The sequence below is a fragment of the Georgenia sp. Z1344 genome (genome assembly GCF_049856295.1).
Taxonomy (GTDB): Bacteria; Actinomycetota; Actinomycetes; order Actinomycetales; family Actinomycetaceae; genus JB111.
This window is the reverse complement of sequence record NZ_JBNDMZ010000004.1, coordinates 56,989-114,659: the sequence shown is the minus strand read 5'-3', so window position 1 is coordinate 114,659 and position 57,671 is coordinate 56,989. Positions and strand designations below refer to the sequence as shown.

The 57,671-nt window shown below is 74.4% G+C and carries 47 protein-coding genes (1 of these 47 running past the window's edge); 17 read left to right on the top strand and 30 right to left on the bottom strand.

What is annotated here, in order from left to right:
* On the top strand, positions 1–529 hold the 3' portion of the coding sequence (locus ACPYO6_RS05465) for a hypothetical protein (RefSeq protein WP_425713885.1). The gene continues 110 nt to the left of window position 1, outside the view; 529 of the gene's 639 nt are visible here — the last part of the coding sequence; the start codon falls outside the window, past its left edge; it ends in the stop codon at positions 527–529.
* A 44-nt stretch (positions 530–573) separates the two neighbouring features.
* Here the strand turns inward: ACPYO6_RS05465 and ACPYO6_RS05460 are convergent, their stop codons facing one another.
* The 3 genes from ACPYO6_RS05460 to ACPYO6_RS05450 all read right to left on the bottom strand — a co-directional run bounded on the left by ACPYO6_RS05460 (position 574) and on the right by ACPYO6_RS05450 (position 4,114).
* Complete coding sequence (locus tag ACPYO6_RS05460) at positions 574–1,635, bottom strand: zinc-dependent alcohol dehydrogenase family protein (protein WP_425713884.1); 1,062 nt, start codon at positions 1,633–1,635, stop codon at positions 574–576.
* Positions 1,636–1,763: 128 nt separating this feature from the next.
* Positions 1,764–3,479 carry a patatin-like phospholipase family protein gene (locus tag ACPYO6_RS05455; protein WP_425713883.1) on the bottom strand — a complete coding sequence of 572 codons (1,716 nt, stop codon included), beginning with the start codon at positions 3,477–3,479 and terminating at the stop codon, positions 1,764–1,766.
* A gap of 53 nt (positions 3,480–3,532) precedes the next feature.
* Positions 3,533–4,114, bottom strand: a complete 582-nt coding sequence (locus ACPYO6_RS05450) for a TetR/AcrR family transcriptional regulator (protein WP_425713882.1) — start codon at positions 4,112–4,114, stop codon at positions 3,533–3,535.
* 137 nt (positions 4,115–4,251) lie between these two features.
* On the opposite strand from ACPYO6_RS05450, the gene ACPYO6_RS05445 reads away from it, so the two are divergent.
* The gene (locus ACPYO6_RS05445) at positions 4,252–7,059 is read left to right on the top strand and encodes an MMPL family transporter (protein WP_425713881.1); all 2,808 of its coding nucleotides are present in this window, start codon (positions 4,252–4,254) and stop codon (positions 7,057–7,059) included.
* A gap of 122 nt (positions 7,060–7,181) precedes the next feature.
* Here the strand turns inward: ACPYO6_RS05445 and ACPYO6_RS05440 are convergent, their stop codons facing one another.
* The 9 genes from ACPYO6_RS05440 to ACPYO6_RS05400 form a co-directional block, all read right to left on the bottom strand.
* Positions 7,182–8,906: a DUF222 domain-containing protein gene (locus tag ACPYO6_RS05440; protein ID WP_425713880.1), complete on the bottom strand. Its 1,725-nt coding sequence runs from the start codon at positions 8,904–8,906 to the stop codon at positions 7,182–7,184.
* 719 nt (positions 8,907–9,625) lie between these two features.
* Positions 9,626–10,696 carry a hypothetical protein gene (locus ACPYO6_RS05435; protein ID WP_425713879.1) on the bottom strand — a complete coding sequence of 357 codons (1,071 nt, stop codon included), beginning with the start codon at positions 10,694–10,696 and terminating at the stop codon, positions 9,626–9,628.
* Positions 10,693–11,952, bottom strand: coding sequence for a threonine ammonia-lyase IlvA (gene ilvA / locus ACPYO6_RS05430; protein WP_425713878.1), 1,260 nt, complete (start codon positions 11,950–11,952; stop codon positions 10,693–10,695). Before ilvA ends, ACPYO6_RS05435 begins: the two co-directional genes overlap by 4 nt.
* Positions 11,953–12,079: 127 nt before the next feature.
* Positions 12,080–13,030, bottom strand: coding sequence for a copper resistance CopC family protein (locus ACPYO6_RS05425; protein WP_425713877.1), 951 nt, complete (start codon positions 13,028–13,030; stop codon positions 12,080–12,082).
* Positions 13,031–13,133: 103 nt separating this feature from the next.
* Positions 13,134–14,732 (bottom strand): DUF2079 domain-containing protein, encoded by a 1,599-nt coding sequence (locus tag ACPYO6_RS05420; RefSeq protein WP_425713876.1) that lies wholly within the window; start codon positions 14,730–14,732, stop codon positions 13,134–13,136.
* Complete coding sequence (locus tag ACPYO6_RS05415) at positions 14,729–17,794, bottom strand: lysylphosphatidylglycerol synthase domain-containing protein (protein ID WP_425713875.1); 3,066 nt, start codon at positions 17,792–17,794, stop codon at positions 14,729–14,731. Before ACPYO6_RS05415 ends, ACPYO6_RS05420 begins: the two co-directional genes overlap by 4 nt.
* A 46-nt stretch (positions 17,795–17,840) precedes the next feature.
* Positions 17,841–19,268 carry an SPFH domain-containing protein gene (locus ACPYO6_RS05410; protein WP_425713874.1) on the bottom strand — a complete coding sequence of 476 codons (1,428 nt, stop codon included), beginning with the start codon at positions 19,266–19,268 and terminating at the stop codon, positions 17,841–17,843.
* Complete coding sequence (locus tag ACPYO6_RS05405) at positions 19,261–21,309, bottom strand: SPFH domain-containing protein (protein WP_425713873.1); 2,049 nt, start codon at positions 21,307–21,309, stop codon at positions 19,261–19,263. Before ACPYO6_RS05405 ends, ACPYO6_RS05410 begins: the two co-directional genes overlap by 8 nt.
* A 230-nt stretch (positions 21,310–21,539) precedes the next feature.
* Positions 21,540–23,039 (bottom strand): hypothetical protein, encoded by a 1,500-nt coding sequence (locus ACPYO6_RS05400; RefSeq protein WP_425713872.1) that lies wholly within the window; start codon positions 23,037–23,039, stop codon positions 21,540–21,542.
* Positions 23,040–23,199: 160 nt separating this feature from the next.
* On the opposite strand from ACPYO6_RS05400, the gene ACPYO6_RS05395 reads away from it, so the two are divergent.
* From ACPYO6_RS05395 to ACPYO6_RS05385, 3 genes are read left to right on the top strand one after another with little or no spacing between them, the layout of a single operon-like run.
* A complete protein-coding gene (locus ACPYO6_RS05395) occupies positions 23,200–23,655 on the top strand; it encodes an ArsR/SmtB family transcription factor (RefSeq protein WP_425713871.1) in 456 nt (151 codons plus the stop codon).
* Positions 23,615–24,697 (top strand): SRPBCC family protein, encoded by a 1,083-nt coding sequence (locus ACPYO6_RS05390; RefSeq protein WP_425713870.1) that lies wholly within the window; start codon positions 23,615–23,617, stop codon positions 24,695–24,697. Before ACPYO6_RS05395 ends, ACPYO6_RS05390 begins: the two co-directional genes overlap by 41 nt.
* A 31-nt stretch (positions 24,698–24,728) precedes the next feature.
* Positions 24,729–25,745, top strand: coding sequence for a Ppx/GppA family phosphatase (locus tag ACPYO6_RS05385; protein WP_425713869.1), 1,017 nt, complete (start codon positions 24,729–24,731; stop codon positions 25,743–25,745).
* A 95-nt stretch (positions 25,746–25,840) separates the two neighbouring features.
* Here the strand turns inward: ACPYO6_RS05385 and ACPYO6_RS05380 are convergent, their stop codons facing one another.
* Together ACPYO6_RS05380 and ACPYO6_RS05375 are read right to left on the bottom strand one after the other, a co-directional pair.
* Complete coding sequence (locus ACPYO6_RS05380) at positions 25,841–26,473, bottom strand: GNAT family N-acetyltransferase (RefSeq protein ID WP_425713868.1); 633 nt, start codon at positions 26,471–26,473, stop codon at positions 25,841–25,843.
* Positions 26,470–27,231: a DedA family protein gene (locus ACPYO6_RS05375; protein WP_425713867.1), complete on the bottom strand. Its 762-nt coding sequence runs from the start codon at positions 27,229–27,231 to the stop codon at positions 26,470–26,472. The genes ACPYO6_RS05380 and ACPYO6_RS05375 overlap by 4 nt, the downstream gene beginning before the upstream one ends.
* Before the next feature lie 137 nt (positions 27,232–27,368).
* Between ACPYO6_RS05375 and ACPYO6_RS05370 the strand changes: the two genes are divergently transcribed.
* Positions 27,369–27,863 carry a VOC family protein gene (locus tag ACPYO6_RS05370; protein WP_425713866.1) on the top strand — a complete coding sequence of 165 codons (495 nt, stop codon included), beginning with the start codon at positions 27,369–27,371 and terminating at the stop codon, positions 27,861–27,863.
* Positions 27,864–27,947: 84 nt separating this feature from the next.
* Here the strand turns inward: ACPYO6_RS05370 and ACPYO6_RS05365 are convergent, their stop codons facing one another.
* From ACPYO6_RS05365 to ACPYO6_RS05340, 6 genes are all read right to left on the bottom strand, one after another.
* Positions 27,948–28,397, bottom strand: a complete 450-nt coding sequence (locus ACPYO6_RS05365; protein ID WP_425713865.1) for a TA system VapC family ribonuclease toxin — start codon at positions 28,395–28,397, stop codon at positions 27,948–27,950.
* Entirely contained in the window at positions 28,394–28,648 is a 255-nt protein-coding gene (locus ACPYO6_RS05360) for a CopG family transcriptional regulator (RefSeq protein ID WP_425713864.1), read from the bottom strand. The genes ACPYO6_RS05365 and ACPYO6_RS05360 overlap by 4 nt, the downstream gene beginning before the upstream one ends.
* A gap of 90 nt (positions 28,649–28,738) precedes the next feature.
* A complete protein-coding gene (purB, locus tag ACPYO6_RS05355; RefSeq protein ID WP_425713863.1) occupies positions 28,739–30,181 on the bottom strand; it encodes an adenylosuccinate lyase in 1,443 nt (480 codons plus the stop codon).
* 14 nt (positions 30,182–30,195) lie between these two features.
* Positions 30,196–30,882, bottom strand: coding sequence for a GntR family transcriptional regulator (locus tag ACPYO6_RS05350; protein WP_425713862.1), 687 nt, complete (start codon positions 30,880–30,882; stop codon positions 30,196–30,198).
* Positions 30,869–31,621: a maleate cis-trans isomerase family protein gene (locus ACPYO6_RS05345; RefSeq protein ID WP_425713861.1), complete on the bottom strand. Its 753-nt coding sequence runs from the start codon at positions 31,619–31,621 to the stop codon at positions 30,869–30,871. The genes ACPYO6_RS05350 and ACPYO6_RS05345 overlap by 14 nt, the downstream gene beginning before the upstream one ends.
* Entirely contained in the window at positions 31,618–32,436 is an 819-nt protein-coding gene (locus ACPYO6_RS05340) for a maleate cis-trans isomerase family protein (protein WP_425713860.1), read from the bottom strand. Before ACPYO6_RS05340 ends, ACPYO6_RS05345 begins: the two co-directional genes overlap by 4 nt.
* Positions 32,437–32,509: 73 nt before the next feature.
* On the opposite strand from ACPYO6_RS05340, the gene ACPYO6_RS05335 reads away from it, so the two are divergent.
* Both ACPYO6_RS05335 and ACPYO6_RS05330 read left to right on the top strand, forming a co-directional pair.
* A complete protein-coding gene (locus ACPYO6_RS05335) occupies positions 32,510–33,490 on the top strand; it encodes a D-2-hydroxyacid dehydrogenase (protein WP_425713859.1) in 981 nt (326 codons plus the stop codon).
* Between the two features lies 1 nt (position 33,491).
* Positions 33,492–34,862, top strand: coding sequence for an amidase (locus ACPYO6_RS05330; RefSeq protein ID WP_425713858.1), 1,371 nt, complete (start codon positions 33,492–33,494; stop codon positions 34,860–34,862).
* A gap of 22 nt (positions 34,863–34,884) precedes the next feature.
* Here the strand turns inward: ACPYO6_RS05330 and ACPYO6_RS05325 are convergent, their stop codons facing one another.
* Entirely contained in the window at positions 34,885–35,379 is a 495-nt protein-coding gene (locus tag ACPYO6_RS05325) for a DUF3830 family protein (RefSeq protein WP_425713857.1), read from the bottom strand.
* Positions 35,380–35,383: 4 nt separating this feature from the next.
* Positions 35,384–36,625, bottom strand: coding sequence for an aspartate aminotransferase family protein (locus ACPYO6_RS05320; protein WP_425713856.1), 1,242 nt, complete (start codon positions 36,623–36,625; stop codon positions 35,384–35,386).
* A gap of 219 nt (positions 36,626–36,844) precedes the next feature.
* Here ACPYO6_RS05320 and ACPYO6_RS05315 point away from each other — a divergent pair, with 219 nt between their 5' ends.
* Positions 36,845–38,308 carry an NAD-dependent succinate-semialdehyde dehydrogenase gene (locus ACPYO6_RS05315; protein ID WP_425713855.1) on the top strand — a complete coding sequence of 488 codons (1,464 nt, stop codon included), beginning with the start codon at positions 36,845–36,847 and terminating at the stop codon, positions 38,306–38,308.
* Positions 38,309–38,458: 150 nt separating this feature from the next.
* Here ACPYO6_RS05315 and ACPYO6_RS05310 read toward each other — a convergent pair whose 3' ends face one another.
* Positions 38,459–39,766 (bottom strand): Glu/Leu/Phe/Val dehydrogenase dimerization domain-containing protein, encoded by a 1,308-nt coding sequence (locus ACPYO6_RS05310; RefSeq protein ID WP_425713854.1) that lies wholly within the window; start codon positions 39,764–39,766, stop codon positions 38,459–38,461.
* 271 nt (positions 39,767–40,037) lie between these two features.
* Here ACPYO6_RS05310 and ACPYO6_RS05305 point away from each other — a divergent pair, with 271 nt between their 5' ends.
* Complete coding sequence (locus ACPYO6_RS05305) at positions 40,038–40,961, top strand: LysR family transcriptional regulator (RefSeq protein ID WP_425713853.1); 924 nt, start codon at positions 40,038–40,040, stop codon at positions 40,959–40,961.
* Between the two features lie 22 nt (positions 40,962–40,983).
* Here ACPYO6_RS05305 and hemL read toward each other — a convergent pair whose 3' ends face one another.
* The 6 genes from hemL to hemE all read right to left on the bottom strand — a co-directional run bounded on the left by hemL (position 40,984) and on the right by hemE (position 48,227).
* Complete coding sequence (gene hemL / locus ACPYO6_RS05300; RefSeq protein WP_425713852.1) at positions 40,984–42,414, bottom strand: glutamate-1-semialdehyde 2,1-aminomutase; 1,431 nt, start codon at positions 42,412–42,414, stop codon at positions 40,984–40,986.
* A gap of 8 nt (positions 42,415–42,422) precedes the next feature.
* Complete coding sequence (hemB, locus tag ACPYO6_RS05295; protein WP_425713851.1) at positions 42,423–43,406, bottom strand: porphobilinogen synthase; 984 nt, start codon at positions 43,404–43,406, stop codon at positions 42,423–42,425.
* Entirely contained in the window at positions 43,403–44,434 is a 1,032-nt protein-coding gene (locus tag ACPYO6_RS05290) for a uroporphyrinogen-III synthase (protein ID WP_425713850.1), read from the bottom strand. Before ACPYO6_RS05290 ends, hemB begins: the two co-directional genes overlap by 4 nt.
* Positions 44,431–45,381: a hydroxymethylbilane synthase gene (gene hemC / locus ACPYO6_RS05285; RefSeq protein ID WP_425713849.1), complete on the bottom strand. Its 951-nt coding sequence runs from the start codon at positions 45,379–45,381 to the stop codon at positions 44,431–44,433. The genes ACPYO6_RS05290 and hemC overlap by 4 nt, the downstream gene beginning before the upstream one ends.
* A 306-nt stretch (positions 45,382–45,687) precedes the next feature.
* Positions 45,688–47,163 carry a protoporphyrinogen/coproporphyrinogen oxidase gene (locus ACPYO6_RS05280; RefSeq protein WP_425713848.1) on the bottom strand — a complete coding sequence of 492 codons (1,476 nt, stop codon included), beginning with the start codon at positions 47,161–47,163 and terminating at the stop codon, positions 45,688–45,690.
* Entirely contained in the window at positions 47,160–48,227 is a 1,068-nt protein-coding gene (gene hemE / locus ACPYO6_RS05275; RefSeq protein WP_425713847.1) for a uroporphyrinogen decarboxylase, read from the bottom strand. The genes ACPYO6_RS05280 and hemE overlap by 4 nt, the downstream gene beginning before the upstream one ends.
* Before the next feature lie 58 nt (positions 48,228–48,285).
* On the opposite strand from hemE, the gene ACPYO6_RS05270 reads away from it, so the two are divergent.
* The 7 genes from ACPYO6_RS05270 (at position 48,286) to hisC (ending at position 56,845) form a co-directional block, all read left to right on the top strand.
* Positions 48,286–49,644 (top strand): glutamyl-tRNA reductase, encoded by a 1,359-nt coding sequence (locus tag ACPYO6_RS05270; protein WP_425713846.1) that lies wholly within the window; start codon positions 48,286–48,288, stop codon positions 49,642–49,644.
* Positions 49,641–50,858 carry a ferrochelatase gene (locus ACPYO6_RS05265; protein ID WP_425713845.1) on the top strand — a complete coding sequence of 406 codons (1,218 nt, stop codon included), beginning with the start codon at positions 49,641–49,643 and terminating at the stop codon, positions 50,856–50,858. The genes ACPYO6_RS05270 and ACPYO6_RS05265 overlap by 4 nt, the downstream gene beginning before the upstream one ends.
* The gene (gene hemQ / locus ACPYO6_RS05260; RefSeq protein ID WP_425713844.1) at positions 50,855–51,577 is read left to right on the top strand and encodes a hydrogen peroxide-dependent heme synthase; all 723 of its coding nucleotides are present in this window, start codon (positions 50,855–50,857) and stop codon (positions 51,575–51,577) included. Before ACPYO6_RS05265 ends, hemQ begins: the two co-directional genes overlap by 4 nt.
* A gap of 238 nt (positions 51,578–51,815) precedes the next feature.
* A complete protein-coding gene (locus ACPYO6_RS05255) occupies positions 51,816–52,085 on the top strand; it encodes a hypothetical protein (RefSeq protein ID WP_425713843.1) in 270 nt (89 codons plus the stop codon).
* Entirely contained in the window at positions 52,073–53,782 is a 1,710-nt protein-coding gene (locus tag ACPYO6_RS05250; protein ID WP_425713842.1) for a hypothetical protein, read from the top strand. Before ACPYO6_RS05255 ends, ACPYO6_RS05250 begins: the two co-directional genes overlap by 13 nt.
* Positions 53,783–54,013: 231 nt before the next feature.
* A complete protein-coding gene (gene mftF / locus ACPYO6_RS05245; protein WP_425713841.1) occupies positions 54,014–55,507 on the top strand; it encodes a mycofactocin biosynthesis glycosyltransferase MftF in 1,494 nt (497 codons plus the stop codon).
* Between the two features lie 243 nt (positions 55,508–55,750).
* Positions 55,751–56,845, top strand: a complete 1,095-nt coding sequence (hisC, locus tag ACPYO6_RS05240; protein WP_425713840.1) for a histidinol-phosphate transaminase — start codon at positions 55,751–55,753, stop codon at positions 56,843–56,845.
* Positions 56,846–56,938: 93 nt separating this feature from the next.
* On the opposite strand, the gene ACPYO6_RS05235 is transcribed toward hisC, so the two are convergent.
* Positions 56,939–57,334, bottom strand: coding sequence for a VOC family protein (locus tag ACPYO6_RS05235; protein WP_425713839.1), 396 nt, complete (start codon positions 57,332–57,334; stop codon positions 56,939–56,941).
* Positions 57,335–57,671: the final 337 nt, after the last annotated feature.

Genomic DNA, 57,671 nt, shown 5'->3' with positions numbered 1-57,671 from the left:
CCTGCTGGCCGACGAGGGCTACGCGGTGCGCGTGCGCGTCCAGGGTCCGGGGGCGGGACTGACCGCGGCGGACCTCGGGCGGACCGACGAGGTGCTCGACGAGCTGGCGCCGCGCGTCGAGTTCGCCGCGCTGACGGCCAAGGGTCCGCACGTCGGGGGGACGCGCTACGAGGCGGAGCGGGAGCTGGACCCGGGCGTCGCCGTCGAGCTCGTGAGACGCGGTCGGCACCACGTGGTCAAGCTCCGGCACGCGGTCTGGCTCGGCGACGACGGGTGGGTGATCGACGAGTTCGCCGGCGCCAACGCGCCGCTCGTCGTGGCGGAGTGCGAGCGCGGGGGCCCGGTCGTCGACCTCGTCGTGCCCGACTTCTGCGTGAGCGAGGTGACGGCGGACGCGCGGTTCGGGAACGAGCACCTCGCCGTCGAGCCGTACTCGACCTGGCGCTCGACGTTCGAGCGGGAGCTCGCCGTCACCGGCCCCGTGTTCTCGCAGGAGTTCGGACAGAACCGGCTGCCGAGCCAGGGGTAGCGTCCGTCACCGCCCGGCCGCCCGGCCGCCCGGCCGCCCACCCGCTACGGCCGGACCATCACCTTGATCTCGCGTCGCTCGTCCATCGCGGCGTACGCCTCGGCCACGTCCTCGAGCGGCACGCTCGCGGTGAACACGGCGCCGGGCTCGATCCGACCGGCCGTGACCTCCGCAAGCAGCTCGGGCAGGTAGGCGCGGGCGGGAGCGACCCCGCCGGCGAGCGCGACGTTGCGGCCGAACAACGAGCGCGGCCGGATGCCTCGGGTGACGCCGTTGGGCACGCCGACGTACCCGACTGTCCCGCCGGGCCGGGCGCACGCGATCGCCTGGTCCATCGACTCGTCGGTGCCGACGGCCTCGAGGACGACGTCGGCGCCCGGGACGCCGAGCAGCTCGCCCAGCTCCTCTGCGGCCTCGTCGCCGCGGGTGGTGAGGATGTCGGTCGCGCCGAAGCGGCGCGCGAGAGCCTGCCGGTCGGCGTAGCGGGAGAAGGCGACGACCCGGGACGCGCCGAGCCGGGACGCGGCGAGCACGGCGGACAGCCCGACGGCGCCGTCCCCCACCACGGCGACCGTCGCTCCCTCGCGCAGCCCGGCCGCGCGGGCGGCGTGCCAACCGGTTCCCATGACGTCGGACAACGTGAGGAGGTGGGCGAGCAGGGTGTCGTCGACGTCGGCGGCGTCGAGGCCTGCGCCCACGAGCGTGCCGTCCGCGAAGGGGACGCGCACGGCCTCGGCCTGGAGGCGTCCGGTGGGCAGTCCGTCGCCGTCGGGGGCGCCCCAGAACCCGCCGCGCTCGCACGAGGTCTGGATGCCGTTCCGGCACGAGAAGCACTCGCCGCACGAGAACGCGAAGGGCACGACGACGACGTCCCCCGTGCGAACCGTCGTCACCTCCCCGCCCGCCTCCTCGACGACGCCGACCGCCTCGTGCCCGATCGTGCGGGGCTCCTCGACGGGGACGATCCCCCGGTAGTGCCACAGGTCGGAGCCGCAGACGCACGCGGCCGTGATGCGGACGACGGCGTCGGTGGGGGCGAGGAGGGCGGGGTCGGGGCGGTCCTCGACCCGTATGTCGCGGGCGGCGTGGAGGACGGTGGCGCGCATGGCACCAGCGTGCCACCCGGTGGGTTGGGGTGCTGCGCGCGACGCCTCTGGCGCCACCCTGCGGGTACGTGCGGCCCGGGGTGCCGCGGGCGTCACCCGCCCGGTGGGTTCGGGCGCCGCGCGACGCCTCAGGCGCCGCCGGACGGCGGCGCGCCGGACGTGCCGGCGTCGTCGTCGTCGAGCCGCCAGAGCGGCGGGGCCTCGATCTGCTCGCCGTGGGTCTCCCACGTGCGCCACCACGAGTCGGCGTGGGCGGGGACGTGCCCGGCGGGCAGGATCTCGAGGAGGGCGCGGATCTCGGTCTTCACCGCGGTCAGCTCCTCGACGAGACCCGTGCGGGAGTCGCCCGCCGGCTCGCGGTGGAGGAGGCGGCGGAGCTCGGTGCGCAGGTCCGTGCGATGCGCGGGCGGGCGGCCGGCCTCGGGGGTGCGGGCGGCGGAGGTGCGGCCCGCCTCGGGAGTGCGTGTGGCCGGTGTGGCCGTGGGCGCCCGTGCGCCGGCCGACGAGGGACGCGCGAGGCTCGCGAGCCCCGAGGCGCCGTCGGGGGGCTGGACGCTCCCGGACCCGTCGGGCGCGAGCATGAGCTCCTCGATCTCCCACGCGCGGCGTCGGGCGCGGATGAGCGCCGAGCCGGCGTCCTCGTCCGCCTCGCTCGCCCCGAGATGGGTCTGCGCGGCCCGGATCCAGCCGTGGTCGGCCATGAGCGCCGTCAGGCCCCGGTCCACCGTCATCGTGTCGTGGACGTCGACGGTCGCGTGGACGACTCGCGCACCCGCCCTGCGGGCGAAGACGACCTCGTCGCGGAGCTGCTCGTCGGACATGATCGAGGTTCCCGTGCGCATCATGACGGAGACGATGTCGGTGCCGACCGGGGAGTCGCCGGCGTCGGCGCCGGGCGGGTGGCAGACGATCGCCCAGACGTCGGGCACGCCGAGCTTGTCGATGACGACGTCGGCGGGCAGGTTCTCGCGCACGCCGCCGTCGATGTAGTGCTCGCCGGCGATGGGGATCGGCTCGAAGACCGCGGGGATCGCGCACGAGGCCCACACGGCGAGGGCGAGGTCGGCGGCGGTCACCGGCTCGCCGTCGTCCCCAAGGAGCGGGACGTCGCCCCGGTCGCGGATGACCCCGTCCTGGTCGGCGAAGCGCAGCTCGCCGGACTGCAGTCCCACCATCGCGATGCGGAGCACGACGCCGGAGGCTCGCACGCGCGCAGGATCGAACGTCTCGGTGTCGATGAGTGAGTCGACGACGAGTCCCGGCGTGTACATCGACCTCGCCTCGGAGGCGCTGCGCAGGATCGCGGCGAGATCGCCGCCCGCTCTCCCGAGCGCCGGGAGGTTGCCGATCATCTGGACGATCTGGGCGGCGCTCCAGCCCCGCTCGGGCTCCTCGCCCTGCGTGGCCCGTGCGGCGCGCGCCTCGGCCGCGGTCTCCGGGACCGTGCCCGGGGGCGTGGATGTGCGCTGGGTGCTGCCGCGGTTGACCGGGTCGAGGAGCTGGAGGTAGCCGGGACCGCGCTCGCTGAGGGCCTTCCACCAGGGGAGCGGCCGGAACATGGCGTCGGGGGAGTCCATCGAGCGCCACAGCGTGTCGAGGTGGTCGAGCCAGGCGCGCTGCTCGTCCCGGGTGCGGCCCTGGGAGAGGATCGCCGCGACGATCGCGCCCGCGGAGGCGCCCGCCATCACCTTGGGCTCGATGCCGACCTCGTCGTAGAGGTAGCGCAGCGCGCCGAGGTGGAAGTCGGCACGCGAGCCTCCGCCGGACAGTACGAGGCCGGTCGTGCGGGCGCGGCGCCGGCCGACGCTCGGCACCCATCGGCCGGGCGGGAGGCGGCGACTCATGCCCTCCAGGGTAGGGCGAGAGGACGGGAGGCCGCGATGGGACTCGGGGCGGCCTATCTCGTCGGCGGTCCGAGGACGGCGTCGACCATCCGCTGCGCCTCCGCGGGCTCCGGCGGCGTGCGGCTGATGACCCTGAGGACCACCGTGCCGACGAGCGACTCGGCGATCTCGTCCAGAGGCGCGCCGGGGTAGAGGTTGGCCGACGTTCCGGTCGCGGCCTGCAGGCGGGACGCGAGGGACTCCTCGCCGGTCAGGCTGTCGCGCACGCGCAGGCCGATGTCGGCGCTCTCGATGCTGGCGGAGATGAGCGAGCGCACAGTGCCCTCGCCCTCGGGCCGGCCGACGGTGCGGAAGATCGCGAGGATCCAGCTGACGAGGTCGGCCCGCAGGTCGCCGGTGTCCGGGACGACGACGTCGACGGGAAGCAGCATCCCCTCGACGAGGCACTCGGCGACCAGGTCGGCCTTCGAGCTCCACCACCGGTAGATCGTCTGCTTGCCGACGCCGGCCTCGGTCGCGATCCTGGCCATCGTCATGGCGTCGTACCCGTGCTCGTCGAAGAGTCGGGCGGTCGCCTCGAGGATCGCGAGCCGGGCCGTCTCGGACCGGACGGGTCCGCTGCGGGTCGAGGTCATGGCGTCGGCGTCCTTCCTGCTGTGGCCGTCACCATAGGCGGCCGGATCTCGTTGACGAGACGAAACGTCTCGTCTTATCCTAACGCAGGCCGATCCGTGCCTGCGGCGGCCTGTCGACGTCGGGGAGTGGCACGTTCATGGCCGGATGGTTGTTCGGGGTAGGAAGGTTCGCCGCGCGGCACGCGAAGGCGGTGCTGGGGGCGTGGCTCGCAGTGCTGATCCTGGCCGGTGGTGCGTTCGCCGCGTTCGCCGGCACGCTGACCGGATCGTTCGACATGCCGGACACGGCGTCGTCGGAGGTCATCGCCGAGCTCGAGGAGGAGCTGCCCGACCAGAGCGGCGCCACCGGCACGGTGGTCCTGCGCTCGGAGGACGGGGCGTTCACCGAGGAGCAGATCTCCGCCGTCGCCGACCTCGGTGCGGAGATCGAGCAGCAGGACGACGTGGCCGCCGTCGTCGATCCCTTCGCCACCCAGGAGCAGCTCGCCGGCAGCGCCGCCGAGCTCGAGTCCGGGGCCGCCGAGGTCGAGTCGGGTCAGGCGGAGCTCGACGCCGGCCGCACCGAGCTCGAGGACGGCCAGGCGCTCCTCGACGAGGGGCGTGCCGCGCTGGACGAGGAGCAGACCAGGCTCGACGGGGCGCGCGAGCAGGCGGAGGCCGCGGGCGCCCCGACGGACGAGATCGACGCCGGACAGACCCTCCTCGACGAGCAGCGCGCCGAGCTCGACGCCGAGCAGGAGCGCATCGACGACGGGCTCGCCGAGCTCGAGACCGGGCAGGCCGAGCTCGACGCCGGCCGCACGCAGACGGAGCTGGGCGCCGAGCTCCTCGAGCACTCCGAGGGCATCGGGGTCGTCTCCGAGGACGGCTCGACCGCGCGCCTCACCGTCTCCTTCAGCGAGCCCATGCTCGAGCTCGACGACGCCTCGCGGCAGGCGGTCGTCGACGTCGTCGAGTCCGCCGAGATCGAGGGCGTGGAGATCGTCCCCGCCTCCGACCTGTCGCAGACCGTCCCGGAGATCCTCGGGATCGGCGAGGTCATCGGTGTCGTCATCGCCGGCATCGTCCTGGTCGTCGTGCTGGGCTCGGCCCTGGCCGCCTCGTTCCCGATCGTCACCGCGGTCATGGGCGTGGCGATCGGCTCGCTCGCCACCCTCGCGTTCTCGGGGGTCGTGCAGATGTCCTCGGTGACGCCCGTGTTCGGCGTCATGCTCGGGCTGGCCGTCGGTATCGACTACTCGTTGTTCATTATCAATCGGCACCGCACGCAGCTGCTCGAGGGGGTCGACGTGCGCCGGTCGATCGCTCTCGCGAACGGGACCGCGGGGACGGCGGTCGTGTTTGCCGGCGCGACCGTGGTGCTCGCGCTGCTCGCGCTCAACGTCGTCGGCATCCCGTTCCTCGGGATCATGGGCACCGCCGGTGCCGTGAGCATCGTCGTGGCCGTGCTGCTCGCCGTCACGGCGACGCCGGCCCTCCTGTCGATGGCCGGCCTGCGCATGCTCGGTCGCAAGGGGAGGGCGCGCCGCGAGGCGGCGCTCGCCGAGAGTGCGGGCGGGGTCGCGGTCGAGGGACCCGGAGACACCGGTACGACGACGAACGACGCAGCGACGAGCCCGTCGTCGTCCGGCAGGAAGGCTGTGCGACCGATGTCGATGGGCTCGGCGGTCGGCCGGGTGCTCGTCGGCGTCGTCGCTCTGCTCGTGCTCGCGATCCCGGCGCTGGACATGCGCCTCGGCCTGCCGACGGGTGAGAACGAGCCGGTGGACTCCGACGCCTACCGCGCGTACGAGATCGTCTCCGAGGAGTTCGGGGAGGGCGCGAACGGGCCGCTGCTGGTCACGGCGGACCTGCCCGGCGGCCTCGACGAGAACGAGCTGCTCGAGGCCCAGGTCGAGGTCGTCCGCGAGATCGGTTCGCAGGAGGCTGTGGTCGCCGTCGCGCCGATCGCCGTGTCCGAGGACGGCACGCTCGCCTCCTTCCAGGTGCTGCCGGAGGAGGACGCCAACGGCGAGTCGACGGCGGAGCTCGTCAACGACCTGCGCGCCCTGCCTCCGGTGAGCGGCGAGTACGAGCTCGGTGTCGCCGGGCAGTCGGCCATCAACATCGACATCTCCGAGGGGCTCTCGGACGCGCTGCCGGGCTACCTCGCGGTCGTCGTCGGACTGTCGTTCCTCATCATGGTCGCGGTGTTCCGCTCGCTCCTCGTGCCGCTGGTGGCGACCGCCGGGTTCGTGCTGTCGCTGTTCGCCACCTACGGCGTGGCCACCGCCGTGTTCCAGTGGGGATGGCTCGCCGAGCTGATCGGGGTCCACACGACGGGCCCGATCCTCAGCTTCCTGCCCGTGATCGTCGTGGGCGTGCTGTTCGGGCTGGCGATGGACTACCAGCTGTTCCTCACCACGGGCATGCGCGAGGCGTACGTGCACGGAGCGAGCGCACGGGAGGCGGTGGCCGAGGGCTTCCGTGCGGGCCGGCGCGTGGTGACGGCGGCCGCGCTCATCATGATCGCCGTGTTCGCGGGCTTCATCACCTCGGACTCGGTGATGATCAAGTCGTTCGGCGTGGGCCTCGCGGTCGGCGTCGCGCTCGATGCGTTCGTCGTGCGGATGCTCATCGTGCCGGCATCCCTGCACATCCTCGGGCGCTCGGCCTGGTGGCTGCCGCGCTGGCTCGACAAGGTCGTGCCGAACGTCGACGTCGAGGGATCGGCGCTCGTCGAGGAGGTCGAGCACGGTGCGGCGCCGGCCGGGGACGGGGACGGGGCCGTGGCCGTGGCCGGGGACATGGACGGGGACATGGACGGGGCTCGGTCAGGTTCCGCCACTGGCGCCGGTGGGAAGCACGTGCGTGATGCCGAGGACGGCGACACCCGACGTGCTGACGCCAGGGCCGGGCGCCACTCCGCGCCGACTACCGATGCCGACGCGAGCTCGGGGCCGTAGGCCCTCGGCCTGACATCTGACACCTGACACCTGAGGCCCGACGGCGCGCTTGACGCCCGGTCCACCAGCGGCAGATGTGCCGTTGGGGGCCGGGCGTCCTGCTGTGTGTGGGCGTGGAGGTGCTAGTCGGGAACGAGTTCGTCTGCGCGGTCCTGTTCCTGCTTCCGTTCCCGTTCCCGTTCCCGTTCTCGTTCTCGCTCTCGTACTCGTTTGCGTTCCCGTTCTCGTTCTCGCTCTCGTACTCGTTTGCGTTCCCGTTCGCGTTCGGGAGCGCGATTGTTGGCCACGCGGGCGGCAATGCGATCCTTCATCTCCCGGTACTTCTCGGGGGAGATCTCTGGCGCGGGTGTGTGGCGGTAGGGGAAAGGAGAACGGGGGACGGTGTACCGGTGGCCGGTCGGGGTACGCACCTCGTGGCTGCCGTCGGGGCTTGTGGTGTGGTGCCACTGGGGGTTCTGCTTGGCGTAGTTGCAGGTGGCGCAGAGCCCTGTGCCGTTCTCGGCCGTGGTGCGTCCGCCGCGGGCATGGCTGGTGGTGTGGTCGGCGTGCTCGGCGGGGTTGGAGCAGTAGGGAGTCCGGCAGGTGTCGTCCCGGCTGAGGATGAGCTGTCGGAGGCGGCCGGTGAAGGCGCGGGAGCGGGACTCGGTGGTCAGCACGCCGCCGTGGGCGGGGTCGGTCCACAGTCGGGTGAACCAGACGGAGCCGGCGTCGCGGACCTGGTCGCGGGCGATGGCGGCGGGGAGCGGGCCGACGCCGGGGATCCAGGCGGGCTCGTTCCCGCCGACCAGAGTGCCGGCGGGCATGACGATGTTCAGCTCGATGTCGCGGGGTTCGGTGACAGCAGTGCCGGTGACGTGCTCGACGAGGAGGTCGGCGGCGATCTGGTGCCGGGTCCGGCCGTCGGCTGCCCCGTCGTTGGTGATCGCGTGGGCCTGGGTGACGAGGGAGGCGTGGACCCGGACGGCGTCGGCCATGGGGAGATGGGCGGTGACGTAGGCCATCGAGCCCTTTCCACCGCGGATCGTGACCCGGCGCTGGGCGGCTTCGTGCTTCCGGCGGGCGCTCTCGTGCTCGGTGTCGAGCTCCATGGCGTGCTTGCGCGTGTGGGTGTGGGCCTGGTGATCGCTCATGGTGGGCAGGTCGGGGGCCAGCCGGGCATCGACGTCGCGCCGGTCGGCGGGGTCGAGGCCGAACGTCTCGCGCATGACGATGGCCGCCCGGTGCTCGGTGACCTGGCCCTGTTCCATGAGGTCGAGGGTGTGGGGGAGGTCCTCGTCCAGAGCCCGGGCTAGAGCGAGTGCTTGTTCTCCGCGACCGCCGGTGGTGCGGCGGGCGAGCGCGATCTCCTGCGCCAGGCCGGCGCCCTGTTTCGCAACCGGGACACCTCTGGCGCGCTCGGCTTCGATGCGCGTGTGTCGCAGGTCCGCGGCAGCCCGGGCCTGGGCGGCGTGGGCGGCGGCAACGAGCTCGTCCAGGGCGGTGATCTGCTCGATCGCGTCGGCCTCGTTATCGCGGCGGAGCCCGACCAGCGCGTCGCGCATCGCGCGCACGTCCGTCGCACCCAGCACCGGCAGCGCCGAACCTCGTGCGTCTGTCGAGCCGGCGTCCTTGGGATGGTCGCCCGTGCTCGTGCTCGTGCTCGTGCTCGTGCTCGTGCTCTTGCTCGTAATTATTCTGCCGCTGCCGCTGCCGCTGCCGCTGCCGCTGCCGCTGCCGCTGCCGCTGCCGCTGCCGCTGCTCGGTGGGAGCGGTGGCTGCCTGGTTGCTGTCGGCGAGTCCATGACGGTGACCGGAGCCGACGAGGGGGTGGCAGTGGTGGTGTCGGCGTCGGAGTCGTGGGTCGTCATTGCTGCTGCCTCCCTCGTCGTCGAGCCGGAACTATCCGAACGCGTGTTCGAACAGTCTTCACTCTACCGGTATCAAACGACACATGGAAGGACTCAGCGTAAATCTGTGGACAGGCTGGTAATAGACCTGCATGTAGAGGCATTGACCGCAAGCAAACAGCAGTATCGGGGTGTGACCGGGGGACCGCCCAGCGGCGCAAAGGTCCGGGAGTGTGGCGCGGTGGTGTGGCCGTCCAGCGCGTCGAGGTCTGGGTCTGCGGTGCGGCGGCGTGGAGGTCTGGGTCTGCGGTGCGGCGCCGCGGAGGTCGCGAGGGTGCGACGTCGCGGTGCGCGCAGGCGCGGACGTAGAGCACCCGAGGCGCGCGGCACGCCGACGAAGAGCGGAGCTTTGGCCTCGTGGGGGGCGAGGTGGCGACCTGTGAGGTCGCGCCGGCTTGCGGTAGGTGCGCTTCGGCGTCGTGTGCGGTGAGGTGGCGACCTGGGAGGGTGCGCCGGCCTACGTGGGCCGCGCCGCGGCGTCGTGCGATGTGAAGGGCCCGTCAGCGAGAGCGCGCCAGGTGAGACGCGTTGCGACGACGTGGGAGGCGAGGTGGCGACCGCGAGGGCGCGCCGACGTGCGACACCCGCGTCAGGCCGTCGTGGGAGGTGAGAGGACCGCCCGCGAGGGCGCCACGCGCCTACGGGACCTGCGCGACGAGTCCTGCGCTAAGAGACCCGAGCTACAACCCCGTGCGAGGCGAGACGACCCCAGGCATCTCGACCCCGGGCATCTCGACCCCAGGCATCTCGACCCGCAGCCACGCCTCCAGGGCATCGACGAGCCGCACGACCGCACCGACCACCGAGGTGGGATCGGCGGCGGAGGTGAGGACCGCCGTCGTGCGCTCGGAGAAGCCCTCGGGGAGCGAGCGGCACAGCTCCGGCACGCGCGTGCCGAGCCGCTTCTCCCCGGGGTGCGGCACGCGGTTGACAGCGAGCACGACGTCGTGGACGACGGCCAGCAGCTCGGCCACGCGATGGTTGAGTGCGACGAGGTCCTCGCGCGCCGCTGCGGTGGCGATCTGCGCGGGGAAGCTCGTGATCGTCCCGCGCACGAGCGGCCAGCAGTGCCGCACGACGGCCGCCCGCAGCTCCTCCGGGTACTCCGCCAGCGCACGCTCCCGGGCACGCGTGACCCACCCGTCGGGGTCGGCCACGGGCAGCCAGTGCCGCACCGTGTGCCAGTGCGCCGTCGTGTACCCCGCGGACGGTTCGTGGCGCTCGAGCACGGCGTCGAGGCGGTCGGTCACCCGGCTCGTCTCCCAGAACATGACGTCGAGGTCGGTGCCGCTCGCGTGCGTCCACACGTCGGTGACGTCCCAGTAGCGCTGGTCGAGGTCGAGCCGGCGCGCACCGCCGAGCGCCTCGACGACCGCGCGGCGCAGCTCGACGGGCGGGGGCCCGCCGTCGGAGAGGACGTACAGGTCGACGTCGGAACGCGCGTCCTCCTGACCCGTCGCGAGGGAGCCGCCGGCCGCGACCCCGACGACGCCGGGCAGCGCCGCGTATGCCTGCGCCGCGGTGATGACCAGCCGCGTGGTGGGGGAGAGGCCGGAGGCGGGCGAGGTCCCGTCGGCTCGGGAGCCGCCGACGTCGGGGGCGGACCCGTCGGCCGGGGAGGCGCCGACGTCGGGTGCGGGCCCGTCGGCTCGGGAGCCGCCGTCGTCGGGTGCGGACCCGTCGGCTGGGGAGCCGCCGACGTCGGGTGCGGGCCCGTCGGCCGGAGCGGCGCCGTCGGACGCGGTGTTCACAGCAGCATCCCCAGCACGCCGCTCCCGAGCGTGAGCCGCTCGATCCGCATGTGCGAGCGCTCCATCCGGTCCTCGAGCCCGGCGCGGTCGGAGGCGCGCGCGAGGTCGATGCCGACGAGCGCGGGGCCGGTCTCCCGGTTGTTCTTCTTCGTGTACTCGAAGTGGATGATGTCCTCGTCGCCGGTGAGCGTCTCCTCGAGGAAGCTCCGCAGAGCCCCGGGCTCCTGCGGGAACGTCACGAGGAAGTAGTGCCGCAGCCCCTCGTGGATCGCCGAGCGTTCGACGATCTCGGCATACCGCGACACGTCGTTGTTCCCGCCCGAGACGATGCAGACGACCGGCCCGGCGTCCCCGACCTCGACGAGCCCGTTCGCGACCGCCGCCGTCGCCAGCGCCCCGGCCGGCTCGGCGATGATCCCGTCGGTCTGGTACATCGCGAGCATCTCGGTGCACACGGCGCCGGTGGGGACGGAGATGATGTCGTCGACCAGGTCGCGCGCGATGTCGAAGCCGACCTGCCCCGCGCGCGCGACGGCCGCACCGTCGACGAACGCGTCGACCTCGGGGAGCCGCACCGGCCCGCCCGCGGCCAGCGCCGCCTGCATCGACGCCGCCCCCTCCGGCTCGACGCCGACGATCCGCACCCCCGGCACGCGGTTCTTCAGCGCGAGCGCGACACCCGCGAGAAGACCGCCACCACCCACGGGCACGACGACGACACCCGGCCGCTCGCCCCGGTCCGCGCTCTGCTCGGCGATCTCGACACCGACGCTGCCCTGCCCCGAGATCGTCAGCGGGTGGTCGAACGGGTGGACGTAGGTCAGGCCCTGCTCGGTGACGAGCTCGCGGGCGCGGGCGTCGGCGTCCTCGAACGGACCGTCGACGACGACGGTCGTCACCCAGCTGCCGCCGATCTCCGCGATGCGGGCGCGCTTCTGCCGCGGCGTCGTGCCCGGGAGGACGACCGTGCCGTGGATCGACAGGCGCGCGCACGCGAGCGCGACGCCCTGCGCGTGGTTCCCGGCCGACGCGCACACGACCCCCGCGGCGCGCTGCTCTTCGGTGAGCCCCGCCATCACCGTGTAGGCGCCACGGACCTTGTACGAGCGGGTCAGCTGGAGGTCCTCCCGCTTGAGGAGGACCCGGTGGTCGACCGCCTCCGACAGGCGCGGGTTCGTCTCGAGCGGGGTGCGGCGCACGACGGGGCGCAGCAGGTGCGCGGCCCGGCTCACCGCGGTCGCGTTGGGAACGTCCATCCCCCCATCGTGGCACCGCGCCGGGGTCGGCGGCGTGGGCGGTCAGCGGGTGGCTGGCGCCGGCGACGGTGGGTGGTCAGCGCGCGCGGAGCGGATGCGTGCCGTGGGTGGAGCGGGTGCGCGAAGGTCAGAACACCTGGTCGTCGGACTCGTCGCGGCGGTCCTTGGCGTCGGTCTCCTTGCCGCGGTTGCGGACCGCGAAGAACCACACGGCGGCCGCGACGGCGACGACGAGCGCAAGACCGCCGATGATCCACGCGTTGCGGCTGCCGGGGAGCCAGGAGTCCTCGTCGGAGCCGGCCTCGTCGGAGCCGTCGCCGGCGTCGTCGGAGGAGTCATCGGACGTGTCGTCGTCGGCCCCGGCGTCGTCGGACGTGGTCTCGCCGGAGCCGTCGGCGGCGGCCGCGGGCGCAGAACCGGTGTCCTGCGCGTCGTCCGCGTCGTCGTCAGCGCCGTCCTCGCCGGCGTCGTCGTCGGAGCTGCCCGCCGCGCCGTCGGTGTCGTCGGCGTCGTCTGCTGCGTCGTCGTCAGCGCCGTCCCCGTCAGCCGCGCCGTCGCCCGAGGTCTCGACGGTGAAGGGGAGCTCGCCCTCGATGCGGTGCCCGTCGGAGGAGATGACCGACCACACGAGCACCTGCTCGCCGGCCTCGACCTCGGGGAGCTCCCAGACGGCGTCGCGGCCGTCGTACTCGGGCTCCTCGAGCTCGATCTCCTCGCCGCCCGGGCCCTGGAGCACCGCGACGGCGCCGCTCGAGGTGAGGTCGGCCGAGAAGGTCAGGACCGCCTCCTCCGGCGCCTCCGTGAGCGTCGCGCCGTCGGCGGGGTCCGACTCGACGAGGGTGTCGTGCGCGAGGGCCGGCGTGGCCGCGAGCCCGAGGCCGAGCGAGGCGAACGTGGCGACCGCGACGGCGCGCACGGCCAGGGCTCGCCGTCGGGGCGAGGTCCGGGAGGCGGCCGTGGCGCCGTCACCGCCCGGTACGTCGTGCCTGGTCGCTGCGCCGCCCCCGCCCGTTGCGCCGTGCCGGGCCGCCGGGGAGATCGACGAGGTCGTTGCGGTGCGGGCGGACGGGCGTGACATCGGTGGGTTCCTCCTCGACGAGCCGGCGCCCGGACTCCGGACGCTCGCCCCCACCATAGGACCGCGGCCCTCCGGTGCGCCGCGAGGTCCGTGCGCCGCCACGTCAGTCGCGCGGCCCGACCAGCGCCGCGACCGCGTACCCGAGCTCGTCCTGGACCACCTCGAAGTCCCAGCCCGGGAACTCGCGCTCGGCGACGACCTCGACGTCCTGATCGCCCGGCTCGCGCCGCCACGTGTCGAGCACGACGGCGTCCGGCACGGGGTTCCCCTCGTTGCCGATCCAGTGCACGTCGGTCGTGGGGACGAGGTGCGCGAGCAGGAAGATGTCGCCGACGACGAGCGGCTCGTCGCCGTGGCGGGGCGTGACCGCGCCGGCGGCCGCGACGGCCGCGTGCGCCGCGTCGATGCGCATGCTCGGCTCCGGCGGCCCGTCCCCGAACGTGGTGACGAGCGGGAGCGTCGGCCACACCGCGAGCGTGCTCGCCACCGAGGCCACCACCGCGACCGACCGGGCGAGGTCGGGCCACTGCGGCCGGCGGACGACGTCGATCAGTGCCGCCGCCACCACCGGCATGAGGATCGCCGAGTAGTGCCACTCCCAGCCCCAGTAGTACTCGACGTTGCCGACGAAGCGCCACGCGAGGGTGGGAAGCAGCAGCCAGGCCAGCGGCGAGCGGACGCCGACGATCCCCGCGGCGAGCACGAGCAGCACGAGCGTGACCACCTTGACCGGCGGCCACAGGATCGTCACGACCGTCGCGAACCAGTCGGAGTGCTCCTCGCCGATCCGCCCGACGTAGTCGTACTCGCCGCCGGGGTTGAGCAGGGGAAGGATGACGACGACGGCGAGCACCACCCATACGACGCCCCAGATCGTCAGCACGGCGCCGATCCGGCCGTCGCGGGTGTCGAGTGCCGTGGTCGTGCGGGTGACGAAGGAGCGGGCGCGCTCCCGCAGGCCGGGCGGCGACGAGGTGCGTGGTTCGGCCGGCGCGCCGGGCCGTGAGTCGGACAGGGCGGCTTGCCGAGCAGGGGGTTCGTCGTCGGGCGCGTGGTCCGACCGATGCCCGGGCGGCGCCGCCCGCCACACCAGCACGAGGCCGAGCGCGGCGACCGTCAGGCCGAGATCCTCCTTGACGAGCACGAGCGGCGCGGCCCACAGCGCCGTGGCGAGCGCGCGGCCGCGGAGGAACGCGGCGAGCGACATCGCGACCAGCGGGACGGCGAACGCGATCTCGTGGAACTGCGCGAGCACGGCGCCCTGCAGCCCCCACGAGAACGCGTACCCGACGCCGAGGACCGTGCCCACCGCGCGCCCCAGCATCTGCCGGGCGACCGACGTGATCGGCACCGCCGAGAGCGCGAGCAGCACCGCCTGCGTGACGAGCAGCGTCCACCCCGACGGGTGCAGCCGGTAGAGCGGCCCGAGGAGGACGAGCAGGGGGTGGAAGTGGTCGCCGAGCAGGTTGAACCCGTGCCCCTTGATGTCGACGACCGGCGGACCGCCCTCGCTGTACGCGCGCGCGAGCTGGGTGAAGATCCCGAGGTCCCACGACGGCGTCGCGACGTCCCGCCACGCAGGCCATGCGAGGGCGACGTACGCGAGCGCGGCCGCGGCCGCCACGAGCCACGGCACGAGGTGGTCGTCCCAGCGGCGCGGCGATGACCCGACGGGCCGGCCGCGCTGCGCCCGACCCGTCACACGAGGTTCTTCCGCCGCAGGTAGGTCAGGGCGCCCCAGCCGATCGGGACGCGGCCCCACATCGTCAGCAGCCGGTAGAGCAGCGCGACGGACAGCGCCGTGGCAGGCGGGATCCCCGCCACGGTGAGGCCGCCGGTGAGCGCCGCCTCGACCGGCCCGATGCCGCCCGGGGAGGGGATGAGCGCGCCGACCGAGTTGGAGACGAGGTAGGTGAGCGCGAGCGTCGTCAGCGGCAGCGACTCGCCGTACGCCGCGAGGCAGAATCCGAACGTCGCCACGTAGAACGCGGTGAGCAGGAGGTTGCCGGACACGCCGACGATCAGCCGCTGCGGGCTCGAGACGAGCCACATGATGCGCGGCCCGATCTGCTTGATCGTGGGCGCCGTCTTCGACCACACCCAGCGCCGCACCGGCGGCACCGCGAGCGCGACCGCCACGACCACGATCACCGCCCCGGCGCCCCACAGCACCGAGCCGCTCGGCAGGCTGAGCGTCCCCACCGAGCCGGTCGTCAGCCCGACGAGGACGAGCAGGAGGATCGTCGCCACGAACTGGAAGACCTGCACGAGCGCGACCGAGGCGACCGCGAGCGGCGTCGACACCTTGTGCTTGGCGAGGAACCGCATGTTGACCGCGGCCGGACCGATGCCCGCCGGCGCGACGAGCGCGACGATCGCCCCCGCCGCCTGCGCGAGGACGGTCTGCCCGAACGGCAGCCGGTTCGGCGAGAACGCCATGAGGGACATCGCCGCGCCGATGTAGGTGGCCAGGCCGAGCACGTAGGCGATCGCCATGAGGGTGGGGTCGGCCGACGTCAGGGTCGTCCAGACCTCCTGGAAGTTGAGCGAGGTGATGAGGACGTACACGACCACGAGGAGCAGCGTCGTCATGACGACCCGCGAGACCGAGAACCGCGCGAGCTGGATCGGGGGGACGTCCGCCGTCGGGACGAGGGCCACGAGCGTGTCCCGCAGGGAGCCGAGCAGCTGGGGGCTGCGCCGGAGCTCCTGCCGCGTGGAGACCGGGAGGGCGACCCGCTGGAGGACGGGCGCGACGGCGGCCATCTGCTCGCGGGTGAGCGCGCGGCCGGCGGACGCGAGCGCCCGCTCGGGACCGGCGACGACGCCGAGCAGCGCGAGGGTCTGCGCGAGGTCCATCCGGCGGGAGAGCTCGGTGGAGGCGACCTCGCCCGCCTCCCAGCCGACGAGCCACACCGCGCCCGAGCCGTCGACGAGCACGTTCTCGGTGGTGAGGTCGCGGTGCGTGAGGCCGGCGGCGTGGGCGCGGCGGAGCTGGCGCCACACGTCGTCGAGGACGTCGTCCTGGAGGTCCTCGGCGGGCACCTCGTCGATCGGGGTGATCTCGTCGACATGATCCTCGACGACGAGGACCGAGTTCCGCGCCGTCGTCACCGAGGAGATCGCCGGCGTGCGCACCCCGGCCGCCGTCGCGGCGAGCGACATGAGCGACGTGCGCCCCGCGGCGTCCTTGAGCGAGGTGACCGGGCGGCGGTCGATCCCGCGCAGCCGGATCGCCTCCCAGATCGAGGACAGCAGGCCGACGACCTGCCGGTCGCCGTCGAGCAGGCGGAGGTCGTGCCGCGCGCCGGCGGTGTCCCACACGGCGTACTGGCGGCCGGGCGCGGAGTCGCCGCGGCGCGCGGGGTGGGCCTCGGAGCCCACGCGCTCGAGCAGCGCGGGCACGTCGGTCACGGGGTCCGGGCGGATCGTGTCGGTCCCCGCGGCGTCGACGGCCGCCATGAGGGACTCGGCGCTCGGCGGCTCCTCGGCGTCGAGCATGCCGGCGGTGGTGGCTGCTGCGTCGTCGTCCGTGCGTCCGGTCCGTCCCGTCCGTCCGGTGTCGGCGCCGACGCGTCCCGGGGTGGCGGGCTCGATGTAGCCCAGCGGCGCCTCGGTGGTCACCGTGTAGGCCGCGACGGCGGAGCGGCTCGGCCGGTCCATGCGGATGACCGAGACGGCGTCGATGCCCGCCCGGCGCAGGCCGCGCACGAGCGAGGTGCCGTCCGCGCGCTCGTGCGTGACCCCGTCGACGTACCGCACGGTGTAGCCCGCGATCGCGCCGAGCAGGACGGCGATGATGGCGCCCGGCAGGGTCTGCGCTCCCTGGATGATCTCGAGGGCGAGCACCACCCACAGCAGGTTCCACGACCACCGCGCGACCCGGTTCGTGGTCGCCGGACCCACCGCCGTGAGCACGCCGGCGAGCCCCGCGATGAAGGGCGAGAGGACCACCGTGGCGCGGCCGACGCTCGTGATCGTCAGCGACGTGAACAGCTCCGAGCCCGTGAGCGCGTCGAGCAGCTCGAGCGAGCCGAGCGCGAGGCCGACGCCGAGCGCGCCGGCGACGAGGCCCTGGAGGGCGGACCGCCATCGTCGCCGCCAGGCGCGCTCGGCGAGCACTGCGATCGGGACGAAGAATGTCAGCAGGCCGCCGAGCGCCGTGACGGGCAGCTGGAAGAGCTGCCGGAAGAACCCGGTGACGGCGTCCTGCACGTCCTCGGTCACCGCCAGTGTGGTGCCGCGCGCGTAGACCGCGAGGACGAGGACGAGGGCGAGGCCCAGGACCGCGGTGAACAGGCGGAGCAGGTCGACCGGGCGCCGTACACGGCTCTCGAGCGCGTCGACGAGGAGGACCTCGCGGCGCGGTGCGCGGGCGGTCGGCGGCGGCACCGGCGTGCGGAGGTAGACGGGGCGGCCGCTGACCGGGTCGATCTGTGGGCCGTCGCCGTCCTCGTCCGGCGTGACCGCCGTGATCGCCGTGCGGTCACGGGTCTCGTCCGCGGCTCCGGGGAGGGGGACGGGCGCCGGTTCGCCCGAGGGGGCGCGGCTCTGGCTGGGCGCCGCGTCCTGCGTGTGGTGCGCGGCGTCGTCGGCCCCGTCCCGTGCGGCCCCGCCCGCCCGGGGCGCCGCGTCCTGCGTGTGGTGCGCGGCGTCGTCGGCGGGTGTGTCCGGGGTGTCGGGCGTGGTGGTCCCGGCGGGGGATGCCGGACGGCCCGTCGCCTCGGGCACGCTCGTGCCCGGCTCCTCGGCCGGTCCGGTCATGCGGGGAGTCTAGGACCGACCCGCCGCGCCCGCCGGGACCTCCTGATCAGCGGCGACCGCGATCCCGGCCACCCCCGGGGACGTCCCCGGGTCCGTCGAACGGCTCGTCGGCCTGCTGCTCGTCGCCGAGCCGCCGGGACAGGACGGCCTGGGCGGCCCGGGCCATGTCGTCGACGTCGCCCTGGTCGGGGCCGGGCCGGCGCGTGGACGGGTCGGGGCGCGGTCCGCGACGACCCGTCTCCATGCCCGGCAGGATCTGCGCGAGCAGGAGCGTGGAGAGCGCGGAGGTGTCGGTCGAGGCGCCGTCCGTGCGGACGAGGACCGGGCGCGGGGCCTGCGAGGTGAGCTCGGAGCCGACCTCGAGCCGGCGCCGGGCGAGCTCGTAGCCGAGCACCGCGCGGTTGTCCCGGTAGGACGTGGCGAGCTGCTCCTGCGCGCGGGCCTCACCCTGGGCGGCCACGAGGTTCGTCCGCCCCTTCGTCTCGATCTCCCACTTGATCTTCTGGGCCTCGGTCTCCTGCTCCTCGAGCATCTGGGCCACGTTCTTGCGGGCCTCGTTGAGGGAGGCGTTGACCTCGACGATCTTCGCGTCGCGCACCTTCTTCGACCGCTCGATGTCCATGAGGAGCGTGTCGATGCGGCGCTTGCGGGTGAGGTCCCACTCCTTCTCGTACGCCTGGAGCTCCTTGGCCACCCGCTCGCGGGTCGCGATGTGCTGCTGGTACTGCTCGGGCAGCTGCACGTCCGGGATGTTGCAGCCCATGATCTGCACGCCGTAGCGGGCGAGCTGGCGGTTGAGCAGGGCCTGCATGTCGGCGACGTCGGATCCGCGCAGGTCGTGCGCCCGCTCCGTGCGCACGAGCCGCGAGCGCTGGCGGATCGCGTCCTGGACCGCGTTGGACAGGACGAGGTCGAAGTTGCCGGCGCCGATCGTGCGGACGAACTGGATCGCGTCGTGGATGCGGAACTTGAGGAAGAACTCGATCGAGCGCAGCGGGACGGACTCGGCCGTGGGGCAGGCGAGGACGGGTGCCGTGTAGGGGATCTCCGTGCTGACGTCGACCACGTAGTCCACGCGCGTCCACGGGTGCCACAGGTAGTGGCGGCCCGGGCTCAGCGGGGCGGCCGTGATCGCGCCGAAGCGCGAGCGGACGCCGACGGTGCCCTCCTCGATCTCGATGATCGACGAGCGCCACCACCACACGACCGACAGCGCGATGACGAGCGCCCCGACGATCCACAGCCACATCGCGCGGCCGCCGTGGCCGTCGATCGCGGTGAGTACCCCGCCGACGACGAGCCACAGCCCGATGCCCGCGAGGAACAGCCAGCGCAGCCCGCGCTGGTCCTTGGGGATGACGACGGGGACGAGCGCCCCGCGGTCGCCGCCGCGCAGCAGCTGGGCGACGTCGCTCCACGACGCGAGCGACTCCTTGATCGACGACATCGACCGGGCGACGGGTGCCTCAGACATCGCGGTTCTCCTCGGTTGTGTCGGTGGCCGGGTGGTCGGTGGCGGCCTGGTCGGTGCCGGCCGTGTCGGGCGGGCTGCCCGGGCCGGTGGCGGCCGCGTCGTCGGTGGCGCTCGCGCCGCCCCCGCTGCGCACGCGCGCCGCGAGGGCGGCGGCGTCGGAGGCGAACGCGGAGGTCGTGCGGTCCGCGGTGTCGGAGCTGTCGGGGCCGGTGCTGCCGGTGGAGTACTCCTCGGCGGTCCGTTCCGTGCCTGCCGGGTACGGCGGGAGGTCGCCGCCGAAGTCGGGGGCCGGATCGCGCGGTGCGTCGGCGTCGGACCCGGCGGGTGTCACAGGAGCGGCGTGCGCACCACGACGGCGCCGCTCGTCGTCGTCGGGTCTCCCCTCCGCGCCCGGCTCGTCGATCTCCTGCGCGACCGAGCGGCGGATCTCCTCGAGGCGGTCGGCGCCGGGGAGCTCGTCCTCGTCGGACGGGGCGACGATCGCCACCTCGGTCTCCTCCGGCGGCTCGAGCAGCTCGGCGATGCGGTCCTGCCGCTCGGCCACGCGGGACTCGATCGCGGCGGCACGCTCGCGGATCTGGGCGAGCTCGTCCTCGGAGAACAGCTCGAGGTCGCTGCCGCCCACGAGCTCGGAGGCGATCTTGAGGAAGTCGACGCCGCCGCCGTGCTCGCCCACCTGGACGATCTGCGGCAGGGACTCGGCCACCTGCTCGAGGCGGTCGAGGAGGTCCTGCTGGTAACGGAAGGAGAGGATCTCCGGGGCGTTCGCGGCCGAGAGGGCGCGGATATCGAGCGCCTGGGCCTCGAGGAGGGCGGCGTTCGCGTGGGCCGTCGACTCGGACTCGACGAAGCGCTGGCGGGCCATGGCATCCGCGCGGTTCGTCTCGCGCTCGAGGGCGGTGTCCATCTGTGCCTGGTACTTGGCGATGTCCGCCTGGATCGAGCTCAGCGTCTCCCGCAGCGAGGCGAGGTCCTTGTTGAGGTCACCCTCGTTCTGCTCCTTCTTCAGCTGGAGCTCGTACTCGTAGGTGTAGGCCTCCTTCGCCACGCGGATCATCTCCGGCGCGCCGAGGTCCGCCCGGTACTCCGCGCTCGAGGGCTCGGCGTGCGTGATGTTCGCGTGCGTGAGCTCGACCGCGGGGCGGAACTGCTCGTTGAGCTGGTCAAGGAGGATCTGCGTGGACTCACCGACCAGGTCGTAGATGTCCGCCGCCTCCTGCTCGTAGATGAGCGAGCGCGTGGTCTCGGAGATCGCGTTGTTCAGCTTGTCCTGGAAGCCCTGGACGGCGCCGAGCACGAAGATGAACTCGCGCGGGTCGTTGATCCGGAACTGGAGGAAGAGGTCGACCGAGGCCTGAACCCCGGAGCGCGTGGGCGCCTGGTGGATCGGCGCGTTGAAGGGATACTCGCGCGTGGTGTTGACGATGTAGGAGACGCGGCGCCACGGGTTGAGCAGCGTGACGAGCCCGGGCCCGACCACGCGCTCGACCTTCCCGAACCGGGAGATGAGCGCCTGGCAGCCGTCCGGGACCATGACCATCCCCGCGCGCCACCACAGGAACAGCGCGAGCGCGAGCAGCAGCACCCAGTAGTGGATGCCGAACAGCGTGGTCGCGAGTCCGCCGGTCAGTCCGCCGTCGCCGGCGATGCGGGTGACGTCGACGACGTTCGTCGCCGCGAGGAGCCAGTACCCGACCGCGCCGACGATCGCGAGCACGACGACGGGGACGAGCGCCCGCACGCGACCGCCGCTCGGCATGACCATCGGCGTGATGACGTGGACCGGGCCCGACGGGCCGTTCTCGTACTCGGACCGGTTGAGCGTCTGCCCGGCGTCGTTGAGCGAGGACCGCTTCGACGTGATCCGCGTGCCGACGCCGCCCGTGGTCTTCGCCGTGCTGAACGCGTCGATGTCGACGCTGAACGAGTCGGAGCCGCCGCCACCGAGTGCGGTCGCTGCCTCCTCGACGCTCTGCAGGCCCTGCTGGGCCTTCTGCGCGAGGCCGCGGGCTCGCCCGACCCAGCCGCTGTCCTGTGACATGGGGTACCTCTCCTGGGGAACCTGGACCGGGGGTGGGCCCCGGCGGGTTCAGTGTCCCAGGAGAGTGCGGCGCGGGTCACGGTCCGAGCGGGGAGATCGGCCCGGGTGCATCGCCGTGCGTTCGGAGTGTCGACGTCGTCCGACGGCGCCGCTCGCCCCGGGCGCATCGCAGTGCGTCCGGAGCGTCGACCTCGCCCGACGGCGCCGCTCGCCCCGGGCGCGTACGCGCCTCAGTCGGTGGTGCCGGCGGAGAGGTGCTCCTGCCACCAGTCCGGGATGTTCTCCGGCGCGCGCGGGTGGCGCTCGAGCTCGAGGCGGTAGTCGGTCTCGGCGGGCTTCGTGCGCCAGGTCGGCTGGATGTCGTGGTCCGTGGCGAGCTTGACCGACCCGGCGGGCTCGACCGTGATGACCGCTGTGAGCCACGCGCCCTTGCCGCCGTTGTCCGCCGAGTCGACGCGGAGCTTGGCGACCGCCTGCGCGACCTCCTTGGTCAGGCCCGTCAGGGTGACCTCGGTGCCGTCGGCGGTCGTGGCGCCGGAGCGGATCTCGCCGCGCGTGCCGAGCATGACGGCGACGAGGCGGGCGCGCTTCCAGTCCGCGGGGACCACGTCGACCATGCCGCGCACGATCGTCTGCAGCTCGGCGCGGTGCTTGACGGCGGGGTGGGAGTCGTCGGCGCCCTCGGGCGTACCGAGCGAGACCTGCGTGTTCGCGCCGGCGACCGAGTGCGGGGCGGGCGTGGCCGAGGTTCCCGACCGGCGCTCGCGCTGGTACTCCTCGCCCTTGGCCAGCTGCTCCTCGGTGGCCCACTGCTTGGGGATGCGCTGCGCGTAGACGACGTCGCTCAGCTCGTCCCACTCGACGGTCTTCTCGTAGACCCCGGCGTCGAGCTTGTCCATCTTGTGCCGCTCGTTGACGTTGGCGTCGCGGGCGATGGAGAAGATCCGGGCGCGGCGGGTGCCCTGCGGGTCGACCTGGTCGTCGACCACGCGGACCGGCACGCCGTTCCAGCGGGCGGTGCAGTGCATGGAGAACAGCTCGTCGACCTCGGAGCGGACGACCTGCTTGGCCCACGTCCCGGCCTCGGTCATCGTGAAGCCCTGCTCCTCGGCGTCCTTGCTCGGCGAGACGAGGGTGATGAGGGAGGGCTTGTTGTCGTCGTCGAGCCGGACGTCCGCGGCCCAGGCGGTGCCGTCGACCCGCGCGACGTAGCCGACGAGCTTGGACGGCACGGCGGTGGCGAAGAGGTCGCCGGCCGCGTGGTTCTGCCAGCCGTACGCGGGGCCGTGGTAGGTCCCCAGGTGCTCCGGCTCGGCCTGGCCGGGCAGGAAACGCCAGAGGCGGGCGCCCACGGTGAGGCGGTCGTGCTCGATCCACGCGAGCGGGGCGCGGACGTCGCCGACCTGGCTGAACCCGGAGCCGTCGAAGGGCTCGCGCTCGAGGAAGTTGCCGCGGACCTTGGCGCGCTCGGCCTCGGTGCGGCCGCCGGTCGCCGGGACCATCTGCCAGGTCGGGGACAGCGGGACGTGGAGGACGTCGATGGGCTGGTCCGGCGAGAAGGGCGAGCCGGTGAAGCCCAGGGCGTGCAGGCGGAACAGGTCCTCGGTGTTTCCGAGGGTGGCGACCTCGGCCGCCGGGACGACGAAGCCGGAGACCCGGTCGAGGCCCTTCTCGAGGTAGACCTTCGCCATCGCGGGGGTGACGGCCTTCTGCAGGACGAGCTGGGACATGGGGGCCTTCCGGGTCGGGATCCTGGTGGCAACGGTACGTGAGTCGGCGGGGGCCGGTGGGTGGTGCTCGGGCGGCTCGGTGGTGGGCGGGCGAGCATTCGGCCGCGGATCGGCAGTTTCAGGCATTGCTGATATCAGTCAGCACTGATATAAATGGCGCGTGGACGCCTTCGCCCTTCTCGCCGACCCGGTCCGACGCCGGATCGTCGAGGTGCTCGCCGACGGCGAGAGTGCGGCCGGCGAGGTCGGGGCGCTCGTCCAGGGCGAGTTCGGGATCGGCCAGCCGGCCGTGTCCAACCAGCTGCGCGTGCTGCGGGAGGCGGGGGCCGTCCAGGTCGAGGCCCGCGGCTCCCGGCGCATCTACCGGCTCGCCGACGGGGCGTTCGACGAGGTCGACGCCTGGGCCGAGCGGTACGCACGCCTGTGGCCCCAGCGCCTCGACGCCCTCGAGACCGAGCTCGCCCGTGGGAGGCGCGACTCGCGGGACGCCGACCGGCAGAGCACCGGCCGCACGTCCGACACGCACCGCCGACCGACCATCCACCGGAACGCACGCACCGACAAGGAGACCGACCGTGGACCAGAGCATCGTCCGGGCGCTGACCGGACCGCGTGACCAGCCCGTCCTCACCTTCGCCCGTACCTACCGCGCCGGCGCAGCCGACCTGCGCGACGCCTGCACGGACATCGGCCGACTCGCGCGCTGGTTCGGCACGGTCACCGGCGACCCGGCCCGCGTGGGCGACGCCTTTGAGGCCGCCCTGTCCGAGGACCCGGACGACCGCGCGACCGGCCGCGTGCTCAGGTGCACGGACGACGAGGTCGCGGTGGAGTGGGCCTGGCAGGGCGAGGCCACGAGCGTGATCTCCGCGCGCTTCCGGGAGGTCGACGCCGACCGCTCCGAGCTCACCCTGCGCCACGAGCTCGCCGAGCCCGGCCACGCCGTGGGCTACGGCGGCGGCTGGGAGCAGGTCCTCCAGTCGCTCGCCCGCGCGCTCGGCGCCGTGGAGGAAGGTGCTGCCGGCGCGGTGGTCGCGAGCGACGAGGTTCAGGGCGCGAACCTCCCGGGCGGGGAGGTCGCGGGCGAGGGCGTTCCGAGCGACGACGAGATCGAGGCCGCCGCGGTGGAGGTCTGGCGCACGATCACGCGAGCGCCGCTCGAGCTGGGACGCGCCGTCGACGCCGACCCGTCGCGCGTGTGGACCGCCCTGGCCACGGCCGACGGCCTGCGCAGCTGGTGGTGGAACCACTGGGACGACGTCACCGTCGAGGCGGACGTGCGGGTGGGCGGCGCCTACCGGATCGAGGCCCCCGGCGCGGGGCTCGTGCTCGACGGGCGCTACCTCGACGTCGAACCCCCGGCCGCCGGCAGGCCCGGCCGCCTCGCGATGACTTGGCGGTGGGCCGACGCCGACGGCACGAGCGCCGACGAGGCCGTGGAGATCCGGGTCGAGCACGGCAGTGGGGAAGCGGCCGGCAGCGCCGAGGCTGCGGTGGTGGCCGGCGGGCCGGCCGACGGGAGCGATGCGCGGGGCGGCGGGCCGGGTGGGTCGTTCGTCGTCGTGCGGCACTCGGGACCGTGGGCCGACGACGCGCCCGCGTCGAGCTACCGGCAGGGCTGGGAGTTCACCCTCGGCGCGCTCGCCGCGGCTGTCTGATCGGCGCGGCGGTGGGGACTACCGTGTCGGGATGCGCCTGGGAGTCCTCGACGTCGGATCCAACACCGTGCACCTCGTGGTGCTCGACGCCGTGCGCGACGCGCGGCCCGACCCGGAGTCGTCGGACCGGTCGACGGTGCGGCTCATGCAGTACCTCACCGACGACGGCACGATCGACGACGACGGCGTCAAGGCGCTGAAGAAGGCCGTCAAGCGGGCCCGGAAGGCCGCCGAGAAGTTCGGGTGCGAGGAGCTCGTCGGCATGGCGACCTCCGCCATCCGCGAGGCGCGCAACGGTCCCGAGGTGCTGGCCAAGCTCGAGAAGGCGGCCGGCGTGCCGCTGCGGGTGCTCAGCGGCGACCAGGAGGCGGAACTGACGTTCCTCGCGGCGCGGCGGTGGCACGGCTGGGCGTCGGGGCGGCTGCTCGTGCTCGACATCGGCGGCGGCTCCCTCGAGGTCGCGCTCGGCATCGACGAGTCGCCCGAGTACCGGGTCTCGCTGCCGCTCGGCGCGGGCCGGCTCACCCGGCACTTCCTCAAGACGGACCCGCCGGAGAAGAACCAGATGACCACCCTCCAGCGGCGCGTGGACAAGCTGCTTGCGCCGGTCGCGGCGGACCTCGCCGAGCTGCCCGCCCCCGACCACGTGGTCGTCACCTCGAAGACGTTCCGCTCGCTCGCGCGGCTCGCCGGGCACTCGCAGGCGGTGATCGGGCCCGAGGAGCGGCGCCGGATGGCCCTGCGCGACCTCCAGGACTGGGTGCCGAGGCTCGCCCGCATCCCCGCCGAGCAGCGGATGGAGCTGCCCGGGATCACGCCCGAGCGCACGCACCAGATCGTGGCCGGGGCCGTCGTGGCGGAGTCGGCGATGCGGCACCTCGGCGTCGACCGGGTCGAGGTGTGCCCGTGGGCCCTGCGCGAGGGCGCGATCCTGCGCCGCATCGACCACATGTCCGGGCCGGAGAACGGGGACAACCTCGCTCCCGTCGGTGGCGGCGCCTCGGCCGGGGGGCCGCCCGGGGGCGCGCTGCGGTCCTCGTTCGTCTGAGCAGGGGTTCGGAGGCGCGGCGAGAGACCGGCGTCCGTGGCGCCCGGCCGGTGGTATCGAGTTCGGTGACGAGTGCTGCCCGCGGCGGCGAGGGATCAGTCGTCGTGGAGCGGTTCCTCGGCGCCGCGGCCCTGGCGGAGCAGTCCCCAGAACTCCGGGAGCGCGCCGGCGGGCTCGTGCGCCACGACCTCGAAGCCGAAGCGCTCGTACATCGCCACGTTGCGCGCCGTGTTCGTCTCGAGCCAGACCGGCGCACCCGTGCGGTCCGCGCGAGCAAGACCGTGGCGCAGCAGCGCGCCGGCGTAGCCCTTGCCCTGGTCCTCCGGCGCCACCGCGAGGAACGCGAGGTACCAGGCGGCCGATCCCGGGTCGTGCCGCCGGTGCGCGGTCTCGGCCTGGCGCTCGGCGGACGCGAGCCGGCGCACGTCGCCCGGACGGAGCCGGAGAAGCGCGCCGAGGGCGCCGCCACGCAGCTGGTCGACCATCCGCGGCGTCCGCCCCGGCGCGTACCAGAGCGCGATCGAGCCGCCGCCGGCGGTGTCCGCCACGCCGTGCGCGAGCCCGGTCCGCACGCTGGCCGCGGCCCACGCGGGCAGGCGACGGTTCCGCCGCTCCCGGTCCGGGACGGCCCAGGTGAAGAGGGGATCGTCGTCGAAGGCGGTGGCGATGACCGCGCCGAGCCGTTCGACGTCGGACCTCGTGACGGGGACGACCTCGGGCGTGGTCACGGCGCGGGGTCAGGGGTGTCGGTGGCTCCCTGTCCGTCGACCGTGCCCTCGCCCGCGGCCCCGCGCGCCCGGCGCTTGCGGACGTGGCTGACGACGAACCACACGAGCAGGATGACGACGACCGCGATGACCGCGTACTGCAGCCAGCCGGTGTACTGCTCGACCACGTCCCAGTTCTCGCCGAGGTAGTAGCCGGCGAGGATGAGCACCGTGTTCCACACGAGCGAGCCGATGGTGGTGAGCAGGCCGAACATGAGGAGCGGCATCCGGGTGATCCCGGCGGGGATCGAGATGAGCGAGCGGAAGATCGGCAGGCAGCGGCCGAACAGCACCGTCCAGTGGCCGTGCTTGTCGAACCAGTCCTCGGTCTTCGTCACGTCCTCGACGTCGACGAGCGGCAGCCAGTTCATGATCGCCCGTGTGCGCTCGCGGCCCAGCAGCGCGCCCACGCCGTACAGCGCGTAGGCGCCGAACACCGAGCCGACGGTGCACCAGATGATGACCTCGATCAGCCCGAACGAGTTGCCCTGCGACGCGGTGAACCCGGCGAGCGGGAGGATGATCTCCGACGGGATCGGCGGGAACAGATTCTCGATGGCCACGAGCAGCGCCGCCCCGAAGGCGCCGAGGCTCTCCATCATCGACACGGCCCACCCGGCGATACCGGTCAGACCGTCGGTCCCGCCGGCGGAGGCGGCGATCGGCGCGGCGGGCGAGAGCGCCGCGGTGGTCGCGTGGGCGAGGGCTGGGGTCGTCACCGCTCCAACCTATGGCGCGCGGGGTGTGCGCGTGCGGCGGCGTGCCCGTGAGATGGCCGACGGAGGTCAGTCGTTGTCCGCATCCCCTCCTACCGTCGCCTCGACCACAGGACCTCACCGACGACGAGGAGTGCACCATGAACCGCCCGAGCACCGTTCCCGACGGCTACCACACCGTCACGCCCTGGATCATCGGACAGGACACCGCCGGCCTCATCGACTTCCTCGTCGAATCCTTCGACGCGACCGAGCTGGGCCGGACGACGACCGACGACGGCGGGATCGCCCACGCGGAGGTCCGGATCGGTGACTCGGTGGTGCTGATGTTCGACCAGCCTGACTGGCCGCCGACCCCAGGATTCCTCCGGCTCTACGTGAGCGACATCGAGCAGGTCCACGACCGCGCGCTCGCAGCCGGAGCACTGTCGGTGACCCGACCGACCCAGCTGTTCTGGGGCGATATGGCGGCACGCGTGCGTGACCCGTTCGGCAACCTGTACTGGTTGATGGAACGGATCGAGGAGGTCGACGAGGACGAGATGGCACGCCGGGCCGCCGACCCGGAGTTCGTCGCGAACATGGAGTACGTGCAGGGCGCGCTCGTCCATCCCGGCCAGGGCCAGTCGGACTGAGTTCGCGAGGGGCGCTCGGGGGAACTGAGCGCGGTCAGCCCTCGGCGTCCTCGAACCGGGTCAGTGCAACCGTGTGCGGCACCGTCAGTCGGCCGAACGCTTCGACCCGGCGAGCGGATTGATCACGGCGAGTCCGTCAAAACGATGAAAGTCGGCGTCGTTGGACGCGACGGTCGCGCCTTCGAGCGTCGCGTGCGCGGCGATCTGGGCGTCGGTGGTGAGGTTCCCGCCCGCGCCGGACCCGGCGAGCAGGTCGAGACTCTCCTCGACGTGGCGACGGTCCGAGCTGAGGAGTCGGACGTGGGGCTGGTCGAGCCACGACCGGACGACCGCGCTCGCCGCCGGGACGCGCATCGGGCGCTCCGTCAGGCGCGACGACGTCGCGAGGCGGACGAACCCCATCGCCACGACGGGCGGGATGCCCACCATGTCGTCGCCCGACAGGACGTTCTCCCACCAGCCCCGCGCCTCGGCGTGGCGATCGAACCCGTCGATGTGCGCGTAGAGCAGCAGGTTGAGGTCGGGGACGATCACCGGGCGGGCTCCGGGGAGTGTGCGTCATCGGTGTCGATCTCGTCGACGAGCTGGTTGAGCCGCCCGGCGTCGATGCCGGTGCGGATCGCGGAATGGTGGACGTCCACCGTGTAGGGCCGGGCCACTGGCGGCGGAGCGAGGGCGGCGCGCAGCGCGTCGTTGACGACCTCCTTCATCGAGCGCCGGTCACGGTGCACGGCCTCGTCGACGAGGCGGGCGACGTCGTCGTCGAGAGTGAGCGTGGTGCGCATGTGCTCATCATGACTGCATGTGGATCATGCATCAAGATGCACGCTTGTCAGAGGTGGCGGCGCCGTGCCCGCGCGGGGATCGGCCCGCGGTCAGCCCTCGGCGTCGATCGTGCGCGCGAGCTGCGAGGACAGGCCCGTGTACGTGGCCGGCGTGAGGTCCGCGAGGCGCGCCTCGACGTCGGCGGGCAGGCCGAGCGACCCGATGAACTTGCGCATCGCGGGGCCGTCGACCTTCCGGCCCCGCGTGAGCTCCTTGAGCCGCTCGTAGGGGTCCTCCATGCCGGTCGCACCGGCGATCGACGCTGCGCGCATCGCCTGTTGGACCGCCTCGCCGAGGACCTCCCACGCGCCGTCGAGGTCGCGGGCCATCGCCTCGGCGTCGACGTCGAGACCCGCGAGCCCGCGCCGGACGTTGTCGATCGCGAGCAGAGAGTGGCCGAGCGCCGTGCCGATGTTGCGCTGCGTCGTCGAGTCCGTGAGGTCGCGCTGCAGGCGCGAGGTGACGAGCGTCGAGGCGAGGGTGTCGAGCAGGGCGCAGCTGATCTCGAGGTTGGCCTCGGCGTTCTCGAACCGGATCGGGTTGACCTTGTGCGGCATCGTCGACGAGCCCGTCGAGCCCTGCGCGGACAGGCGCTGCGTGAAGTACCCGAGCGAGATGTACGTCCACACGTCGGTGGCGAGGTTGTGCAGGATCCGGTTGAACCGGGCGACGTCGGAGTAGAGCTCCGCCTGCCAGTCGTGCGCCTCGATCTGCGTGGTCAGCGGGTTGAACGACAGGCCGAGCCCGGTGACGAAGCGCTCCGCGACCGCCGGCCAGTCGGTGCCCGGGACCGCGACGCTGTGCGCGCCGTAGGTCCCCGTCGCGCCGTTGATCTTGCCGCGGTACTCGGTGGAGGCGACCCGGTCGAGCTGGCGGCGCAGGCGCGCGACCGTCACGGCCAGCTCCTTGCCGAGCGTCACCGGCGTGGCCGTCTGCCCGTGCGTGCGGGCGAGCATGGGGACGTCGGCCTGGGCCAGCGCCATCTCGGCGAGCTGGTCGGTCACCGCGGTGGCGGCGGGCAGCCACACGTCGACGATCGCGGCGCGAACCGTCAGCGCGTAGGACAGGTTGTTGACGTCCTCCGACGTGCAGAAGATGTGGACGATCTCGTGCGCGCCCGGCAGCGAGGTCTCCGCGCCGAGGGCGTCGGCCGCCTCGTCGAGCCGGCGCTTGAGCAGGTACTCCACGGCCTTGACGTCGTGCCGCGTCTCGGCCTCGATGGCGGCGTGCTCCGCGATCTCGTCGGCGCCGAAGGAGTCCACGAGGCCGCGCAGGTAGGCGCGCTCGGCGTCGGTGAGCGCGGGGGCGCCGGGCAGGGCGCCGGTGTCGCACAGGTGGACGAGCCACTCGACCTCGACGTGCAGGCGGGCCCGGTTGAGCGCGGCCTCGCTCAGGTGGTCCGCCAGCGGCGCGACGACCGACCGGTACCTCCCGTCGAGCGCCCCGAGAGCGATGGGCGGGGTGATCGTCGAGAGGTCGGTGCGCGCCGTCATGGGGCGATTCTCCCTCAGGCCGGGGCGCGCTTGTCCACGAGCCGGGAGACCGCGTCGGCCATGTGCTCGAGCATGAGGGCCTTCGTCCGGGCGGTGTCACCGGAGCGGATCGCCTCGCGCAGCGTCTCGTGCTCGCTCGCCTGCGTGCGCAGGTCGGCGTAGGTGGTGACGAGCTCGCCGAGGCACATGCGGGTCTCGACGAGCAGCGTGCGCATCGCCCGGATGAGCCGTGGACTCCCGGAGCACTCGACGAGGACCTCGTGGAACTCCTGGTCGGCGTCGGACACCGCGGAGGCGTCGCCGCGCTCGGCGGCCGCGCGCATCGCCGCCACGCTCGGGCCCAGTGCCCGGTACGTCTCCTCGCGGCCGGAGGCGGCGGGTGTCTCGTCGTCGAGGATGAGCTCGACGGCCCCGCGTTCGATGACCGACCGGGTGCGGTAGACGTCGAGGACGTCGTCCAGCGTGAGCTCGGTGACGAAGACGCCGCGGTTGCGCACGGCGTGAAGGATTCCCTCGGACACGAGCCGCTGGAGGGCCTCGCGGACCGGGCCGCGCGAGACCTCGAACCGCGTGGCGAGCTCCGCCTCGCCGAGCTGCTCGCCGGGCGCGAGCTCGCCGCGCATGATCGCGGCGCGCAGCTCCTCGGCGAGGTAGTCGACCGTGGACGGCGGTCGGGACGGGCGCAGGTCAGTCAGCGGCACGGGGCCTCCGTTCGTCGAGCAGGGCACCGAGCGACGGGCCGGTGCCCGGGTGGCCGGCCAGGCGCAGCCCCAGCCAGATTGTCACCTGGTTGGCCGTGAGCACCGGCTTGCCCAGGCGGGACTCGAGCCGCGGGAGGACCTCCAGGGTCCGCATCGCGGTGTCGGGGACGAGGAGCGCCTCGGCCCCCGGGTGGTCGTGGGCGGCGGCGAGGTCCTCGACCGCGTCGGCCGCGAGCGTGCCCACCTCGGCGGCGGTGGCGATCCCGGCGTGCGCGGCCGCGACGACCTCGATCCCCGCGTCGCGCAGGTAGGTGGTGAACAGGTCAGCGACGTCGGCCGGATAGGTGGCCGCCACCGCCACCCGCCGGATCCCCAGGTCCCGCAGGGCGGCGACGAAGGCGAGAGACGTGCTCGACGTCGGAACCCCCGTGGCGGTGGCCAGCTCGTCGACCTGCCGCTGGGCGCCGGCCCTCCCGCGCACGAAGCTCCCCGACGTGCACGCCCACATCACCGAGCCGGGCCGGCGCGGGGCGAGCGCGGCGGCGCCGGTGGCGAGGAGGTCGGGGCGGCCGAGGTCGAGCAGCTCGGGGACCGCGTGGAGGTCGGTGCCGTGGACGTGGGCCACGGGGAACGAGGCGCCGAGCAGCTCCGCCGCGCGCGGGTACTCGTCCTCGGCGGCGTGGCCCGGGTAGATGATCCCGACGGTCGGTGACCCGTGTGGCGTCGATGGGGCGCTCATGCCGGGACCTCGCCGTCTGCCGCAGCGCCGCGGTACGCCGCCGTGCCACCGCCTGCCGCCTCACCCGCGGCTCCGTCGTCGAACACGCCGCGCAGCCACCGGCCCGGCCCCGTCATCTGCAGGCCCATCCGGCCCAGGCACGCCCACATCGTCAGCTGGTTCGCCGTGAGCACGGGCTTGCCGAGTCGCTCCTCGAGCGGGTCGACGATGTCGTAGGTCGGCAGGTTGGTGCAGGCCACGACGACGGCGTCCGCGTCGTCGTGGTCCGCCCCCGTGATCCGCTCGGCGACCGTGCGGTAGTTGACCTTCCAGATGCCGCCGCCGAGCCCCAGGTGGTCGGAGCGCACCACCGCGACGCCCAGCTCGCCGAGGAAGTCGTGCAGCCGGTCGGTGAGCGCGGCGTCGTACGGGGTGAGGACCGAGACCCGGCGGAGGTCGAGCGCGCGGACGGCGGTGGCGAGCGCGCCGGAGGTGGTGACGGCGTCGGGCGCCCCGGCCTCGAGGACGGCCGCGCGCAGCCGGGCCTCGTGGGCGAGCCCGTGGATGAAGCTGCCGGACATGCACAGGTAGGCGACGACCTCCGGCTCGACGCCGAGGACGTCCCGGGTGGCCGCGCGCAGGTGCCGCTCCTCGGACACGAGCTCGGCCATCTCGAGGCTGACGGGGACCGGCTCGTAGGGCGTGCGGGCCAGGTGGAGGCTGACCTCGAGCGGCACCCACCGCCACAGCTCGCGCTCGAGGGCGAGGTCGAACGGCGCGATGACGCCGATGCCGCGCTGGGCGAGCGGACCCTCGATGTCGGGCAGCTCCGCCATCGTGCCTCGCTCTCGCACCGACGCAGATCGTCAGATTGTTGACAACAATAGGTGGCGTTCCTAGGTTGTCAACGTGCCCACCCGCCCCGTCGTCGCCGTCCTGCACGACGGCGATCCGCCGTCGCAGGACGCCCTCGCCCCGGTCCTCGAGCGCGCCGAGGTGCGCATGGCCGACGAGGCCGGCCTGGCCGCCGCCCTCGACGGCGCCGAGGTGATGTACGCCTACCACTTCCTCAGCCGCGTCATGCCCGAGGTGTGGCACGCGGCCGGGTCGCTGCGGTGGCTGCACGTGGCCGCCGCCGGGGTGGACGCCCTGCTCACGCCCGAGGTGGCGGCGAGCGACGTGGTCGTCACCAACTCCCGCGGCATCTTCGACGCGTCGATCGCCGAGTACGTCCTCGGCCAGGTCCTCGCCTTCGCCAAGGACCTCCCCGGCTCGGTGCGCCGCCAGGACGCCCACACCTGGGAGCACCGCGAGAGCGACATGGTCGCCGGCAGCCGCGCCCTGGTCATCGGCACCGGGCCCATCGGCCGGTCGATCGCGCGACTCCTGCGCGCCGCCGGCGTCGAGGTCTCCGGCTCCGGCCGCCGCGCGCGCACCGGCGATCCCGACCTCGGGGACGTCACCGACGCCGACGGGCTGCCCGCCGCCCTCGCCGCCGCCGACTGGGTCGTCCTCGCCGCACCCCTGACCCCGGCCACCCGCGGGATGATCGACGCCGCGGCGTTGTCCTCGATGAAGCCGACCGCCCGGCTCGTCAACGTGGGGCGCGGCGAGCTCGTCCGCACCGACGACCTGGTGACCGCCCTGCGGGAGGGGACGATCGCCGGGGCCGCGCTCGACGTCGTCGACCCCGAGCCCCTGCCCGCCGGGCACCCCCTGTGGGACCTGCCCGGCGCGATCATCACCCCGCACAACAGCGGGGACTTCCGCGGCTGGCGCGACGCGCTCACCCACCTGTTCGCGGACAACTTCCTCCGGTGGACGGCGGGCGAGCCGCTGCCGGGCGTGGTCGACAAGTCCCGGGGGTACGTGCCCGGCGAGGGGAGCTGACGTGGAACCCACCGAGATGACGGCGGCGGAGCTCGTGACGGCCTACGGGTCGGGCGAGCTCTCGCCGGTCGAGGCCACGCGGGCCGTGCTCGCCCGGATCGAGGAGCGTGACGGCGAGCTGAACGCCTTCAGCCTCGTCGACGCCGACGCCGCCCTCGAGCAGGCCGCCGCCTCCGAGGAGCGCTGGCGCTCCGGGCACACCCAGGGCCTGCTCGACGGCGTGCCCGTCTCGATCAAGGACATCTTCCTCACCGCCGGCTGGCCCACCCTGCGCGGCTCAAGCGCGGTGGACCCGGACCGGGAGTGGACCGTCGATGCACCCGCCGTCAAGCGGGTCAGGGCCGACGGCATGGTGCTCGTGGGCCAGACGACCTCGCCCGAGATCGCGTGGAAGGCCGTGACGGACAGCCCCCTGCGCGGCATCACGCGCAACCCCGTGGACCCCCGCACGACGGCGGGCGGCTCCTCGGGCGGTGCGGCCGCCGCGGTCGCCGCCGGCATGGGGCCCTGCTCGCTCGGGACGGACGGCGGCGGATCGGTCCGCATCCCCGCCTCGTTCTGCGGCGTCGTGGCCCTCAAGCCCACCCACGGGCGGGTGCCGATGTACCCGGCCAGCCCGTTCGCGCCCCTCGCGCACGCCGGGCCGATCACGCGCACGGTCGAGGACACGGCGCTGCTCATGGATATCCTCTCGCTGCCCGACCATCGGGACCCCACCTCCCTCGCCCCGCCCGTGCGGACCTTCCGCGGCGAGCTCGACCGCGACGTGGCCGGCCTGCACGTGGCGTACTCGCGCGACCTGGGCTTCGCCGACGTGGACCCCGAGGTCGCGCGGGTCGTCGACGAGGCCGTGGCGGCGCTCGGCCGCGCCGGCCTGCACGTGACCGCCGCCGACCCCGGGTTCCCCGACCCGATCGACGCCTTCGAGGACCTGTGGGCCGCCGGCGCCGCGACCCTCCTGCGGACGATGCCCGGCGCCCGCGAGACGGTCGACCCCGGGCTCGGGAAGGTGTGGGACCACGGCGAGACCCTCAGCGCCGTCCAGCTCCTCCAGGCGCGGGGTGTCGCCGCCGCCGTCGGCATCGCCATGGGCGAGTTCCACGAGACGCACAACCTGCTGCTCACCCCGACGATGCCGATCGCCGCGTTCGAGGCCGGCCACGACGTGCCGCCGGGCAGCGGGCTGAGCAGCTGGCCGCAGTGGACCCCGTTCACCTACCCGTTCAACATGACCGGGCAGCCGGCGCTGAGCGTGCCCGTCGGCGAGACCGCGGCCGGGCTGCCCGTGGGCCTGCAGATCGTGGGGCCGCGCCACTCCGACGACCTCGTGCTCGCCGCGGGCCGGTTCGTCGAGCGGGTGCTCGGACGGTAGGGCTGTCTGGTCGACCCGGCGCCTACGCCCGCGCGAACGAGAGGCGCTCGCCGGCGAACCCGTGCCGCCACAGGTCGTTGCACGCCGCCGCCATCTCCGCCAGCCCCTCGACGACGGTGGCGAAGACGTTGCCCGGCACCCACCCGACGTCGCCGTTGAGCAGCAGGTTGTTGCGGTCGTAGAAGAGCGCGAGGTCGGTGGCGCCGAGCTCGGCGTGGGCGGCCGATCCCGGCTCGTACCCGTAGGCGGGGTTGCCGATCTCCCAGGGTTCGAAGTCGAACAGGCACACGTCGCCCGGGATCGGGGTGACGGTCGGGTTCTCGCGGCGCGGGGCGGCGGCGATCCGCGGCAGCAGCGCGTAGACCTCGTTGCGCGCGAACTTGGCGTGGAAGGCGTCGCCGGACAGCGGCAGCGCGTCCCACACGGCGGCGCACGTGGCGGGTGCGTCGTCGTCGAGGAGCCGTGCCCGGCACGCGACCCCGCGCGACTCGAGCGTGATGGTGACGTGCCGGACCACGGTGTCAGACCTCCGCGAGGACCTCGGCCCAGATGCCGAGCGCCTCGTCCACCTGTGCCTCGGTGACGACGAGCGGCGGGATCATCCGGACGACGTTCATGTGGGCGCCGCAGGTGAGCATGAGCAGCCCCTTGGTCGCGGCCAGCTTCTGCGCGGCGGCCGCCTTCGCGGTGTCGGGCCCGCCGTCGGCCGTGACGAACTCCGAGCCGACGAGCAGGCCGAGCCCGCGCACGTCCCCGACCGCGTCCGTCGCGGCCGCGCGCACGCCGTCCAGCAGCTGCGTCCCGCGCTCGGCGGCGTTGGCCACGAGTCCCTCGTCCTGGATGACGTCGAGGGTGGCGACCGCCGCCGCGCACGCCACCGCGTTCCCGCCGTAGGTGCCGCCCTGCGAGCCCGGCCACGCCTTCGACATCAGCTCGGTCGACGCCGCGATGCCCGAGAGCGGGAAGCCGGAGGCGAGGCCCTTGGCGATCGTCATGACGTCCGGGCGCACGTCGAAGTGCTCGTGCCCGAAGAACCGGCCCGTGCGGCCGAAGCCGGTCTGGATCTCGTCGAGCACGAGGAGGATGCCGTGCTCGTCCGCCCGCTCGCGCAGCCCCTGGAAGAATCGCGTGTTCCCGGGGATGTACCCGCCCTCGCCGAGCACGGGCTCGACGACGAACGCCGCCGTCTCGCGGGGCGACGTGACGGTCGCGAACAGGTAGTCGAGCTCCCGCAGCGCGAAGTCGGTCGCCTCCTCCTCGGTCCACCCCCACCGGTAGGCGGTGGGGAACGGGGCGATGTGCACGCCGGCCATGAGCGGGCTGAAGCCGGCGGAGAACCGGGTGCCCGAGGTCGTCATCGACGCCGCCGCGACCGTCCGCCCGTGGAAGCCCCCGTGGAACACGACGACGTTCGGCCGCCCCGTGGCCTGCCGCGCGAGGCGGAGCGAGGCCTCGACGGCCTCGCTGCCGGAGTTGGCGAAGAACAGGGAGTCGAGGCCCTCGGGCAGGACCTCGCCGAGCCGCTCGGTCAGCTCGAGCAGGGGGCGGTGCATGACGGTCGTGTACTGGCCGTGGATGAGCGAGCCCACCTGCTCCTGCGCCGCGGCGACGACGCGCGGGTGGCAGTGCCCCGTGCTCGTCACGCCGATGCCGGCGGTGAAGTCGAGGTAGCGGCGGCCGTCGGAGTCGAACAGCTCGCTCCCGCGGCCGTGGTCGACGACGACCGGGGTCGCCTGGCGCAGGTGCGGTGACAGCGTCGTCATGGAGGACCTCCGTCGAATCATTGTCGGATTGTCGACAATACTTCTATGCTGGGTCGACGGCAAGGAGCGCGCGGGAGCAGACTCGAGGGGCGCGCCGGCTGGCGCGGTGCCCGATCGCGGGTGGCGCACCGGGCGGCACGCCGTTCGTCGTCGGGCCGGCATGCGCGGCTCGCTCGCCCGGTCGTCCGCACCATCCACCCAGGAGCACGGGAGGCACCAGTGACCACCCACGACGAGGCCGCGGCCATCGCGTCCGTCCCCACCGGACTGTTCATCGGAGGCAAGTGGCGCGACGCCGCCCGCACGATGCCGGTCGACGACCCCTCCACCGGGAAGGTGCTCTGCGAGGTGGCAGACGCGAGTCCGGAGGAGGCGATGGCCGCCCTCGACGCCGCCGCCGACGCGCAGGCCGCCTGGGCCGCCACGCCGCCCCGTGAGCGCAGCGAGATCCTCTCCCGCGCCTACGCCCTGCTGATCGAGCAGACCGACCGGCTCGCCCTGGTGATGACCCTCGAGATGGGCAAGCCGCTTCCCGAGGCCCGCGGCGAGATCGCCTACGCGGCGGAGTTCCTGCGCTGGTTCGCCGAGGAGGCCGTCCGCATCGATGGCGGGTACATGACCTCGCCCAACGGGCAGGCGCGGTTCCTCGTCAGTCGCCAGCCGGTGGGGCCGAGCATCCTCATCACCCCGTGGAACTTCCCCATGGCCATGGGCACCCGCAAGATCGCCCCCGCGATCGCCGCCGGGTGCACGAGCATCATCAAGCCGGCCGCGCAGACGCCGCTGTCCACGCTCGCGCTCGTCGAGATCCTCGCGGAGGCCGGGCTGCCCGCCGGCGTCGTCAACGTCGTCACCACGAGTGCCTCCGACGACGTGATGACGCCGCTCATCCTCGACCCCCGCTCGCGCAAGCTCTCGTTCACCGGGTCGACCCCGGTGGGCAAGCACCTGCTCGGCCTCGCCGCGCAGACCGTCATGCGCACGTCGATGGAGCTCGGCGGCAACGCGCCGTTCCTCGTGTTCGAGGACGCGGACCTCGACGCCGCCGTCGAGGGGGCGATGGCCGCCAAGATGCGCAACATCGGCCAGGCCTGCACCGCGGCCAACCGGTTCTACGTCCACCGCTCGGTCGCCGAGGAGTTCTCGCGGCGGCTCGCCGAGCGGATGGGGGCGCTGCCGATGGGGCGGGGCGTGGACGAGGGGGTCGTCGTCGGGCCGCTCGTGGACCAGCGGGCCGTCGACAAGGTCGGCACACTGGTCGACGACGCCGTGCGCCGCGGCGCCACCGTGCGCACCGGCGGCGAGGTCGACGGGCGCGACGGCTACTTCTACCCCGCGACCGTGCTCACGGGCGTGCCGGCCGACGCCGAGATGGGGAGCACCGAGATCTTCGGCCCGGTCGCCGCGATCACCGAGTTCGACACCGAGGCGGAGGCGGTGGCGCTCGCCAACGACACGCCCTTCGGCCTCGTCTCCTACGCCTACACGCGCGACCTCGACCGGGGGCTGCGGGTGAGCGACGCCCTCGAGGCGGGGATGGTGGGTATCAACCAGGGCGTGGTCTCCAACCCCGCGGCGCCGTTCGGCGGGATCAAGGAGTCCGGGCTCGGCCGCGAGGGCGGGCTCGTCGGGATCGACGAGTTCCTCGAGACCAAGTACACCGGCATACCCGTCACGCGGTAGGGCGCCGCGCCGCGCCGCGCCCTCGCGAGGGGCGGGGGCGCGGGCCGCGGGCACGACGACGAGCCGGCCCCGCCGCGGCGGCCTCACGTGGGGCCGGAGCGGCGGAGCCGGCTCGACCGGCCTTCGTCGTCGTGGCGTGCGGACCGCGGGCTACGGGATGACGACCTGCGCCGAGTCGCCGACCGCGATCCGGTGCTCCTCGGCGATCACCAGGGCGACCTCGCGGGGCGTGGCCCCGGTGCGGCGCGACTGCTCGAGCAGGGTGCCCACGAGGGTGCGCATCTCGCGGCGCAGCCGCCTGAGCGAGTCGGCGGGGTCCGGCCCGACCATCCCGAGCAGCAGCCACCACGCGCAGGTGGCCGCGCCGGCGTTGGCCACGAAGTCCGGAACGACCGGCACGTGGCGGGCGGCGAGCATCGGCTCCGCCTCGGGCACCACGGCGGCGTTCGCGGCCTCGACGACGACGCGGGCGTTGACCTCGTCCGCGTTGTGCGTCCCGATCGCGTAGGAGACGGCCGCCGGCACGAGGACGTCGACGTGCATGCGGAGCACGGCGTCGCGCGGGAGCTGCTCGACGTCGTCCGGCACGCGGGTGCGGTCGATCTCGCCGTAGGCGTCGCGGAGCGCGAGCAGCGCCGGGACGTCGAGGCCGCCGGGGTGGTAGAGCGTCCCGGCGGCGTCGGCCAGCGCCACGACGTGCGCGCCGGCCTCGTGCAGGTACCAGGCCGTGCCGCCGCCCATCGTGCCGACGCCCTGGACGGCCACCGTCGTGGTCCCGCCCGGCCCCGGGCCGAGCGCGCGGACGGCCGCGAGGCAGGCCTGCGCCACGCCGTAGCCGCCGATCATGTCGCCGAGGTGCAGGCCCTCGGAGACCGGGGCGTCGATGGCCGCGCGGACGCGGCGGTAGGTCGCCGCAGGGTCGGCCGCGCGGCGGATCGCGGCGCCGTAGGAGTGGATGAGGCCGAGGCGGTCGAACACGGCGTCGAGCCGGTGCTGGTCCACGCCGAGGTCGTCGGCCGTGACCCAGTGCGAGTCGAGCCAGGGCCGCATCGCGTCGTAGAAGCGCTCGAGAACGCCCTCGGCGCGCGGGTCCTTCGGGTCGAGGTCGATGCCGCCCTTCGCGCCGCCGACGGGGATCCCGAACGTCGACGTCTTGAGTGACATGCCGCGGGCCAGGTCCCCGACCTCGCGCATCGTGCAGCCGGCGCGCATCCGGGTGCCGCCCGTGGCGAGCCCGGACAGGAGGGTGTCCACGACGAGGTAGCCGTGGACGCCGGTCACCGGGTCCACCCAGGTCAGCTTCTGGTAGGGCTCGTGGGGCCGGGGCGGCGCAGGCGCGAGCGGGGTGCCGGGAAGCGCGTCGGAGACGCCGTGCTGTGCGCCGAGCGGGCTGGGCAGTGCGCCGCCGTGCCGGGCCGAGATCGGGGTTCCCTGCCGGGGGTCGTCGATGGTGGTCATCGCGGTCCGCCTCCTCACTTCCGTTCGTGGATGTCCGCCCAGAGTGAGTCCGGGGCGGATCGGGCGTCCATCAACGGTTCGTGCACGGTGGCGTGCAGGTTTCCTGCATGTTCACCTCCCCGGCTCAGGGGCGGTGCCGTGGGACTGTGCGGGGCATCTGTGCGCCGGCGGGGTTCCGCGGACCGGCACGGGCACCTGTGGACGAACGCGCGGGTGACGGAGATGTTCGTCGTCGGGCACGTCTCGGGGTGGGCGCCCTACGCTGGCGAGCGTGGAGGTCTCTCTGCGACGACTGCGGATGCTCCGTGAGCTGCGCCGACGCGGCACGGTCACGGCGGTCGCCGATGCCCTGCACTACAGCGCGTCCGGGGTCTCGCAGCAGCTCGCGCAGCTCGAGCGGGAGGTGGGGGCCACGCTCGTCGAGCGGCACGGGCGGCGCGTCCAGCTGACCGAGCTGGGCCTCCTGCTCACCGACCACGCCGACGACATCCTCGACGCGGTCGAGCGCGCGACGACCGCTCTCGAGAGCGCCCAGGGCGGCGTGACGGCGCGGCTGACGGTCGGCGTGTGGGCGTCGGTGGCCGCGGGGCTGCTGCCGTCGGCGCTCGCGGCCCTCGCCGCGGCCCACCCGGGGATCGAGGTGCGTTCGGTCGAGCTCGTCCCGGAGGACACGGCCGGCGCGGTGAGCGACGGCTCGCTCGACCTCTCGTTCGTCATCGACTACTCGGACTACCCGATGGCGCGCGACCCGGGGCTCACGGTGGTCCCGGTGGCGGTCGAGCGGCTCCAGGCCGCGGTGCCGGCGGGGACGTTCACCGCCCCGACGGTGGCGCTCGCCGCGCTGGCCGACCAGCCGTGGATCCTCGCCGGCCGTCGCTCGCACTTCGGCAGCGCGGTGCGCATCGCCTGCCACCGCAGCGGCTTCGAGCCCGCGGCCCGGCACGAGGTGGAGGAGCAGGCAACGGCGTTGGCCATGGTCGCGGGCGGGCTTGGTGTCACTCTGGTGTCGGACCTCGCGACCTTCCAGGTCCCGGACGGCGTCGACATCGTGCCGCTGACCGAGCCCGTCATGCGCACCGTGTCGATCGCCTACCGCACGACGACGACGCGCCGCCCCTCCCTCGAGCTCGTCATCGACGCGGTGCGGACGGCCGCCTCGGAGAAGGGGCTGGGCGCGAGCGGGTCGCTGCCGTGAGGCGGGTGGTCGGGTCCGTGCGTCAGGCCGGGGGGTCGGCGTCCGCCGCCGCGCGGGCCGCGGCGGGCAGGGCGTCGAGGATCCGGGCGAGGGCGTCGTCGTCGTGGGCGGCGGTGAGGAACCACGCCTCGAACGCGCTCGGCGGCAGGAGGACGCCGGAGGCGGCCATCGAGCGGAAGAAGGCCGGGTACCGCCACGTCTCGGAGGCCTTGGCGCCCGCGTAGTCCCGCACGCCGCCCGCCGCGTCCTCCCCGAGGAACACGGAGAAGAGGTTGCCGGCACGGCTGACCAGGTGGGGCAGTCCGGCGGCATCGAGCGCCTCGCCCGCCGCGCGCGCGACCGTCTCGGCGGCGGCGTCGACCGCGGCGTAGACGTCGGCGTCCGCGAGGCGCAAGGTGGCCAGGCCCGCGGCGGTGGCGAGCGGGTTCCCGGACAGCGTGCCCGCCTGGTAGACGGGGCCGCTCGGTGCGAGCTCGTCCATGATCGCGGCCGGCCCGCCGAGCGCCGCCAGCGGCATCCCGCCGCCGAGGACCTTTCCGAAGGTGAGCAGGTCCGGCGCCCATCCCTCGCTCGCACCCTCGAGCCCCCACCAGCCGGCGGGGCCCACGCGGAAGCCGGTGAGCACCTCGTCGAGGATGAGTAGTACGCCGTGGCGGGTGGTGAGCTCCCGCAGCGCGCGGTTGTACCCGGGCCCTGGGGCGACGACGCCCATGTTCGCCGCCGCGCCCTCGACGATGACGGCTGCGATGCGTTCGCCGTGCTCGGCGAACACCGCCTCCGCCGCAGCGAGGTCGTTGTAGGGGACGACCACCGTGCGGGCGGCGATCTCGTCCGGCACGCCGGGCGTTCCGGGGATGCCGAGCGTGGCCACACCGGAGCCGGCGTCGACGAGGAGGGAGTCGGAGTGCCCGTGGTAGTGCCCGGCCACCTTGACGATCAGCGGCCGGCCGGTGACGCCGCGGGCGAGTCGGACGGCGGTCATCGTGGCCTCGGTGCCGGAGCTGACGAACCGGACGCGCTCGGCGGGCGCGACCCGCCCGGTCACGGCCTCGGCGAGCTCGGTCTCGGCGACGGTCGGCGCGCCGAAGGAGAGTCCCGACGACGCCGCCTCCCGCACGGCCTCGACCACCTCCGGGTGCGCGTGGCCGAGCAGTGCCGGGCCCCACGACGCGACGAGGTCGACGTACTCGCGTCCGTCGACGTCGGTGACGTACGCGCCGCGCGCCGAGGCGAGGAAGCGGGGCGTCCCGCCCACCGAGCCGTACGCGCGGACGGGGGAGTCGACGCCGCCGGGGATCGCCACGCGCGCCGCCGCGAAAGCGGCCTCGCTCGCGGGGCCGGCGGACCAGGCGGCCGACGTGGAGGGCGTCGAGCCGATAGCCGTGCCCGTACCCGCGACGGGCACGTGTGGCGTCGACGGATCGTCGTTGGTCGAACCTGTCACCTGCGTCATCGCCTCGTTCACCTCTCTCGCAGCCAGCCGGCCGCCTCGGTCGCCCAGTACGTCGCCACGATCCCCGCGCCCGCGCGCCGGATCGACAGCAGGGTCTCGAGGATCGTCCTGCGCCGGTCGATCCAGCCGCGCTCGGCGGCCGCCTCGACCATCGCCATCTCGCCGGACACGTGGTACGCCGCGACGGGGACGTCGACGGCCTCGGCCACGTCGCCCAGCACGTCGAGGTAGAGGGTGGCCGGCTTGACCATGACGACGTCGGCCCCCTCCTCGACGTCGAGCAGCGTCTCGCGCAGCCCCTCCCGGCGGTTGGCCGGATCCATCTGGTAGGTCGTCCGGTCGCCCGTCAGCTGCGAGTCGACGGCCTCGCGGAACGGCCCGTACATCGCGGAGGCGTACTTCGCCGCGTAGGCGAGGGTGCCGGTGGCGTGGTGCCCGGCGTCGTCGAGCGCCTCGCGCACCGCCTGGACCTGGCCGTCCATCATCCCGGACAGCCCGAGCAGGGTGGCGCCGGCCTCGGCCTGCGCGAGGGCCATCTCGGCGTAGCGCTCGAGCGTGGCGTCGTTGTCGACCGTCCCGTCGGACGCGAGGACGCCGCAGTGCCCGTGGTCCGTGAACTCGTCGAGGCACAGGTCGGAGACGACGACCATCGACTCCCCGACCTCCTCGCGCAGGAGCCGCAACCCGACGTTGGCGATGCCGTCCGGGTCGGTCGCCGCCGTGCCGGTCGCGTCGTGGGTGGCCGGCACGCCGAAGAGCATGACGCCCCCGACGCCGGCCTCCGCCGCCTCCGCCGCCGCCCGTCGGAGGGAGTCGGGCGTGTGCTGGAGGACGCCCGGCATCGAGCCGATCTGCTGCGGCTCGGTCAGGCCCTCGCGCAGGAACACGGGCAGGACGAGGTCGGCCGGGTCCATGCGGGTCTCGGCGACCAGGCGCCGCAGCGCGGGCGAGGTGCGCAGCCGGCGGGGCCGGGTGCTCGGGAAGCTGGTCATCGTGTCCTCCGTGGTGGTGCGGTGAGGTTCGGGGTCGCGCGGATCGCGAGCGCGGACGTGACCGCGTCGACGATCCCGTCGGGCGTGGGGGAGGGGGCAGTCGCGGCGTTGACGAGGCCGGCTGCGTCGATCGCCGCGGCCGTCGTCGGGCCGATCGCGACGAGGCGTGTCGTGGCGGGAGGCGTGCCCGCGGCGTCGACGAGCGCGCGCAGGGTGGACGGTGAGGTGACGACGACCGCGTCCGGCCACGGGGTGGCTGCGGCCGTCGTCGCGGCGGGATCGGCGGGAACGGTCGTGTAGACGGGGACCGCGTCGACGGCCCACCCGGCGGCGCGCAGCCGGTCGGCGGTCGACGGGTCGGCCAGCGCGCTCGCCGGCAGAAGGACACGGGGCTGGGCGGGAGACGCGTCCGGCGCGTCGGCCGCGTCGGGTGCGTCGGGCGCAACCACCGCGTCGGGCCCGGAGCCGGACGGGGTCGGCGCGGGACCGATGGCCCCGACGAGCGCGGCCGCCGTGCCGTCCGGCGACTCGAGGTCGACCGGGACGCCGACCCGCGCAAGTGCGGCGGTCGTCGCGGGACCGACGGAGCCGACCCGGGTGCCGGTCGCGCGCGCGGTGGCGACGGCTGTCGGCCACGTGCGGGGGCCCGGACCGTCGTCGGCACCGGGACCGTGGTCGGAGCCGCCGAAGCTGTCGACCCCGATGAGACCGTCGACCGTGTCGACCGCGTCGACCGCGTCGACCGCGCCGACTACGCCGAGCCGGACGTCCGCGAGCCGCGCCACAGTCCGCGCAGAGGTGACGAGGACCCAGTCGGCACCGGCGGGGTCGAGCAGGGTGGGGTCGGCGTCGAGGGGCTCGGAGCGCGTGACGCGCACCGCTGCGACGTCGGCGCCCGCCGACCGGAGTGCCTCGGCGATCGGGTCGTCGCCGATCCGGGGGACGAGCACGCGGAGCCCCACGAGTGCCCCGTGGTCGGGAAGGTCGGTGCGGGGAGCGCCGGGCGGGTCAGCTGCGGGACCTGTCACGCGGTGTCCATGAGGTCGCCGGCGCCGGCGATGAGGAGCTCGTCGGCGAGGTCGCGGCCGAGGCCGGCGGCGAGCTCGGTGTCCGCCGGGTCGAGCGAGCGGCCGCCTGAGCGCCGCAGGTGGAGCGCGCCGTCGGGGCGGGAGACGAGGGCGTCGAGGGCGAGCCGGTCGCCGTCGAGCGTGGCGAGAGCGCCGACGGGCGCGGCGCACCCGGCCTCGAGCCGGCCGAGCAGGGTGCGCTCGGCGACGACTGCCGCGGCCGAGGGCGCGTGGTGGACGGCCCGCAGGGCGGCGGCCAGTCCGGGCAGCTCGGAGTCGACGTCGTCCCGGGTCTCGACGGCGAGGGCCCCCTGCCCGGGCGCCGGGAGGAATGTCGGGGGGCCGAGGATGTCCGTCGCCCGGTCCTCGAGGCCGAGCCGCCGGAGCCCGGACAGCGCGAGCACCACCGCGTCGAGGTCGTTCTCAGTGCGGGCGAGGCGGGTGGGCACGTTGCCGCGGATGTCGACGATCGTCAGGTCCGGGCGGGTGATGAGGAGGAGGGCGGCCCGGCGCGGCGACCCGGTGCCGACGCGGGCTCCCGGGGGCAGCGTGGCGAGGGTGTGGCCGTCGCGCGCGCACAGGGCGTCCCGGGGGTCCTCGCGCGGAGGGACGGCGGCGATCGTCAGTCCGGGGTGCGGGGCGGTCGGCAGGTCCTTGAGGGAGTGGACGACCACGTCGACCTCGCCGTCGAGGAGCGCCGCCCTCAGGGCGCCGGCGAAGACGCCCGTGCCGCCGAGGGAGGACAGCGGGGCGGTGGAGACGTCACCCTCGGTGCGCACGACGACGAGATCGAGCTCGCCGGCGCCCGCGGCCGTCAGCGCGTCGGCGACCTGACGGGACTGCGTGCGGGCGAGGTCGGAGCCACGCGTGCCCAGGCGCCAGAGGTGGCCGGTGGTGGCGGAGGTCATGCCGACATTCTCGCACCGACCGCCGTCGAGAACGATTCGAATATGCAAGCGAGGCATGACACAAATGCATGAATCGGACATCTGTGAAATCGACCTGACAACGCGTCACTACCATTTGTCGAATATGACGACAAGTCGTCATGTCGTTTGTGGGGAAGCGCATGTTCCGTCGTTGCGTAACGGAGGTAGGTCACATGATGTGCGCAACAGCGCGGGGTGCGGTGCGGCGCAGTGCGGTGCGGTGCGGCGTGGGCCGCGCGTGACGGGGCTCGTGCGTGGCGCGGGTCGCGCGTGGTGCGACGCGGCTCAGACGAGACGCGAGGCCAGCCGTCGGGCGTGGGCGACGACCGCCGGGAGGCCCGTCCCGGCGACCCAGGCCCCGGCGAGGTGGAGGTCGCGCTCCGCCGCCGTCGCCGCGAGGTCCGCGACGGCCTCGCGGGTGTCCGGGGTCTGCGGCGCGAGGGCACCGCCGTGGGAGATCGGTGCCGAGGCGAGCAGCCGACCGGGATCGAGGTCGACGCCCAGCAGGGCGGCGGCGTCGGCGAGGGCCTCGTCGACGCCCGGCACGAACGGCTCCTCGCCCGGTCGCCCGTAGGAGAGCCGCACGGCGTGCCGGCCGCCGAGCGCCGCCGCCACCCACGGCCACTTCGCGCTCGAGTGGGTGAGCGCCTTCGCCCGCACGGGGCGTCCGCCCGGCGCCGCCCCCTCCCCGACGATGACGCCCGACCCGCGCGGCGCCCCGTCGAGCTCCGACGCGTCGAGGACGAGGGTGCGGTGCTCCACCGGTGCGCCGGGCGCGAGCCGGATCCCCTGCGCTGCGGGGAGCTCGGGACGGGCGAGCCGCAGGGCCTCCGGCCCGGGCACGGCGAGCACCACCTCCCGCACGCGCAGGGTGGTCCGGTCGCTGCCGCCGGTCGCGCCGGCGTCCGCGGCGCCCTCCGGGATCCCGACGAGCCAGGCGTCGCCGTCCCGTGCGAGGCGCTCGGCGCGGACCGCCGTGCGGATCTCGGCGCCGGCTGCCCCGGCCGCGCGGGCGAGCGCGGCGGGGAGCAGGTGCATCCCGCCACGGACGGTGGCGACGGCGGGACCCTCGTCGACCAGCGACCCGACGGCGCCGGTCAGCGTCCCGTGCGAGGCCAGGGCCGCGCGCAGGCCGGGTGCCACGACGTCGATCGAGAGCTGCGCCGGGTCGGCGGCGTGCAGGGCGCCGGCGATCGGGCGGACGAGGAGCTCGAGGACGTCCTCCCCCAGCGCGTCCCGCACGAGGTCGGCGAGGGAGGCCGGACCGGGCAGGGCCCCGACCCGGTGCGCGGCGTCCGCCTCCGCCGCCAGCCGCGCCCGGCGCTCGCCGAGGATGCCGACGACGAGCGGGTGGGTGAGGTCCGAGGGGATCCCGAGCAGCGACCGCGGGGGCACGGGCCGCGCGGGGCCGGCTGCCGGCTGCACCCACGAGCCGGCCGCGGGTCGTTCGATCGTGAGTCCCAGGTCCTCGGCCAGCTCGATCGCCGCCGGCCGGCGCGTGCCCATGGCCTCTGCGCCGCCGTCGAGGACGACCGGACCACCGCGCGTCCCGCCGTCGAGCGGGTCCGGGTCGGCGGGGGGTTCGCCGTCGGACGGGGTGGTGAGGTCGAGGGCGAGCGGCGAGACGAGCCCCCCGACCCGGCCCGACGCCTCGACGAGGAGGACCGACCGGCCGGACCGGGCGACGTCGTGTGCGATCGTCAGGCCCGCGATGCCCGCCCCGACGACGGCGACGTCCCAGGACGGGCCGGCTCCGGTCACAGGGAGTGGACGAGCTCGACGACGCGCGTGAGGACGCCCGGGTCGGTGGTCGGCGGGACGCCGTGGCCGAGGTTGACGACGTGCGCGGGCGCGGCTCGGCCGGCCTCGACGACGGCGCGGACGTGGCGCTCGAGGACCTCCCACGGTGCGGTGAGCAGTGCGGGGTCGATGTTGCCCTGGAGCGGGACGCGGCCGCCGAGGCGGTCGTTCGCCACGTCGAGGCGGATGCGGTGGTCGACCCCGACGACCTCCGCGTGCCCGGCCATGACGGTGAGCAGCTCGGACGTGCCGGTGCCGAACGAGACGCGCGGGACCCGGCCGGCGACGTGGTCGAGCGCACGGGCGGAGTACGGGGCGGCCCGCTCGGTGTAGTCGTCGACGGACAGCGAGCCGGCCCAGGAGTCGAAGAGCTGGACGGCGCGGACCCCGGCGTCGACCTGCGCGGCGAGGAAAGCCCCGGTGAGGTCCGCGGTCCAGGTGAGGAGCTCGTCCCACGCCTTCGGGTCCGCGTGCATGAGCGCGCGCGCCGCGAGGTGGTCGCGCGACGGGCGGCCCTCGACCAGGTAGGCGGCGAGGGTGAACGGCGCGCCGCCGAAGCCGATGAGCGGGGTGTCGCCGGGGCGCTCGCCGGTGCCGAGCTCCTCGGTGACGGCGCGGACCGCGGCGGCGATCGGGGCGTGGTCACCGGGCTCGTGGGCGGTGAGGCGCGCGACGTCAGCCCGCGTGCGGACCGGTTCGGCGATGACCGGGCCGGTGCCGGGGACGATCTCGACCTCGACCCCCGCGAGCCGCAGCGGGACGACGATGTCCGAGAAGAGGATCGCCGCATCCACGCCGTGGCGCCGCACCGGCTGGCACGTGATCTCCGCGGCGAGGTCCGGGGTGAGGCAGGCGTCGAGCATCTCGGTGCCCGCGCGGACCTCCTTGTACTCGGGCAGCGACCGGCCGGCCTGGCGCATGAACCAGATCGGCAGACGGTCCGGCGTCCGTCCGGAATAGGCCGTCAGGAGGGCGGGCGCGGCGGGGGTCTCGGCGCCGACGGGGGCGGCCACGGAATTCGTCACCCCGCCATTGTGCACGGACCAGGAAATGCCACGGCGGCGGAATTGCTAGCCTGCAGCGGTGCCGCTCACCCTGCTTTCCGCCGATCACCACTCGGTGACGCTCGGGGACCTCGAGCGCCTCAGCGTGGGCGTCGAGTCCCTGCCGTCCCGGCTCGCCGGACACCCGGCGGTCGACGGCGCGGTCGTGCTGGCCACCTGCAACCGGGTCGAGCTCTACCTCGAGGCCGAGGACCCCGACGCCGCGCTCGACGCCGCCCGCGCCGCCCTGGCTACCGCCTCCGGTGTCGACGCCGCCGAGGTCGACGACCTCACCGGCCGCACCGACGGCCACGACGCCCTGCGCCACCTCTTCGAGGTCGCCAGCGGGCTCGATGCCATGGTGGTGGGCGAGCGCGAGATCGTCGGCCAGGTCCGCCGCGCGCTCGAGGGCGCCCGCGCCGCCGGCTCCACGACGCCTGCGCTCGAGGACGCGCTTCAGCGGGCGTCGCGGGCCTCGCGCCGCATCGCGGTGGACACCGACCTCGCCGCCGCCGGCCGCTCCGTGGTCGCTGTGGCGCTCGACCTCGCCGGCGCGGTCCACGAGCGCCCGGGCTGCCCCCGGGACGCCGAGCCGTGGACCCCGGAGTCCGGCGGTCCGCCGCGCGTCTCGTGGTCCGGCGGGCGCGCCCTCGTGGTCGGCACCGGCGCCTACGCAGGCGCGACCGTCGCCGCGCTGCGTCGCCGCGAGTGCACCGACATCGCCGTGTGGTCCGCCAGTGGACGCGCTCGCCGGTTCGCCGAGACCCAGGAGGTGCGGGAGGCCGGCGACCTCGCGGACGAGCTCGCGTCGGCGGACGTCGTCGTCGCCTGCCGCGGCACCGGCTCGGCGGTCCTCGACGCCGACGTGGTGTTGGCCGCGCTGGCGGCACGGCGGTCGGCAGGACGCGCGGCGCCGCTCGTCGTCGTCGACCTCGCCCTCCGGCACGACGTGACGACCGAGGCTGCTGCGCTGCCGGGCGTCGTCGTCGTCGATCTCGACACCGTCAAGGCGCACGCGCCCGCGGCGACCGACGGGCAGGTGCGACGCGCCCAGGAGGTGCTCGCCGAGGAGGTGCGCGCCGTGCTCGACACCCGCGCCGAGCGCGAGATGGACGACGTGGTGGTCGCCGTGCGCGACCGCGTCGGCTCCGCGTTGGAGGACGAGCTCACCCGACTTCCGATGGCGGGCACCGTCCCCGCCGACCAGGCGGCCCAGGCCCTCAGGCGCCTCGCCGCCCGCCTCGCCCACCCACCCACGGTCGCGGCCCGGGCGGCCGGCCGCGACGGCAGGGGCGAGGAGTTCGTCCGCGCGCTCGAGCTCGTCACCGGCATCTCGGTGACCGACGAGACCGCGGACGCCGGACCGGGCCGCCGACCCACGAGGAGGACCACGACGTGACCGTGACGACCGACCGACCGACGGCCGAGGAGCGGGACGACCTCGGCGCCGCGCCGCAGGCCGCGCCCCCCGTGACGGTCGGCGCGCTCGCGCCCTACGACGCCGTCCTGCTCATGTCCTTCGGCGGCCCCGAGAAGCCCGAGGAGGTCGTGCCGTTCCTGCGCCGCGTCACCGCCGGCCGCGGGATCCCGGACGAGCGGCTCGAGGAGGTCGGCGAGCACTACTACGCGTTCGGCGGGCGCAGTCCGATCAACGACCTCAACCGCGCGCTGCTCGAGGCGCTGCGCGCCGAGGTCGCCGCGCGCGGGCTCGACGTGCCCGTGGCGTGGGGCAACCGGAACTGGGACCCGGACGGCGTCGACGTGCTGCGCGAGCTCCACGACGCCGGTGCCCGCCGCGTGGCCATGGTCGCCACCTCGGCGTACGGCTCGTACTCGAGCTGCCGCCAGTACCGCCAGGACGTGGGGCGGTACGTCCCGCAGCTCGTGGCCGAGGGGCGCCCGCTGGTGGTCGACAAGGTGCGGCCGTACTTCAACGACCCGGGCTTCGTCTCGGCCAACGCCGACGCGGTCGAGGCCTCGATGCGCGAGCTCGGCGGGGAGCCGCACCTCATGTTCGTCACGCACTCCATCCCGACGACGATGGAGGTCGCCTCCGGGCGGGGGGCGGCCGCGACCTACGCCGAGCAGCACGAGGAGGTCGCGCGGCTCGTCGCCGCCGAGGTCGGGGAGCGGCTCGGGCGCGAGCTCGACTGGTCGCTCACCTACTGCTCCCGGTCCGGCGACCCGCGCACCCCGTGGCTCGAGCCCGACGTCAACGACGCCCTGCGGGAGCGCGCCGCGGGCGGCATGGACTCCGTGGTGCTCAGCCCGATCGGGTTCGTCTCCGACCACATGGAGGTCGTCTACGACCTCGACACCGAGGCCGCCGAGACCGCCGAGGAGCTCGGACTGTCCTTCGCCCGCGCGGCGACCGCCGGGACGTATGCCCAGTTCGTGTCCGGGCTTGTCGACCTTCTGCTCGACCGCGCCGCCGAGGCGCGGGGTGTCGAGGCGGGTGGTCCGGGGCGGCGCGGGGTCGTCGGCGACCTGCCCGCGTGGGACTCGGTGTGCGGCGTGGGGTGCTGCGCCGTCCGGGACGGTGTCGACGACGGCAGGCTCGCGCTGTGCGGGCAGCCGAACGACGTGGTGACACCGATCGAGGAGACGGCATGAGCGGCAGCGCGAACGACCTGAGCGAGCACGAGGCGGAGGCGCTCAACGAGACGGTGCGCTACACGATGTGGTCGGTGTTCGCGACCACGCAGCCGCTGCCGGCCGACGCCGCCGAGCGGGACGCCCTCGTGGCCGACGCCGAGCGTGCGGTGCGCGCGACCGGTGTCGAGGTGCGCGGCTGGTACGACGTGGCCGGCCTGCGGGCCGACGCCGACCTCATGGTCTGGTGGCACGCCGAGACGATCGAGGAGGTCCAGGCGGCGTACCACGCGCTGCGGGCGTCCGACCTGGGTGCGGCCCTCGAGCCCGTCTGGTCGGTCGTGGGCCTGCACCGGGCGGCGGAGTTCAACAGGCGCCACGTCCCGGCCTTCCTCGCCGGCGAGCCCGCGGGCGACTACATCTGCGTCTACCCGTTCGTGCGGTCCCTCGACTGGTACGTCCTGCCCGCCGAGGAGCGCTCCCGGATGCTGCGCGAGCACGGCATGGCCGCGCGCGACTACGCGGACGTGCGCGCCAACACCGTGTCCGCGTTCGCCCTCGGCGACTACGAGTGGATCCTCGCCTTCGAGGCGCCCGAGCTGCACCGGATCGTCGACGTGATGCGCGAGCTGCGCGGCGTCGACGCCCGCCTCCACGTCCGCGAGGAGACGCCGTTCTACACCGGGCCGCGGGTCGAGCTCACCGACTGGGCCGCGCGGCAGCCGCTCGCCGCGGACTGAGATCGAGAGAGTCTCTCGGCTGCTCGGCTGCCCGGCTGCTCGGCTGCTCGGCTGCCCGGCTGCCCGGCTGGCCGGGCTGATCGGTCGGTGCGGCCGAGCCGAACCGGCGTCGTCGGCGCGGCGTTGTCGCCGTCCCCACAGGCAGCCCTGCCACGCTCCCGCCCACAGGCCGCCCCGCCACCCCCGGTGCGCCGTCCGGAAGCCCGCCTAGCGTTCCGGTGACGAGAGGGGGGACGGCATGCTCGAGCAGATCGAGGCGGACCTGCAACGGGTGCGTGCGCAGGCCACGGCGCTGGAGGGCGTGCGGGACAGGCTGTCGGCCTGCGCGCCGACCGCGTGGACCGGCGAGGCGGGCACGATCGCTACGAACCGGCGCGAGGAGCTGCGCGGGGAGGTCGAGTCCGCGCTCACCACGTTGCGCGGGATCGAGGGACGGCTGATCGGCCTCACGGTGCGGATCGACCTCGAGGGTGCTCCGGGCGTGGGAGCGCTGCGATGGGTGGGCTGACCCGGCCGGTCGCCGGCGACCGGCCGGACCCTCCGGTCCCGCCCGACCCCGTCGAGGCCGAGCACGTCACCTCGTCCAGGGATGGCATGGACGTCGACCCGGACGAGGTGCGCGGTCTCGCGGACGAGCTCGACGAGGTGGCGGAGGGCCTGCGGGCGGCCGCGGCGCCGCTCCGGCTCGTCGGATCGACCCCGCAGCACGGCGGGCGGATCCTCGTCCCGGTCCCGAACCCCGGGCACGACCCGCTGCTCGCCGCCGACCTCGTGGCCGTCGGGGCGTCGGCGCAGGGGGCGGCGGACACGATCGACACCGTGGCCGGGCGGGTGGCAGACCTCGCGAGCGGCCTGCGGGGGTGGGCAGAAATGGCGGAGCGCGCGGACGGGGGTGCGGGTGCCCGGTTCCGGGTGCTCGGGGCGCTGTCCAACGCCATGGGGCTCCCGCGCGTGATCACGGGGCGGGTGCTCGCGACTCCGAACCCCGCCGGCTGGTTCCTCCCGGGCTACGGCGTGCTGACGAACCCGGGGTGGGCGGCTCGCCCCGGCGGCCCGGGCATCGCCGCGGCGCTCGACGCGGAGGTGGCTGCGGCCGGCGGGGCGATCGATCTCGCGGCCGACGCCACCGGGACCTCGCCGCTGCTGACCGGTGTGCAGGGTGACCCGGCGGCCGGCGAGACGGCCGCGCTCGCGGCGCTTCCCCTGGCCCGGGCCCTCAGCATCGGGTCGCCCGGCGGCGCGAGGGCGGTCCTCGACGACGAGCCGGTGCCCGGCCTCCTGCCGGTGCTCGCGGGGGCGACCGGCCTGCGGGTCGGGGCACCCCCGGGCTCGGTCGTCGCGGATGCCCGAGGAGGCCCTGGTGCGCCGGGAGGCCCGGGAGGTCCGGGCGCGCCGGGCTCCTTGCTCTCGCGCCGACCGGCGCCGGGCCGGACGTCGGCGGTGCTCGACGCCGCCCGGCCCGGTTCGGTGGCCGACCTCGTCCGGCGGGTCGACCCGCTGCACGCCGAGTCCGGGCGCGAGAACCGTCCCCACCTCGAGGTCCTGCGGACGGAGCACGCGGACGGGTCGACGTCGTTTGTCGTCGTCATCCCCGGGACGAGCGGGGACGCGACGGTGGCCGACCCAGACAACCTCATGGACAACGCCTCGAACATCGAGCTCGCCGCCACCGGCAGCTCGGCGCTCATGGAGGGCATCTCGGAGGCGCTCGAGCTGGCCGGCGCGCGGGACGGGGACGCGGTGGGGATGATCGGGCACAGCCAGGGCGGGCTGGGGGTCGCGCACTGGGCGGCCGGGGACGACGCGCGCCGGTACGACCTGCGCACGAGCGTGGCGCTCAACGCGCCGATCGCCCACGCCGGCGCACCCGTGGCCGGGCACCACATGAGCGTCGACGTCGCCGACGACGCCGTGTCCGGCCTCGACGGCGCCCCGGTCCCGCACATCGACCCGAACGCCGCGACCGGCAGCCGGAGCGCCTACACGGTGGACACCTCGACCCGGGACCGGGATCTGTCCGAGGTGTTCCCGTTCGAGGGGCACTACCCCGAGCACTCGGCGGCCGCGTGGGCGGGCGTCGTCGAGCACCGGGGGCACGACCCGGGCGTCGTCGCGGTGCAGGAGGAGTTCGCCTACCTGCTCGGCGCGGGGGAGGAGGGGGCCGTCACGACCTCGGTCGTCGTCGAGCTCGAGCGGGAGGGGTGACGGCGAGGGGCGGACGACGGCGAGGGGCGGGGTTCGTCGTCGGGCCGAGGTGTCGAGAGTGCGGCTCAGGTCCGTCGAGACTGCGGTTCGTCGTCGGGCCGTGTTCGACGCTCCGCCTGGAGCGAACGACGATCGATCACGCACGACGGGTGCGGAGGACTGGGAGAATGGGACGAGTGTCGTCGTCCCCGCGTCGGCACCGCACCGGCAGCCGGTAGGACAGGAGACGACGTGACGACGACCGACGTGACGACCACCCCCTGGGGGCCCCCTCCCTTCCCGGAGCCCCCCGAGCGTGGGGAGGTGGACGTCGTCGCCGGCCGGACCGTGGTCTGGGCGCCCGAGACGGTCCTGCGGGCGGGGCGCGTGGTCCTCGGCGGCTCGCCGTTCTCGGTCACCGTCGTACCCGAGGAGTTCCGCGACTTCGCCGCCCGGGTGCGGGACGCCGACAGATGGGGCACCGAGGCGGCCGACGACACCGAGCGGGCAGCCGCCCGGTTCCTCCTCGACCTCGGCATCGTCCACCCCAAGCCCGTCGCGTACGGCGAGGTGACGGACGTCGAGGTCGTCATCCCGATGTACGGCGACCCGACCCTGCTCGACCCGCTGCTCGAGTCCCTCGCCGTCGAGGGGCACCCGGTCACGGTCGTCGACGACGCCACCCCCGACCCCGAGCACGCGGCCCGCATCGAGGAGATCACCGCTCGGCACGGCGCCCGGCTCATGCGCCAGGAGGTCAACACCGGCCCGGGCGGCGCCCGCAACACGGGGTTCGCCGCGACGAGCGCCCCGTTCGTCGCGTTCATCGACTCCGACGCCCGCGCGAGCGACGACTGGATCGCGCGCCTGCGGCCGATGCTCGACGACGAGCGGCTCGGCGCCGTCGGGCCCCGCGTCCGACCCCGCTTCGACGGCGAGAGCTCGATCGAGCTCTACGAGGAGACGCGCTCGGAGATCGACATGGGGCCGATCCCCAGCCGGGTCGTCCACGGGGTGATGGTCGGTTGGCTGCCGAGCGCCGCCGTCCTCGTGCGCCGCTCCGCCGTCACCGACCCGCCGTTCGAGCCCGGTATGCGGGTCGGCGAGGACGTCGACCTGTTCTGGCGCATGGACGAGGCCGGCTGGAACGTGCTGTACGCCCCGGACGTGGTCGTCCACCACGAGGTCCGGACCACGTGGCGGGCGTTCGTCGGCCGCCGCGCCGACTACGGCGGCTCGGCCGCGCACCTCGAGAAGCGCCACCCGGGCCGGCTCACGCCCGCGTCGCCGAGCCTGTCCGGCCTCGCGTTCATCGGGCTCGCCGCCACGGGGCACAGGTGGCTCGCCGCCGGGGTCGCCGCCTACGAGGTCGCCCGCCAGCGCGCGGTCCTGCCCGACGAGGTCCCGCACACGGTGGTCGCCGAGATGGCCGGCCGGCAGATCTGGTCCGACGGGTTCTGGACCGGGCACCTGCTGCGGCGCGACTGGTGGCCGATCGGCTGGGCGGTGCTCGCCTCGACGCCGCGGTCCGGGCTCGCCCGTGGCTTCGCCGCCGCCATGGCCTGGGAGCCGGTGCGCGACCACCTCCTGCGCCCCACGCGCCTCGGGCCCGTCACGAGCCTGGCCATGCGGCTGCTCGACGACGCCTCCTACGGCACCGGTGTCATCACCAACGCCGTCAAGGAGGGCGTCCCGGAGGTCGTCACGCCGCGCCCGCGCATCCCCTGGTGGCCGCGCAAGGCCTGACCCTCGTTCGTCGAGACTGCGGTTGGTGCACGTCGAGATTGCGGTTCGTCGTCGGGCCCTCGTTCGTCGAGAGTGCGGGTGAGGGCGGGCGCGTTGTTCGTCGTCGGGCCTTCGTGTGTCGAGAGTGCGGGTGAGGCTCGCCCTCGTGACTCCGACACCGACACCGACACCGACTCCGCGTCACGCGCGCCCGACCCGTGGCGCTCCACCACCTCGGAGGGGCGCGCGGGGCATGCTGGACCGATGTCCAGCACGTTCCCGCCCACCCCCGCCCGTCCCGCCGACCTCCTGCGGGCCGACATCGCCTCGCTCCCGGCCTATGTGCCGGGGGAGCGGCCCGCGCACGACCGGCCGGTCGCCAAGCTCTCGTCCAACGAGATGCCCTTCCCGCCGCTGCCCGGGGTGGTCGAGGCGGTCCAGGCGGCGGTCGAGGACTCCGGCCGCTACCCGGACATGGCGGCGGTCGAGCTGACCGAGGCGCTCGCCGGGCGGCACGGCGTCGCGCCCGACCAGGTCGTGGTGGGCGGCGGGTCGACCGCGGTGCTCGAGACGATCCTGCGCGCGACGTGCGGCCCGGGCGACGAGGTCGTCGCGCCCTGGCGAAGCTTCGAGGCCTACCCGATCGCCGTGCAGGTCACGGGGGCGTCGATGGTGCGCGTCCCGCTCGACCCCGAGGGCCGGCACCGCCTCGACGCGATGGCCGACGCCGTCACCGACCGCACCCGCGTCATCCTGCTCTGCTCGCCGAACAACCCGACCGGGACCGCGCTCACGCGCACCGAGGTGGCCGCGTTCCTCGAGGCCGTGCCGCCCACGGTGCTCGTCCTGCTCGACGAGGCCTACATCGACTTCGTCACCGCCGCCGACCCGACCGACGGACCCTCACTGCTCCCGGCGCACCCGAACCTCGTGGTCCTGCGGACGTTCTCCAAGGCGGCCTCGCTCGCCGGCCTGCGCGTCGGGTACGCCCTCGGGCATCCCGAGATCGTGGCGGGCATCCGTTCGGCGTCGACCCCGTTCGGCGTCTCGAGCCCGGCGCAGGCCGCGGCGCTCGCCGCCCTCGACGCGGACCCTGAGATCCGCCGGCGCGTCGCCGAGGTGGTGGCCGAGCGCGAGCGCCTCGTAGCGGGGCTGCGCGGGCTCGGCCTCGAGATCCCGGAGACGCAGGCGAACTTCGTGTGGCTCCGGCTCGGCGACGGTGCGGCGTCGTTCGCGGACGCCGCCCGCGAGGTCGACCTCCTCGTGCGGCCCTTCGCCGGCGACGGCGTGCGCATCAGCATCGGGACGCGTGAGAACACCGACGCCGTCCTCGCGCTCGTGGCGGCGCAGCTGGGGTGAGGCCCGTGCACGGGGGAGCGACAGGCCGTGCCGGGGAGGCACGGACCGTGCTGGGTGAGCGCGGCCCGTGCTGGGTGAGCCTGCCGCGGCGCGTCAGCCCTCGTGGCCGATGAGCCAGCGCACGCCGTAGCGGTCGATCAGCGTGCCGTCGTGGTCGCCCCACGGCCGCCGCTGCAGCGGGTCGATGACGCGGCCGCCGTCGGCGAGCGCCTCGAACCAGGCGGCGAGGGTCGCGGGCTCCGCCGTGCCGAGCAGCGAGAGGAACATGCCGGTCATGGCCACGCCGTCCTCGTCGGCGCCGGCGTCCGCGCCCGCGATCTCGACCTCGCCCAGCAGCATCGCGTGCGCCACCGAGTCGGGCGGCCCGTCGTGGCGGCCGGCGGAGGCGTAGTCCATCAGTTGCAGCTCACCGCCGAACACCGACCGGTAGTGCTCCATCGCCTCGCGGGCGGTGCCGGGGAACAGCAGGTACGGGACGAGTCCGCTCATGCCGCGACCTTAGGGGGCGAGGCCCCGGGCGCGTACGGCCCCGAACGACGACGAACCGCAATCTCGACGTGCACCAACCGTAATCTCGGCGACCAGCGGGGCGCTGAGCCGCACTCTCGACCGGTCGTGGTTCTCCCAACCGCAATCTCGACGTGCACCAACCGCAATCTCGACGACGGGCCGGGCGTGTGGGACAGGCCACCGGGCGCGGCGCTCGCGCCGCAACCTACACATGTGTAGCCTACATGACCGTAGGTAGCTTTCCGGGCACCCGCGGGCGATCCCCACGCGGTGTCCGACGGCTCGGACGAGGTGCGCCGATCGCGTACGGAGTCCT

Coding starts and splice junctions, on each gene's coding strand:
- ACPYO6_RS05460 (WP_425713884.1), bottom strand. CDS start 1,635: ATGCGCGCCACCGTCCTCCACGCCGCCCGCGACATACGGGTCGAGGAC.
- ACPYO6_RS05455 (WP_425713883.1), bottom strand. CDS start 3,479: ATGAGTCGCCGCCTCCCGCCCGGCCGATGGGTGCCGAGCGTCGGCCGG.
- ACPYO6_RS05450 (WP_425713882.1), bottom strand. CDS start 4,114: ATGACCTCGACCCGCAGCGGACCCGTCCGGTCCGAGACGGCCCGGCTC.
- ACPYO6_RS05445 (WP_425713881.1), top strand. CDS start 4,252: ATGGCCGGATGGTTGTTCGGGGTAGGAAGGTTCGCCGCGCGGCACGCG.
- ACPYO6_RS05440 (WP_425713880.1), bottom strand. CDS start 8,906: ATGACGACCCACGACTCCGACGCCGACACCACCACTGCCACCCCCTCG.
- ilvA (WP_425713878.1), bottom strand. CDS start 11,952: ATGGACGTTCCCAACGCGACCGCGGTGAGCCGGGCCGCGCACCTGCTG.
- ACPYO6_RS05425 (WP_425713877.1), bottom strand. CDS start 13,030: ATGTCACGCCCGTCCGCCCGCACCGCAACGACCTCGTCGATCTCCCCG.
- ACPYO6_RS05415 (WP_425713875.1), bottom strand. CDS start 17,794: ATGACCGGACCGGCCGAGGAGCCGGGCACGAGCGTGCCCGAGGCGACG.
- ACPYO6_RS05410 (WP_425713874.1), bottom strand. CDS start 19,268: ATGTCTGAGGCACCCGTCGCCCGGTCGATGTCGTCGATCAAGGAGTCG.
- ACPYO6_RS05405 (WP_425713873.1), bottom strand. CDS start 21,309: ATGTCACAGGACAGCGGCTGGGTCGGGCGAGCCCGCGGCCTCGCGCAG.
- ACPYO6_RS05400 (WP_425713872.1), bottom strand. CDS start 23,039: ATGTCCCAGCTCGTCCTGCAGAAGGCCGTCACCCCCGCGATGGCGAAG.
- ACPYO6_RS05385 (WP_425713869.1), top strand. CDS start 24,729: ATGCGCCTGGGAGTCCTCGACGTCGGATCCAACACCGTGCACCTCGTG.
- ACPYO6_RS05370 (WP_425713866.1), top strand. CDS start 27,369: ATGAACCGCCCGAGCACCGTTCCCGACGGCTACCACACCGTCACGCCC.
- ACPYO6_RS05360 (WP_425713864.1), bottom strand. CDS start 28,648: ATGCGCACCACGCTCACTCTCGACGACGACGTCGCCCGCCTCGTCGAC.
- purB (WP_425713863.1), bottom strand. CDS start 30,181: ATGACGGCGCGCACCGACCTCTCGACGATCACCCCGCCCATCGCTCTC.
- ACPYO6_RS05345 (WP_425713861.1), bottom strand. CDS start 31,621: ATGAGCGCCCCATCGACGCCACACGGGTCACCGACCGTCGGGATCATC.
- ACPYO6_RS05340 (WP_425713860.1), bottom strand. CDS start 32,436: ATGGCGGAGCTGCCCGACATCGAGGGTCCGCTCGCCCAGCGCGGCATC.
- ACPYO6_RS05320 (WP_425713856.1), bottom strand. CDS start 36,625: ATGACGACGCTGTCACCGCACCTGCGCCAGGCGACCCCGGTCGTCGTC.
- ACPYO6_RS05310 (WP_425713854.1), bottom strand. CDS start 39,766: ATGACCACCATCGACGACCCCCGGCAGGGAACCCCGATCTCGGCCCGG.
- hemL (WP_425713852.1), bottom strand. CDS start 42,414: ATGACGCAGGTGACAGGTTCGACCAACGACGATCCGTCGACGCCACAC.
- hemB (WP_425713851.1), bottom strand. CDS start 43,406: ATGACCAGCTTCCCGAGCACCCGGCCCCGCCGGCTGCGCACCTCGCCC.
- hemC (WP_425713849.1), bottom strand. CDS start 45,381: ATGACCTCCGCCACCACCGGCCACCTCTGGCGCCTGGGCACGCGTGGC.
- hemQ (WP_425713844.1), top strand. CDS start 50,855: ATGAGCGGCAGCGCGAACGACCTGAGCGAGCACGAGGCGGAGGCGCTC.
- ACPYO6_RS05255 (WP_425713843.1), top strand. CDS start 51,816: ATGCTCGAGCAGATCGAGGCGGACCTGCAACGGGTGCGTGCGCAGGCC.
- ACPYO6_RS05250 (WP_425713842.1), top strand. CDS start 52,073: ATGGGTGGGCTGACCCGGCCGGTCGCCGGCGACCGGCCGGACCCTCCG.
- hisC (WP_425713840.1), top strand. CDS start 55,751: ATGTCCAGCACGTTCCCGCCCACCCCCGCCCGTCCCGCCGACCTCCTG.
- ACPYO6_RS05235 (WP_425713839.1), bottom strand. CDS start 57,334: ATGAGCGGACTCGTCCCGTACCTGCTGTTCCCCGGCACCGCCCGCGAG.